The sequence below is a fragment of the Nonomuraea sp. B12E4 genome (assembly GCF_039871825.1).
In the GTDB taxonomy this organism is placed as follows: Bacteria; Actinomycetota; Actinomycetes; order Streptosporangiales; family Streptosporangiaceae; genus Nonomuraea.
Genome location: NZ_JBDPME010000022.1, coordinates 57,672 through 113,929, shown reverse-complemented (window position 1 = coordinate 113,929; position 56,258 = coordinate 57,672). Strand labels below are relative to the sequence as shown.

General features: G+C 69.5%; 55 protein-coding genes and 2 riboswitches (2 of these 57 cut by a window edge). Of the genes, 20 read left to right on the top strand and 35 right to left on the bottom strand.

Annotated elements, in window-relative coordinates:
* Both ABGB18_RS36185 and ABGB18_RS36180 read right to left on the bottom strand, forming a co-directional pair.
* A protein-coding gene (locus tag ABGB18_RS36185; RefSeq protein WP_347700166.1) for a class I SAM-dependent methyltransferase crosses the window boundary here: on the bottom strand, positions 1-761 show its 5' portion. The gene continues 10 nt to the left of window position 1, outside the view; 761 of the gene's 771 nt are visible here — the first part of the coding sequence; its start codon is at positions 759-761; its stop codon lies off the left edge, out of view.
* A complete protein-coding gene (locus ABGB18_RS36180) occupies positions 758-1,567 on the bottom strand; it encodes a sugar phosphate isomerase/epimerase (RefSeq protein WP_347700165.1) in 810 nt (269 codons plus the stop codon). Before ABGB18_RS36180 ends, ABGB18_RS36185 begins: the two co-directional genes overlap by 4 nt.
* Before the next feature lie 101 nt (positions 1,568-1,668).
* Here ABGB18_RS36180 and ABGB18_RS36175 point away from each other — a divergent pair, with 101 nt between their 5' ends.
* The 5 genes from ABGB18_RS36175 (at position 1,669) to disA (ending at position 5,858) form a co-directional block, all read left to right on the top strand.
* Positions 1,669-2,367 (top strand): class I SAM-dependent methyltransferase, encoded by a 699-nt coding sequence (locus ABGB18_RS36175; RefSeq protein ID WP_347700164.1) that lies wholly within the window; start codon positions 1,669-1,671, stop codon positions 2,365-2,367.
* A 41-nt stretch (positions 2,368-2,408) separates the two neighbouring features.
* Positions 2,409-2,777, top strand: coding sequence for a MerR family transcriptional regulator (locus tag ABGB18_RS36170; protein WP_347700163.1), 369 nt, complete (start codon positions 2,409-2,411; stop codon positions 2,775-2,777).
* Positions 2,778-2,780: 3 nt separating this feature from the next.
* Positions 2,781-3,086, top strand: a complete 306-nt coding sequence (trxA, locus tag ABGB18_RS36165; protein ID WP_347700162.1) for a thioredoxin — start codon at positions 2,781-2,783, stop codon at positions 3,084-3,086.
* 248 nt (positions 3,087-3,334) lie between these two features.
* A complete protein-coding gene (radA, locus tag ABGB18_RS36160; RefSeq protein ID WP_347700161.1) occupies positions 3,335-4,741 on the top strand; it encodes a DNA repair protein RadA in 1,407 nt (468 codons plus the stop codon).
* Between the two features lie 40 nt (positions 4,742-4,781).
* Entirely contained in the window at positions 4,782-5,858 is a 1,077-nt protein-coding gene (gene disA / locus ABGB18_RS36155) for a DNA integrity scanning diadenylate cyclase DisA (RefSeq protein WP_347700160.1), read from the top strand.
* A 400-nt stretch (positions 5,859-6,258) separates the two neighbouring features.
* On the opposite strand, the gene ABGB18_RS36150 is transcribed toward disA, so the two are convergent.
* On the bottom strand, positions 6,259-6,951 hold the full coding sequence (locus ABGB18_RS36150) for a hypothetical protein (RefSeq protein WP_347700159.1): 693 nt from the start codon (positions 6,949-6,951) through the stop codon (positions 6,259-6,261).
* Between the two features lie 79 nt (positions 6,952-7,030).
* Between ABGB18_RS36150 and ABGB18_RS36145 the strand changes: the two genes are divergently transcribed.
* Positions 7,031-7,909 (top strand): A/G-specific adenine glycosylase, encoded by an 879-nt coding sequence (locus tag ABGB18_RS36145; protein WP_347700158.1) that lies wholly within the window; start codon positions 7,031-7,033, stop codon positions 7,907-7,909.
* A gap of 217 nt (positions 7,910-8,126) precedes the next feature.
* On the opposite strand, the gene ABGB18_RS36140 is transcribed toward ABGB18_RS36145, so the two are convergent.
* Positions 8,127-8,504, bottom strand: a complete 378-nt coding sequence (locus ABGB18_RS36140) for a cupin (RefSeq protein WP_347700157.1) — start codon at positions 8,502-8,504, stop codon at positions 8,127-8,129.
* A gap of 60 nt (positions 8,505-8,564) precedes the next feature.
* Here ABGB18_RS36140 and ABGB18_RS36135 point away from each other — a divergent pair, with 60 nt between their 5' ends.
* Positions 8,565-9,029 carry a MarR family winged helix-turn-helix transcriptional regulator gene (locus ABGB18_RS36135; RefSeq protein ID WP_347700156.1) on the top strand — a complete coding sequence of 155 codons (465 nt, stop codon included), beginning with the start codon at positions 8,565-8,567 and terminating at the stop codon, positions 9,027-9,029.
* A gap of 173 nt (positions 9,030-9,202) precedes the next feature.
* Here ABGB18_RS36135 and ABGB18_RS36130 read toward each other — a convergent pair whose 3' ends face one another.
* From ABGB18_RS36130 to ABGB18_RS36110, 5 genes are all read right to left on the bottom strand, one after another.
* A complete protein-coding gene (locus ABGB18_RS36130) occupies positions 9,203-10,144 on the bottom strand; it encodes a TIM barrel protein (protein WP_347700155.1) in 942 nt (313 codons plus the stop codon).
* Between the two features lie 720 nt (positions 10,145-10,864).
* Positions 10,865-13,366 (bottom strand): ATP-dependent Clp protease ATP-binding subunit, encoded by a 2,502-nt coding sequence (locus ABGB18_RS36125; RefSeq protein WP_347700154.1) that lies wholly within the window; start codon positions 13,364-13,366, stop codon positions 10,865-10,867.
* 1,440 nt (positions 13,367-14,806) lie between these two features.
* Positions 14,807-15,139 carry an Lsr2 family protein gene (locus ABGB18_RS36120; protein ID WP_347700153.1) on the bottom strand — a complete coding sequence of 111 codons (333 nt, stop codon included), beginning with the start codon at positions 15,137-15,139 and terminating at the stop codon, positions 14,807-14,809.
* A 513-nt stretch (positions 15,140-15,652) separates the two neighbouring features.
* Positions 15,653-16,138 carry an RDD family protein gene (locus tag ABGB18_RS36115; protein ID WP_347700152.1) on the bottom strand — a complete coding sequence of 162 codons (486 nt, stop codon included), beginning with the start codon at positions 16,136-16,138 and terminating at the stop codon, positions 15,653-15,655.
* A gap of 124 nt (positions 16,139-16,262) precedes the next feature.
* Positions 16,263-16,799, bottom strand: a complete 537-nt coding sequence (locus ABGB18_RS36110; protein WP_347700206.1) for an RDD family protein — start codon at positions 16,797-16,799, stop codon at positions 16,263-16,265.
* 54 nt (positions 16,800-16,853) lie between these two features.
* Between ABGB18_RS36110 and ABGB18_RS36105 the strand changes: the two genes are divergently transcribed.
* Entirely contained in the window at positions 16,854-17,726 is an 873-nt protein-coding gene (locus tag ABGB18_RS36105) for a hypothetical protein (protein WP_347700151.1), read from the top strand.
* Between the two features lie 10 nt (positions 17,727-17,736).
* On the opposite strand, the gene ABGB18_RS36100 is transcribed toward ABGB18_RS36105, so the two are convergent.
* Positions 17,737-18,306, bottom strand: coding sequence for an amino-acid N-acetyltransferase (locus ABGB18_RS36100; protein WP_347700150.1), 570 nt, complete (start codon positions 18,304-18,306; stop codon positions 17,737-17,739).
* A 275-nt stretch (positions 18,307-18,581) separates the two neighbouring features.
* Positions 18,582-18,725, top strand: a riboswitch (cyclic di-AMP (ydaO/yuaA leader).
* A 117-nt stretch (positions 18,726-18,842) separates the two neighbouring features.
* On the opposite strand from ABGB18_RS36100, the gene ABGB18_RS36095 reads away from it, so the two are divergent.
* Positions 18,843-19,799, top strand: coding sequence for a C40 family peptidase (locus ABGB18_RS36095; RefSeq protein ID WP_347700149.1), 957 nt, complete (start codon positions 18,843-18,845; stop codon positions 19,797-19,799).
* A gap of 25 nt (positions 19,800-19,824) precedes the next feature.
* On the opposite strand, the gene ABGB18_RS36090 is transcribed toward ABGB18_RS36095, so the two are convergent.
* Positions 19,825-20,037: a LuxR C-terminal-related transcriptional regulator gene (locus ABGB18_RS36090; protein WP_043615366.1), complete on the bottom strand. Its 213-nt coding sequence runs from the start codon at positions 20,035-20,037 to the stop codon at positions 19,825-19,827.
* Positions 20,038-20,314: 277 nt separating this feature from the next.
* Here ABGB18_RS36090 and ABGB18_RS36085 point away from each other — a divergent pair, with 277 nt between their 5' ends.
* Positions 20,315-21,418 carry a cytochrome P450 gene (locus ABGB18_RS36085; protein WP_347700148.1) on the top strand — a complete coding sequence of 368 codons (1,104 nt, stop codon included), beginning with the start codon at positions 20,315-20,317 and terminating at the stop codon, positions 21,416-21,418.
* Between the two features lie 106 nt (positions 21,419-21,524).
* Here the strand turns inward: ABGB18_RS36085 and lysX are convergent, their stop codons facing one another.
* Positions 21,525-23,006 carry a bifunctional lysylphosphatidylglycerol synthetase/lysine--tRNA ligase LysX gene (gene lysX, locus ABGB18_RS36080; RefSeq protein ID WP_347700147.1) on the bottom strand — a complete coding sequence of 494 codons (1,482 nt, stop codon included), beginning with the start codon at positions 23,004-23,006 and terminating at the stop codon, positions 21,525-21,527.
* Positions 23,007-23,153: 147 nt separating this feature from the next.
* Between lysX and ABGB18_RS36075 the strand changes: the two genes are divergently transcribed.
* Positions 23,154-23,633: a hypothetical protein gene (locus tag ABGB18_RS36075; protein ID WP_347700146.1), complete on the top strand. Its 480-nt coding sequence runs from the start codon at positions 23,154-23,156 to the stop codon at positions 23,631-23,633.
* A gap of 163 nt (positions 23,634-23,796) precedes the next feature.
* On the opposite strand, the gene ABGB18_RS36070 is transcribed toward ABGB18_RS36075, so the two are convergent.
* The 5 genes from ABGB18_RS36070 to ABGB18_RS36050 form a co-directional block, all read right to left on the bottom strand.
* Positions 23,797-24,579 carry a type III pantothenate kinase gene (locus ABGB18_RS36070; RefSeq protein ID WP_347700145.1) on the bottom strand — a complete coding sequence of 261 codons (783 nt, stop codon included), beginning with the start codon at positions 24,577-24,579 and terminating at the stop codon, positions 23,797-23,799.
* Between the two features lie 3 nt (positions 24,580-24,582).
* Positions 24,583-27,111 carry an L-aspartate oxidase gene (locus ABGB18_RS36065; RefSeq protein WP_347700144.1) on the bottom strand — a complete coding sequence of 843 codons (2,529 nt, stop codon included), beginning with the start codon at positions 27,109-27,111 and terminating at the stop codon, positions 24,583-24,585.
* 324 nt (positions 27,112-27,435) lie between these two features.
* A complete protein-coding gene (gene panC / locus ABGB18_RS36060) occupies positions 27,436-28,275 on the bottom strand; it encodes a pantoate--beta-alanine ligase (protein WP_347700143.1) in 840 nt (279 codons plus the stop codon).
* 82 nt (positions 28,276-28,357) lie between these two features.
* Positions 28,358-29,248, bottom strand: coding sequence for a DUF2520 domain-containing protein (locus tag ABGB18_RS36055; RefSeq protein ID WP_347700142.1), 891 nt, complete (start codon positions 29,246-29,248; stop codon positions 28,358-28,360).
* A gap of 413 nt (positions 29,249-29,661) precedes the next feature.
* Positions 29,662-29,892 (bottom strand): chaplin, encoded by a 231-nt coding sequence (locus ABGB18_RS36050; protein WP_347700141.1) that lies wholly within the window; start codon positions 29,890-29,892, stop codon positions 29,662-29,664.
* Between the two features lie 192 nt (positions 29,893-30,084).
* Between ABGB18_RS36050 and ABGB18_RS36045 the strand changes: the two genes are divergently transcribed.
* Complete coding sequence (locus ABGB18_RS36045; protein ID WP_347700140.1) at positions 30,085-31,047, top strand: SAM-dependent methyltransferase; 963 nt, start codon at positions 30,085-30,087, stop codon at positions 31,045-31,047.
* Between the two features lie 134 nt (positions 31,048-31,181).
* Here ABGB18_RS36045 and ABGB18_RS36040 read toward each other — a convergent pair whose 3' ends face one another.
* Positions 31,182-32,375, bottom strand: coding sequence for a cytochrome P450 (locus tag ABGB18_RS36040; RefSeq protein WP_347700139.1), 1,194 nt, complete (start codon positions 32,373-32,375; stop codon positions 31,182-31,184).
* Positions 32,375-33,139 carry a TerC family protein gene (locus ABGB18_RS36035; RefSeq protein ID WP_347700138.1) on the bottom strand — a complete coding sequence of 255 codons (765 nt, stop codon included), beginning with the start codon at positions 33,137-33,139 and terminating at the stop codon, positions 32,375-32,377. Before ABGB18_RS36035 ends, ABGB18_RS36040 begins: the two co-directional genes overlap by 1 nt.
* A gap of 111 nt (positions 33,140-33,250) precedes the next feature.
* Positions 33,251-33,366: riboswitch (SAM riboswitch) on the top strand.
* Positions 33,367-33,452: 86 nt separating this feature from the next.
* Between ABGB18_RS36035 and ABGB18_RS36030 the strand changes: the two genes are divergently transcribed.
* Positions 33,453-34,709, top strand: coding sequence for an aminotransferase class V-fold PLP-dependent enzyme (locus tag ABGB18_RS36030; RefSeq protein WP_347700205.1), 1,257 nt, complete (start codon positions 33,453-33,455; stop codon positions 34,707-34,709).
* A 70-nt stretch (positions 34,710-34,779) separates the two neighbouring features.
* Here ABGB18_RS36030 and ABGB18_RS36025 read toward each other — a convergent pair whose 3' ends face one another.
* Positions 34,780-35,427 carry a DoxX family protein gene (locus tag ABGB18_RS36025; RefSeq protein ID WP_347700137.1) on the bottom strand — a complete coding sequence of 216 codons (648 nt, stop codon included), beginning with the start codon at positions 35,425-35,427 and terminating at the stop codon, positions 34,780-34,782.
* Between the two features lie 122 nt (positions 35,428-35,549).
* On the opposite strand from ABGB18_RS36025, the gene ABGB18_RS36020 reads away from it, so the two are divergent.
* Both ABGB18_RS36020 and ABGB18_RS36015 read left to right on the top strand, forming a co-directional pair.
* Entirely contained in the window at positions 35,550-36,695 is a 1,146-nt protein-coding gene (locus ABGB18_RS36020; RefSeq protein ID WP_347700136.1) for an NADH-quinone oxidoreductase subunit D, read from the top strand.
* On the top strand, positions 36,692-37,810 hold the full coding sequence (locus tag ABGB18_RS36015; protein ID WP_347700135.1) for an acyltransferase: 1,119 nt from the start codon (positions 36,692-36,694) through the stop codon (positions 37,808-37,810). Before ABGB18_RS36020 ends, ABGB18_RS36015 begins: the two co-directional genes overlap by 4 nt.
* Positions 37,811-37,966: 156 nt before the next feature.
* Here the strand turns inward: ABGB18_RS36015 and ABGB18_RS36010 are convergent, their stop codons facing one another.
* From ABGB18_RS36010 to dacB, 11 genes are all read right to left on the bottom strand, one after another.
* Entirely contained in the window at positions 37,967-38,431 is a 465-nt protein-coding gene (locus ABGB18_RS36010; protein ID WP_347700134.1) for a DUF3180 domain-containing protein, read from the bottom strand.
* Positions 38,428-38,931 carry a 2-amino-4-hydroxy-6-hydroxymethyldihydropteridine diphosphokinase gene (gene folK, locus ABGB18_RS36005; protein WP_347700133.1) on the bottom strand — a complete coding sequence of 168 codons (504 nt, stop codon included), beginning with the start codon at positions 38,929-38,931 and terminating at the stop codon, positions 38,428-38,430. Before folK ends, ABGB18_RS36010 begins: the two co-directional genes overlap by 4 nt.
* 103 nt (positions 38,932-39,034) lie before the next feature.
* Positions 39,035-39,427, bottom strand: a complete 393-nt coding sequence (gene folB, locus ABGB18_RS36000; RefSeq protein WP_347700132.1) for a dihydroneopterin aldolase — start codon at positions 39,425-39,427, stop codon at positions 39,035-39,037.
* A complete protein-coding gene (locus ABGB18_RS35995) occupies positions 39,390-39,839 on the bottom strand; it encodes a nuclear transport factor 2 family protein (protein ID WP_347700131.1) in 450 nt (149 codons plus the stop codon). Before ABGB18_RS35995 ends, folB begins: the two co-directional genes overlap by 38 nt.
* Complete coding sequence (gene folP / locus ABGB18_RS35990) at positions 39,836-40,642, bottom strand: dihydropteroate synthase (RefSeq protein ID WP_347700204.1); 807 nt, start codon at positions 40,640-40,642, stop codon at positions 39,836-39,838. The genes ABGB18_RS35995 and folP overlap by 4 nt, the downstream gene beginning before the upstream one ends.
* Before the next feature lie 109 nt (positions 40,643-40,751).
* Complete coding sequence (gene folE, locus ABGB18_RS35985; protein WP_347700130.1) at positions 40,752-41,330, bottom strand: GTP cyclohydrolase I FolE; 579 nt, start codon at positions 41,328-41,330, stop codon at positions 40,752-40,754.
* A complete protein-coding gene (ftsH, locus tag ABGB18_RS35980; protein WP_347700129.1) occupies positions 41,327-43,321 on the bottom strand; it encodes an ATP-dependent zinc metalloprotease FtsH in 1,995 nt (664 codons plus the stop codon). The genes folE and ftsH overlap by 4 nt, the downstream gene beginning before the upstream one ends.
* Positions 43,322-43,559: 238 nt before the next feature.
* Positions 43,560-44,111, bottom strand: coding sequence for a hypoxanthine phosphoribosyltransferase (hpt, locus tag ABGB18_RS35975; RefSeq protein WP_347700128.1), 552 nt, complete (start codon positions 44,109-44,111; stop codon positions 43,560-43,562).
* 11 nt (positions 44,112-44,122) lie between these two features.
* On the bottom strand, positions 44,123-45,124 hold the full coding sequence (gene tilS / locus ABGB18_RS35970) for a tRNA lysidine(34) synthetase TilS (RefSeq protein ID WP_347700127.1): 1,002 nt from the start codon (positions 45,122-45,124) through the stop codon (positions 44,123-44,125).
* A gap of 100 nt (positions 45,125-45,224) precedes the next feature.
* The gene (locus ABGB18_RS35965) at positions 45,225-46,301 is read right to left on the bottom strand and encodes a zinc-dependent metalloprotease (RefSeq protein WP_347700126.1); all 1,077 of its coding nucleotides are present in this window, start codon (positions 46,299-46,301) and stop codon (positions 45,225-45,227) included.
* Between the two features lie 159 nt (positions 46,302-46,460).
* A complete protein-coding gene (gene dacB, locus ABGB18_RS35960) occupies positions 46,461-47,855 on the bottom strand; it encodes a D-alanyl-D-alanine carboxypeptidase/D-alanyl-D-alanine-endopeptidase (protein WP_347700125.1) in 1,395 nt (464 codons plus the stop codon).
* 108 nt (positions 47,856-47,963) lie between these two features.
* On the opposite strand from dacB, the gene ABGB18_RS35955 reads away from it, so the two are divergent.
* On the top strand, positions 47,964-48,461 hold the full coding sequence (locus ABGB18_RS35955) for an inorganic diphosphatase (RefSeq protein WP_347700124.1): 498 nt from the start codon (positions 47,964-47,966) through the stop codon (positions 48,459-48,461).
* A gap of 6 nt (positions 48,462-48,467) precedes the next feature.
* Here the strand turns inward: ABGB18_RS35955 and ABGB18_RS35950 are convergent, their stop codons facing one another.
* The 4 genes from ABGB18_RS35950 to ABGB18_RS35935 form a co-directional block, all read right to left on the bottom strand.
* The gene (locus tag ABGB18_RS35950) at positions 48,468-49,568 is read right to left on the bottom strand and encodes a C40 family peptidase (protein ID WP_347700123.1); all 1,101 of its coding nucleotides are present in this window, start codon (positions 49,566-49,568) and stop codon (positions 48,468-48,470) included.
* Between the two features lie 54 nt (positions 49,569-49,622).
* Positions 49,623-51,062 carry a sigma-70 family RNA polymerase sigma factor gene (locus ABGB18_RS35945; protein WP_347700122.1) on the bottom strand — a complete coding sequence of 480 codons (1,440 nt, stop codon included), beginning with the start codon at positions 51,060-51,062 and terminating at the stop codon, positions 49,623-49,625.
* A 149-nt stretch (positions 51,063-51,211) separates the two neighbouring features.
* On the bottom strand, positions 51,212-51,931 hold the full coding sequence (locus ABGB18_RS35940; RefSeq protein WP_347700121.1) for a hypothetical protein: 720 nt from the start codon (positions 51,929-51,931) through the stop codon (positions 51,212-51,214).
* 159 nt (positions 51,932-52,090) lie between these two features.
* Entirely contained in the window at positions 52,091-53,701 is a 1,611-nt protein-coding gene (locus tag ABGB18_RS35935; RefSeq protein WP_347700120.1) for an ATP-binding cassette domain-containing protein, read from the bottom strand.
* Between the two features lie 174 nt (positions 53,702-53,875).
* Here ABGB18_RS35935 and ABGB18_RS35930 point away from each other — a divergent pair, with 174 nt between their 5' ends.
* The 4 genes from ABGB18_RS35930 to ABGB18_RS35915 all read left to right on the top strand — a co-directional run.
* Entirely contained in the window at positions 53,876-54,103 is a 228-nt protein-coding gene (locus ABGB18_RS35930) for a hypothetical protein (protein WP_347700119.1), read from the top strand.
* A gap of 85 nt (positions 54,104-54,188) precedes the next feature.
* Complete coding sequence (locus tag ABGB18_RS35925) at positions 54,189-55,301, top strand: DUF4185 domain-containing protein (protein ID WP_347700118.1); 1,113 nt, start codon at positions 54,189-54,191, stop codon at positions 55,299-55,301.
* A 219-nt stretch (positions 55,302-55,520) separates the two neighbouring features.
* Positions 55,521-55,940 carry a peptidase inhibitor family I36 protein gene (locus ABGB18_RS35920; protein WP_347700117.1) on the top strand — a complete coding sequence of 140 codons (420 nt, stop codon included), beginning with the start codon at positions 55,521-55,523 and terminating at the stop codon, positions 55,938-55,940.
* Positions 55,941-56,008: 68 nt separating this feature from the next.
* Positions 56,009-56,258 carry the start of a hypothetical protein gene (locus tag ABGB18_RS35915; protein ID WP_347700116.1) on the top strand. It continues 602 nt past the right edge of the window, so 250 of the gene's 852 nt are visible here — the first part of the coding sequence; its start codon is at positions 56,009-56,011; the stop codon falls past the right edge of the window.

Sequence of the window (56,258 nt, the reverse complement as noted above, 5' to 3'; positions counted from 1 at the left end):
ACCGCCAGATAAACCCGAATCGGCACGGAGAGCATCCCTTCGGGGAACGCCTTGCGCAGCTCCGCCCGCTCCCGCTCGATCAGCTCGTCGGCGGCGCCCGGCGACATCGCCGCCATGTAGGAGTGCGAGCGCAGGTCGAGCATGAAGTCCTCGATGCCGACCAGCCTCGTCCAGGGGATCCAGCGCTCCTCGATCACCTCGAAGGCCGAGGCGATCGGCGGCACCGACCACTGCTCGACCGCCGGGCCGTAGTAGGTGGGCACCGCCGCCGCCAGCCGGGCCTCGTAGGCCGCCAGCCAGTCGGCCTGGGCGGCGTGGTTGAGGTTCCAGCAGCCCACGATCGCGCCGTTCGGCCGCAGCACCCGCCTGGCCTCGGCGATCGAGACGACGGGGTCCAGCCAGTGCCACGACTGCGCGTATGTCACCAGGTCGGCCACGCCGTCGGCCAGCGGCAGCGCGTTGCCGTCGGCCAGCACGGCGGCCACGGCGGGCGGGCCGTCCTCGGAGCGGGAGACCAGCCGGGCCAGCATCTCGGCGCCCGGGTCGACCGCGATCACCCGCGAGCCGCGGGCCCTGAGCGCCCTGGTCATGATGCCGGTCCCGGCACCGACGTCGACCGTGGTGGCGCCGTCGAGGTCGACGCCGGTCAACTCGCTCAGCGCGCGGAAGACCTCGTCGGGATAACCGGGCCGGCCCGCGTCGTAGACGTCGGCCACCCGGTCGAAAACGCGGCCCAGGTCCTTGATCGGCCCTGTGTTCATGAGGTGGCCGCCAGGTGCAGCCGGGCGAAGGCCAGGCCCTCGGCCAGGTCATCGATGCGCTCGGTGCGGCTGGCCGCCTTGCGGGTGTTGATCTCCAGGACGACCAGCCCCGAGTAGCCGGTGTTGGCCAGCCTCTCCAGCATCTGGGCGCACGGCTGGTTGCCCCGGCCCGGCACCAGGTGCTCGTCCTTGTTGGTGACGCCGAGGCCGTCGGCCAGGTGCAGGTGGGCGAGCCGGTCGCCGAGCTTGGCGGCCATCTCCATGGCGTCGGAGCCCGACACCGCCGTGTGCGACAGGTCCAGCGTGACCTGGGGGAAGGCGTAGTCGATCGGGTTCCAGTCGGGTGAGTAGGGCACCACGTCGTTGCCCCGGGCGCGCAGCGGGAACATGTTCTCGACGGCGAACGTGACGCCTGTCTCTTCACGCATCCTGGCCAGCCCGCTCTCGAAGTCACGGGCGTAGTCACGCTGCCAGCGGAACGGCGGGTGGACCACGACCGTGGAGGCGCCCAGCCGCTCGGCCGCCTTCTGTGCCTTGACCAGCTTGGCCCAGGGGTCACGGCCCCAGACCCGCTGTGTGACGAGCAGGCAGGGGGCATGGATGGCCAGGACCGGGATCTCGTAGTGCTCGGAGAGCCGCTCGATCACGTCGATGTCCTGGCTCACCGGGTCGGCGCCCACCATGATCTCCACGCCGTCGTAACCCAGGCGGGCGGCCAGCTCGAACGCGTCTGGAGTGCGTTCCGGATATACCGAAGCGGTGGACAATGCGATCTTCGCATTGGGCACGCGGATGACATCAGCCACGTTGCCAGCCTAAGCCGGTGAAGCGGATATGGCGCGCGAGCCTCTCTGGTGCGCCGTGTCCGGAGGCTCACCGGAGGTGGAGATACACCTACCGTTGAGGCATGCCACGGATAGCGAAAGGCGCGATCCCGAGCCCGAACATCTGGAATTCCCCCCGGGTCTACGAGCTGGAGAATCGCGCCGTCGATCCCGAGGGCGCGGCCGACGCGGCGATGCGGGCGCTGCGCCCCTGGGACGACGCCACCGTGCTCGACATCGGCTGCGGCACCGGCTACCACCTGCCCGCCCTGTCGTCGCGGGCGGCGCGGGTGGTCGGCGTCGAGCCGCACGGTGACCTGGCCGCGCTGGCCCGCCGCCGCTGCGCCGGGCTGGCCAACGTGACGGTGCACGCCGCCACGGCCCAGGACCTGCCCCTGCCCGACGCGTCGGTGGACGTGGCCGTGGCTCGGTGGGCGTACTTTTTCGGGCCGGGCTGCGAGCCCGGGCTGCGCGAGCTGTCGCGGGTCGTACGCCGTGGGGGCGCGGCCTTCGTGCTGGACCTCGACGCGACCCGGGGGTCGTTCGGCCGCTGGTTCTCGCATACCGTGCCGGCGTACTCGCCGCGCGAGGTCGAGGCGTTCTGGGACCGCCAGGGCTGGCAGCGGCGGGCGCTCGACCTCAGGATGGCCTTCACGCGGCGCGCGGACCTGGAGGCGGTGCTGCGCATCGAGTTCACGCCCGAGGTGGCCGAGCAGGCCATCGCCGAGACCCCGGGCCTGGAGATCCCCTATCCGAACGTTCTGCGCTGGCGCCACTTCTGAGGCTTGACATTGACGTAGGTGTCAACGTTTACCGTGATGACATGCGCATAGGTGAGCTGGCGGAACGCACCGGGGTGAGCACCCGCTCGCTCCGCTACTACGAGCAGCACGGGCTGCTCAGCGCCCGTCGCGCGGCCAACGGTTATCGCGACTACGGCGAGGACGACGTCAGGCTGGTGTCCGAGATCCGGGCCCTGCTGAAGGTCGGGTTCACGTTGGAGGACACCCGGCCGTTCGTCGACTGCCTGCGCAAGGGGCACAGCACCGGCGGGTCGTGCGCGGAGTCGGTCGAGGTCTACGAGCGCAAGCTGGGCGAGATCGACGCGGAGATCCGCGCCCTGCTCGCCCGCCGCGCCGAGGTGGCCGCCCAGCTCGCCAGGTCCTGCCCAGGATGCTTTGTGAAGGGATGAGAGATGATCACGCTGACCACTGACAACTACGAGGAGCGGGTGCTCAAGAGCGACGAGCCGGTGCTGGTCGAGTTCTGGGCCGAGTGGTGCGGGCCGTGCAAGATGGTGGGCCCCGTGCTGGAGCAGATCGAGGCCGAGCACGGCCTGACGGTCGGCAAGCTCAACACCGACGAGAACCCCGAGATCATGGCGCGTTACGGGGTGATGGCCGTGCCGACGATGCTGCTGTTCGAGAACGGCGAGCCGGTGAAGCAGATCGTGGGCGCCAAGCCCAAGCGCCTCCTCGTCTCAGAACTGGGCCTGGCCTGACCCTCGCACCCACCCGCCCCAGCGCCCGGGGGATCACGCCGGCCCAGCCGCGGGGATCATGTCGGGCCCTTGGGGGTCGTGTCCGGCCGGCTCCCCGCTTAAGGCCGCGCCGGGCGCTCGGGCGAAGAGCCGGGCGCTCGGGCGAAGAGCCGGGCGCTCGGGCGAAGAGCCGGGCGCTCGGGCGAAGATCCGATTCGCCCCAGCCCGGCGCTCGAAGATTGTCGGTGCCGCCCGCTAGCCTGCTCCGCATGGCCAAGACTGCCCAGAAGCCCGGATACCGCTGCGCCGAATGCGGCTGGCGCACCACCAAATGGGTCGGCCGGTGTGGCGAGTGCCAGGCGTGGGGCACGGTCGACGAGGAGGGCGCGCGCGCCGGGGTCAACGTGGTGCAGGCGGGCGCCACCACGGCGCCCGCGCTGCCGATCGGCCAGGTCAAGGCCGAGGTGGCGACCGCGCGCACGACCGGCGTGAGCGAGCTCGACCGGGTGCTCGGCGGCGGCCTGGTGCCGGGCGCCGTGGTGCTGCTGGCGGGCGAGCCCGGCATCGGCAAGTCCACGCTGCTGCTGGAGGCCGCTGCCAGCATCGCCGGGCGCGAGACGGTGCTCTATGTCACGGGCGAGGAGTCGGCCGCCCAGGTGCGCCTGCGGGCCGACCGCATCGGCGCGATCCAGGACCAGCTCTACCTCGCCGCGGAGACCGAGCTGTCGGCCCTGGTCGCCCACGTGGAGAAGGTTCAGCCCAGGCTGCTCGTGGTCGACTCGGTGCAGACGGTCGGCTCGGCGCAGGCCACCGGCGTGCCCGGCGGCGTGACCCAGGTCCGCGAGGTGGCGGCCAACCTGGTGCGCCTGGCCAAGGAGCGCAACATGGCCACCGTGCTGGTCGGCCACGTCACCAAGGAGGGCTCGATCGCGGGCCCGCGCACGCTGGAGCACCTGGTCGACGTCGTGCTCAACTTCGAGGGCGACCGCCACTCCAGGCTCCGCATGGTGCGCGCGGTCAAAAACCGGTTCGGCCCCACCGACGAGGTCGGCTGCTTCGACCTGCACGAGCGCGGCATCGAGGGCATCACCGACCCGAGCGGTCTGTTCGTCTCCCGGCGCAGCGAGCCGGTGCCGGGCACGTGCGTCACCGTCACGGTCGAGGGCACCCGCCCGCTCCCCGCCGAGGTCCAGGCCCTGGTGGCCCGCACGGAGGCGCAGCAGCCCAGGCGCACCTCCTCCGGGCTCGACACCTACCGCGTGCAGATGATCCTGGCGGTGCTGGAGCGCCGACTCAACGCCCGCCTCGGCGGCTGCGACGTCTTCACCGCGACCGTGGGCGGCATCAAGCTGGCCGACCCGGCCGTGGACCTGTCGGTCATGCTCGCGGTGGCCAGCGCCGCCGGGGACAAGCCGTTGCCGCCCGGTCTGGTGGCGCTCGGGGAGGTCGGCCTGGCGGGCGAGCTGCGCCCGGTCAAGGACGTGCGCAGGCGGTTGACGGAGGCGGCCAGGCTCGGCTTCAAGCGCGCCCTCGTGCCCGCCGGATCCCTTGAGGAGGGTGGCCGACGGCGCGCCGGGCAACGCGCGCTGGTGCCGGTGGGGCCGGTGGCATTCGCACCCGGGTTCGAGGTCGTGCAGGCGGAGAACGTCTGGGACGCACTCACACACGTCACATAGCACGGCTAAGCTGAGCGTGACCGATCGACACGGGGGTCAGGTGGATAGGAGTCTTGACGACCGTCGTCGCGAAGCCCTGGCCGCTGTGGCACCGGGCACTCCGTTGCGCGACGGCTTGGAGCGGATCCTGCGCGGGCAGACCGGTGGGTTGATCGTGCTCGGTTACAACAAGATCGTCGAGCAGGTCTGCAGCGGCGGTTTCGAGCTCGACGTCGAATTCTCGCCCACCAGGCTCCGCGAGCTGGCCAAGATGGACGGGGCCATCGTGATGAGCGGCGACCACAAGATCGTGCGCGCCGCCGTGCACCTCGTGCCCGACCCCGGCATCGCCACGGACGAGTCCGGCACCCGCCACCGTACGGCGCAGCGGGTGGCCAGGCAGACGGGCCTGCCGATCATCGCGATCAGCAAGTCGATGCGCATCATCGCGCTCTACCTCGACGGCATCCGCTATGTCCTGGAGGAGTCGGCCGCCATCCTGTCCAAGGCCAACCAGGCCCTGGCCACCCTTGAGCGCTACAAACACCGCCTCGACGAGGTCTCCGGCACGCTGTCGGCGCTGGAGATCGAGGACCTGGTGACGGTCCGGGACGTGGCGGCGGTGGCCCAGCGCCTGGAGATGGTCCGCAGGATCTCCGACGAGATCAAGGGCTACGTCGTGGAGTTGGGCACGGACGGCCGCCTGCTGTCCCTGCAACTGGACGAGCTGGTGGCGGGCGTGGACTCCGAGCGCGAGCTGGTGATCCGCGACTACCTCCCGCCCCCCGCCGGCCGCCGCCAGCGCCGCCCGGCCGAAGCCATGCACGACCTGGACAAACTGTCCGGCAGCGAGCTCCTGGACCTGTCGGTCGTGGCCCACCTCCTGGGCCACAACGGCACCGACAAGCTGGACAGCCCGGTCAGCCCGCGCGGCTTCCGCCTCCTGGCCAAGGTCCCCCGCCTGCCCGGCTCGGTGGTGGACCGCCTGGTCGACCACTTCGGCGGCCTGCAGAAGCTGCTGGCGGCGAGCATCGACGACCTGCAGGAGGTGGGAGGCGTGGGCGAGTCCCGGGCCCGCAGCGTCCGCGAGGGCCTCTCCCGCCTGGCCGAGTCCTCGATCCTGGAACGCTACGTCTGAGCAACCCGAACCCCCGAATCCCGACAGCCCAGGCTCATGACGGGAAACCCAGCCATTACTTTCCCGACCTTCCAACCAACGCAGACCGTGACTACGCGGGGTTTGACCCCCGAGCTCTGACCGGGCTCACGACGACCGTGCGGTACACGAGGCCGGGGGACCTGGGTTGGGGAAAAGCGTGCGGTGCACACGGCCGCTGGCCGTGCGTTGCGCCGGGCCACAGGACCGTATGGCGCGTCGGCGGCGGCGCACACCCCGGCTCTGCGCCGCTGAGCGCCATTGTGACGTGCGGTTCCACCTCCGAGGCCCTGAGGCGCCGGAAACGGCGCGCGCGGCGCCCTGACCCGCCTCACAGCCCCGCTACGGGACTGCGCCGACTCCAGCAGTGACCCCCGGCCTACTAGCGGAGGTGGAAAATCCCTTTGGAGCTGCGGAGTCCGCCCAGGCGGGCGGTGGCCACGTAGGTGCCAGGCAGCGCGACCTGCTGGATGGAGCGGCAGTCGGCGCTCGACCGCCGCCGGTCCCAGTCCAGCACCCGCACGTGTGGCACCCCACGTTCCAGCTCCTTGATCTCCGCCCCGTCCCCGCTCACACAGTCGGCCGTGGACCAGATGCGGTCGGCCCCGGACGTGATGCGGATCTCCAACGCCCGCGGCCCCACATCAATGGTGCACATGGCGGGCCCCGCGTTGACCAGCGTGACGATGAAGTTGGGACGACTGCCGGCCGCGTAGATCTGCTCCTTGCCGCCCTGGAGGCTGAGCACGAGGTCCTGCTCCACGCACGGCTCGCCGGGCCTCCTGGGACGGGCGGCGGGAGAGGGCACGGGAGTGGTGACACTGGGGGTGGGGGTGGGGGTGGGCGTCGGACTGGCCGTGCCCATGGCGAGCGTACGCAGCCCGGCCAGCAGCGGATCGACCGTGGGCGTGGCGCTCGGCGACGCCTGCGCGCTGGACGTACGCTCTGGCCCACTGCCCCCGCTGGAGCACGCCCAAGCCACAACGGCGACCACGACGAGCACCGCCACCAGCACGCTCATTCGGCGCCGCCAGTAGACGTCCCCACCGTCGCCACGCATCGTATCCGGGTCCATACGCTCAGCATGGTAAGCCCGCAGCCGCGAAGAAGCGGCGACACGCCGAGGGCAACCATCTGGGCATACCCTTGACCGCGTGGTTGAGTCGAACCTCCTGCACGCCCCCGTTCTGGACTGGTACGAGGACAACGCCCGGGACCTCCCGTGGCGCGCCGCGAACGCGACCCCCTGGGGTGTGCTCGTCAGCGAGATCATGCTGCAGCAGACCCCGGTCGTACGCGTTCTGCCCATCTGGCACGAGTGGCTAACCCGTTGGCCCACCCCCGACGTGCTGGCCGCCGAGCAGCCCGGTGAGGCCGTACGCGCCTGGGGCAAGCTCGGCTACCCGCGCCGGGCGTTGCGCCTGCACGCGTGCGCCAGGGTCATCACCGACGAGCACGACGGCGAGGTGCCCTCCGACCACGCGACCCTGCTGTCCCTGCCGGGCATCGGCGAATACACCGCCGCCGCGGTCGCCAGCTTCGCGTACGGCGGCCGCCACGCCGTCCTGGACACCAACGTCCGCAGGGTGTTCGCCAGGGCGGTACGCGCGGAGGAATACCCGCCCACGGCCACCTCGGCGGCCGAGCGGCGGCTGGCGGAGGCGCTCCTGCCCGAACTGGGCGCCGCCCGCTGGGGCGTGGCGGTGATGGAGCTGGGCGCCCTGGTCTGCACGGCCCGGTCCCCGCGCTGCGCCGACTGCCCGATAGCCCAGGTCTGCGCCTGGCGGCTCGCGGGCAAGCCACCGCACGAGGGCCCCGCGCGCAAGGGCCAGACGTACGCCGGCACGGACCGTCAGTGCCGCGGCCGCCTCCTCGATGTCCTGCGCTCAGCCCACGGCCCGGTCCCCAAGGCGGCGCTGGACGCCGTGTGGGACGACGCGACCCAACGCGAACGCGCCCTGGACGGCCTGATCACCGACGGCCTGGCCGAACACCTCGACGACGGCACCTACCGCCTCCCCCACGACGGCTGAACCCGCACCGGCCGGGGTGACCTGTGAAGGGCCACCGGGCCCGGGATGTGCACGTGCCGGCCCCGGCCCGGGTTGGGAACTTGGTGACCACCGGCCCAGGATGGACACGTGCCGACCCCCGGCCCGGGTTGGGAACGTGGCGACCACCGGCCCGAGATGGACATGTGGCGGTCACCCGGCTGGGGGGCACCCACACGCCGCACCACCCGGTCGACCCTCATGCGATCCACGGCGGCACACCGAATTCCGCCCCGTCCGCGCCGAAGGCCTTGGCCTCCGCCGGGGCAGTGACGACGGCGGTGTAACCGCTGTGCGGATCGGCCAGCACCCGCCGCACCGTACGGGCAGGCATGATGACGGTGTCCCCCACACCGACCTCGAACCGCTCCTCACCCAACTCCACCACAGCGGCCCCGCCGAGCCAGGTCCACACCTGCTCACAGTCGAATTCGTGCATCGGCCCCACCGCACCGGGCTGGGCGTCGACCTTCCACAGGGACCGCGAGGCCCCGCCCTGCGTCGGCGAAGCGAACGTCGTCATGACCCCGTTGGGAGTCTCCGACCGGCGCGCCTCGGCATCACGGATGACAGTCATGTCCTGAACCTCCTAGGATGGGCAACCACATTGTCCATATAGTCAATCAGGTTGTCTATCATGTCAAGCCCAGGCTTCGAACTACCGCTGCGCCTGCTGCTGGCGTTCCGGGTGCTGATCGACGAGTTGCACGCGGAGCTGGCCCGGCAGGGTCACCCGGACATACGCCCGATGCACGGTTTCGTCATGCAGGCCATCGGCCCGGAGGGCACCACGGCCGTCGAGCTGGGCCGCACCCTCGGCGTCTCCAAACAGGCGGCCGGCAAGACCGTCGACACCCTGGAACGCATCGGCTACGTCGAACGCACCCTCGACCCGGCCGACACCCGCCGCAAAATCGTCCGCCTGACCCCGTTCGGCCTCGACGCCCTGAACCGCTCGGCCCGCATCTTCGACGACCTGCGCGCCCGCTGGTCCGCCGAACTGGGCGAGGACCGCCTGAGCGCCCTGGAGTCGGACCTGCGCCGGATGACCCCCGCCAACCTGTGGCGCCTCGACACCCCAGGCTGGTTCGGCAGCCTCTGACCAGAGTCCCACGGGCCCTCACCGGCCCGTCCGCCACCACCAGAGGGCGGGCCGCGAGCCAGCACCGTTCAGCCCTGACCGGTCAAAACCGATCAGGCCCGGCCGGGGCTGAGCCGGTCAGGCCCGACGCTGTGCCACCAGGCCCCGCGCAGCCGCGGACACCCGCCCAATGGTCAGGCGGCGAGCTGCAGACCCAGGCTGGTCAGGTTGGTACGCGCCCAGGCCAGCTCATCGGCAAGCACCGACACCAGGGCCCCCGGCCCCTTCGCCCGCCCGGGAACGCTCAGGTTGTGCGTCTCGACCTCGATGTGCGCACTACCGCTCACCGCACCCGACAGCATGGCCGTCAGCGTGTCGTGCAGCACCGCACCCGTGCTGCTCGGCGTCTCCCCCGTGTGGCTGTGCACGTGCCCCAGCTTGACCACGGGCGCCCCGGCCTCGGCCAGGCCCTTGAGCGCCGCACCCGGCTCCTCGGCCCCGCAGGCGAGGTGACAGGCGTCCAGGCACACGCCCAGGTGCTCGGAGTCGATGCCGCACACCCGCTCCAGCGCCTGCTCCGTGGTCTCCAGCACGCATCCCGGCCACGGCTCGAACCCGACCCTGATCGTCTTGCCGGTCACGCTGTAGATGCCGCGCAACTCGCGCGCCAGCCGCTCCAGCCGCCGGGTGGCGATCGAGTGCAGGTCGGCGGGCCAGTCGCGGCGCCAGCCGATCGGGATCGTCGAGATGCTGCCGAACCGTACGTCGTCCGGCAGCAGGAACGCCAGGATCTTGGCCAGGGCCATGGTGTAGCGGTAACGCTCGGGCTTGGCCCAGTCGGGCCCGGGGACCTCCTGGTTGCGGCCGCCGGTGCCGTTGAGGCTCACGACCTCCAGGCCGCGCTCCTCCAGGGAACGGCGCAGCCGTACGAGCTCGATGCGGTCGGCCGTGAGATGGTCGGCCACACTCGGCGAGAGCCACAACCCGATGCCCATCCGCTCCACGCCCAGCCGCTTGCGCACCGGGACCGCGTAGCGGGTCAGGTGGGCGATCAGGTTCTCCAGGTCCTCCGCGGGGTGGACGCCCGCGTTGTAGGCGAGGTGAACGAGCGTTCCGTCGTCGTGACGCAGGCGCATCGGTTTCCTCCACGGCTTTCTTGTGTTCCGTCGCCCGCCCCTGGCGCGCGAACCTTGACGAGCATCTCTGCTCGCTCACGACTCCCGCGTCCGCCCCGAGTTGATTCCTCACTACTCCCCAGGGAGCAGCCGTAGCGTGGACGTGCTCTGTGTGGCTCGCATGGATGAGACTTGGCGAAGCTCTACGCAGTGTAGTACTACTCGCGGTGGCGGTACACCCGAGACCCCAACGATTAGGCAACGACGCCCCGTTCTACCCGTTATGACCATGCAGCCCCGCCAAATGTGACACCCCGAACCCCGACCTGTGGACGGACACCCGCGCCCACACCCACCCCCATGGCCCTCCGGCACCAAGCCTTGGGCGCGAGCTGCGCCCGTCCGGGCAAGAGGCACTGCGTCGGCGTGAGAAGCGGTGAAGTCGGCGCCATGGACGGCAACCGTGCAGGCGCCATGAAACGACGCCCTACCCGCACTGGAGACGCAGCCGCGCGTCCGTGGGGGTGTGGGGTCGGTACGTGCCTGGGACGTGTGAAGTCGCGCGCCTGCCCATGAGCGGCGGCGCGGGACCGGCTGCGCCAGGGTGACGGACCCCGGCCGTGCGGCAGCGCGGGACCGCCTTTGGAGGTAACGCGGGCCCCGGCCCCCGCGAACACGCGAAAACCCCCGCGCAACCATCGCGCGAGGGTTTCCGCTAAGAACGTGAGCCCAGCGGGCCCGTCAGTTCTGAATTGGTGCGGCGATCGCGGCAGCCGAGTCCGGCACCTTGGTGACCGACTCACCCTGGAAGACGAACTTGGCGTTGTCGCCCTCGCCCTCCACCGTCACCTTGACGACGTGCCCCGGCCGGAGCTCACCGTAAAGGATCTTCTCCGACAGGGAGTCCTCCAGCTCGCGCTGGATCGTACGCCGCAGCGGACGGGCGCCCATGACGGGGTCGTAACCCCGGTCGGCCAGCAACTGCTTGGCCTCGGGCGAGACGTCGAGCCCCATGTCGCGGTCCTTCAGCCTGGAGTCGACCTGCGCGAGCATCAGATCCACGATCTTGATGATCTCGGCCGGCGTGAGCTGGTGGAAGACCACGATGTCGTCGACACGGTTGAGGAACTCGGGCCGGAAGTGCTGCTTGAGCTCCTCCTGGACCTTGGACTTCATCCGGTCGTAGTTGGAGTCGGCGTCGTTGGACTTCGCGAACCCGACCCCGATGCCCTTGGAGATGTCCTTGGTGCCGAGGTTGGTGGTCATGATGATGACCGTGTTCTTGAAGTCGACCACGCGGCCCTGGGCGTCGGTCAGGCGACCGTCTTCCAGGATCTGCAGCAGCGAGTTGAAGATGTCGGGGTGGGCCTTCTCGATCTCGTCGAACAGGACCACGGAGAACGGCTTGCGCCGCACCTTCTCGGTGAGCTGGCCGCCCTCCTCGTAGCCGACGTAGCCGGGAGGCGAGCCGAACAGCCTGGAGACGGTGTGCTTCTCCATGAACTCCGACATGTCCAGGCTGATCAGAGCGTCCTCGTCACCGAAGAGGAACTCCGCCAGAGCCTTGGACAGCTCGGTCTTACCGACACCGGAGGGACCGGCGAAGATGAACGAACCACCGGGACGGCGCGGGTCCTTCAGACCGGCGCGGGTGCGCCGGATGGACCGCGACAGGCCCTTGATGGCGTCGTCCTGGCCGATGATCCGCTTGTGGAGCTCGTCCTCCATGCGGAGCAGGCGCTGCGACTCCTCCTCGGTCAGCTTGAAGACCGGGATGCCGGTGGCGGTCGCCAGGACCTCGGCGATGAGCTCCTGGGTGACCTCGGCCACGACGTCCATGTCGCCGGCCTTCCACTCCTTCTCCCGCCGCTCGCGCTTGAGCTGGAGCTGCTTCTCCTGGTCGCGGAGGGCAGCCGCCTTCTCGAAGTCCTGCGCGTCGATCGCGGACTCCTTGTCGCGGCGGACGTTGGCGATCTTCTCGTCGTATTCGCGCAGGTCCGGCGGAGCGGTCATCCTGCGGATGCGCATCCGGGAACCGGCCTCGTCGATGAGGTCGATCGCCTTGTCGGGAAGGTAGCGGTCGCTGATGTAGCGGTCGGCCAGCTGCGCGGCGGCCACCAGCGCGTCGTCGGTGATGGACACGCGGTGGTGCGCCTCGTAGCGGTCGCGCAGACCCTTGAGGATCTCGATCGTGTGGCTGAGTGAGGGCTCGGCCACCTGGATCGGCTGGAAGCGGCGCTCCAGCGCGGCGTCCTTCTCGAGGTATTTGCGGTATTCGTCCAGCGTCGTCGCGCCGATCGTCTGCAGCTCGCCGCGGGCCAGCATGGGCTTGAGGATGCTGGCGGCGTCGATCGCGCCCTCGGCGGCGCCCGCACCCACGAGCGTGTGCAGCTCGTCGATGAACAGGATGATGTCGCCGCGCGTGCGGATCTCCTTGAGCACCTTCTTCAGGCGCTCCTCGAAGTCACCGCGGTAACGGGAGCCGGCGACCAGGGCGCCGAGGTCAAGCGTGTAGAGCTGCTTGTCCTTCAGCGTCTCGGGCACCTCACCCCTGACGATCTTCTGCGACAGGCCCTCGACGACGGCGGTCTTGCCGACGCCGGGCTCGCCGATGAGAACGGGGTTGTTCTTGGTCCTCCGGGAGAGGACCTGCATGACCCGCTCGATCTCCTTCTCACGGCCGATCACCGGATCCAGCTTGCCCTCCCGGGCCGCCTGGGTCAGGTTGCGGCCGAACTGGTCGAGCACCAGGGACGTCGACGGCGCGGACTCCTGCGGGCCGCCCGCCGCGGCCGGCTCCTTGCCCTGGTAACCGTGGAGCAACTGGATGACCTGCTGCCTCACACGGTTGAGATCAGCTCCAAGCTTGACCAGCACCTGGGCGGCCACACCCTCACCCTCACGGATGAGCCCGAGCAGGATGTGCTCGGTGCCGATGTAGTTGTGACCCAGCTGCAAAGCCTCACGGAGCGACAGCTCGAGGACCTTCTTGGCCCGCGGGGTGAACGGAATGTGCCCCGACGGAGCCGACTGGCCCTGGCCGATGATCTCCTCGACCTGCTGGCGCACACCCTCAAGGCTGATGCCGAGGCTCTCCAGAGCCTTGGCGGCCACGCCCTCACCTTCGTGGATCAAGCCAAGAAGAATGTGCTCAGTGCCGATGTAGTTGTGGTTGAGCATCCTGGCCTCTTCCTGGGCCAAGACGACAACACGCCTCGCTCGGTCGGTGAACCTCTCGAACATCTCGTCGCTCCTCACAGAGCGGTCAGTCAGGCCGGTAAATCCGGTCCCGTCCTCCCGCATGCTAGCCCTGGCTCGGCGAACCGTGCCCTCTGCCGCTGACACGCTCTATAGCTAGAGACGTTCCCCGGGAGCAGGGCGTTCACCCTCCATCCAACTACTGTTCGGGGGTGACGTGTTCCCGATACGCCGCAAGCGAACGATGTTTAGTCGCTTCCGGGAAGCCACTGAAATATGCCGTCCACCGCGTACGCAGATCAACACGGATCGGCCATCCGGACACTCGAAGCGAGTAGGCGTTGGGGCGCCCCATCGCCCGCGCATCACAGATGCCCACGTCCCTATCTGTTACGTAATCATCCTATGTCCCGGCGTCAATGCTTGGCCAACCGATCGCGCTACGCCCCGAACACGGAACGACACTCAACGCACACCGAACTACCTGGTAAAACAGCGCGATCGGGTCAGCCGGGTTTACCGGCTTCATCCGTCGCCGCGCGATCGTTCATCGCGCGCCCTGCGACCGCGCGGACGCCTCGCTCGTCATCGGCGCGCCGCTTTCCCTCACTACGGTCGCCCACATTCGCCGCCGCGGCGCACGCACGGTCGTCCTCATTCCTCCGCCTCAGCGCTCAGGGGCGTGGTCTTTCGCCTCGTCCACGGGCGCCCTCATTCCCTCACCCCGAGGACACCACATTCCCGCCCACCGGTCGCACTTGCGGGCAGATCGCATTGGGCCCGAGCGCGGGGCGAGGCGGCATTGTGCCCGAAGCCGGCGGGATGCGGCATTGTGCGGCGCATGCTCGAGATCGAGGGTTATGCCCACCAGCCGTCCATCCCGACGGCACGGCATATGCCCCAGCAGAGCGCATCTCGCGCAGGAGCGGGTTATCCCACCGGTACGCACTCCCCTTGCACAGTCGGTAATCCGGCCGACGCCCATCCCCGGCGCAGACAGGTTATCCCCGTGGCATCCATCCGCCGCGCGGGCGGGTTATCCCCGCGACGCGCATCCCCAGCGCGGACGGCTTATCCGGGCGACTCACATCCCGAGCCGGACGGGTTTTGCGGCGTCAACCCGAGCCGGGATCGTGGTTAAGCGCTACAACACTCAGAGTGACACCCGCCGGGCTTTACCGGAGGCGCCGATTTCCCGGGATGGCCCGTTCCACCGGTGTCGCGGCACGGGCAGCGTACGTTGAATGAAGCGTGCCGAGCCGGAACGGCGGGCACACGCCGAACGCGACGCGACCAGATATGCGAGCCGCCCTCGGGGAAAGGCTCGGAGACCCAGCGCGCGTCCAAAACGTCCGCATATGGACGGAACACAAGATCATTCCCCGGACGTCCCATTCAAGAACGTCCCCGAAATGATCATGCGCTTATGGCGGTCGCCGGGGTCCTAGGCGAACATCATAAGCGCATGGTCAGGAGATGACCCGCTCAGTGAGCCGCTTCGTACTTCTCCACGACCGTGGAGGCGATGCGGCCGCGCTCGCTCACAGGCAGGCCGTGAGCCTTGGCCCACTGCCGGATCTCCGAGCTCTTCTCGCGGCTCATCGCCCTGCTGCCGCCGCGACCACGACGACGCACGGAGACGGCGCCCGCCCGGCGTGCGTGCTGCACGAAAGGCGTGAGCGCGTCCCTCAGCTTCTTCGCGTTAAGGTCGCTGAGGTCAATCTCATAGGTGGAGCCGTCAATAGCGAAGCTGACCGTCTCATTGGCCTCGCCCCCATCGAGGTCATCGATGAGAATCTCCTGGATCTGCTTGGCCATGTACGCAATCCTTTCCCGGAGCATTGTTTCATTCGCCTGCCCAAACATATACCCGGAAAGGCGCGGAGACAATTCAGCGTACGGGGATTCGGCTGACTGGCCGATCAGTTCCCCTTCTCCGCCTGATCCTCAGGCTTTGGCCGGTGCCCGGGCCCCTCGGACCGGACCAACTTCACTACGCCAAAGATGAAGGCACCCCCCACCACGAGCGGGGGGATGAGCGCTGACAATACGTCTGTTAGGGCTTCCATTCGTCCTCGCCTCCACGGCTGGCAGGGTTTCGGGGGCGCTTTATCGCGGGGGTGCGCGGCCGACGGGAGCGTCGAGCTCCTCTGCGACGCCCGGCCACAACCACCCGCAACCGACCATAGCGGCACACACATGCCCTGCGTGTCACAGGGGCGCCATCATCCGGCAACCTGGACGTCCCATAGCCTAATGGCAGTCTCTCCAGGCTCCTTACCGGATCAAGGGAAAATTTTGCGAAAAGCCATCCGCCCAGGTACGGATGGCTCAGCGAAGATCTTTAACGACGCGCGTTCCGGCCTGCCTGTCGTGCGGACCACGCTCCAGCGGCTTGTCGATCAGGATGAGCAGCCCCACGCCGAACAGCAGCATTCCGGCCAGCAGATTGGCCACCGGAATGCCCATCAGCATCACTGGTCCCGGATAGACCAGGGCTCGTTTGAGCAGCGCCCATGACGGGCGGCCTCCCGGCGCCAGGCGAATCCGCATGATCGCCTTCCCGAACGTCCGGCCGTGCCGGTAATGGGCCTGCCAGTCGTAGCAGGCATAACCGAGCCCAGCCGCCAGCCAGGCGAACACACCCGGCAACCGCCCCTCGAACACCTCCAGCACCCCGACAGTTCGGAAGATGCCCCACAGCGCGATGAACAGAATGTAATAGAAGACCCCGAAGACGAGCGCTTCAATCAGCCGTGCCGCGAGCCGTTCCCACCATTCCGCGGGCAGTGCGCCCGCCCCCGGCGTCCCGGCCATAACCCCCACCTCGCGTCATCGACGGCCCCAATCGGGAGTGCAGGTCCCCCCATTTTGGTACGGCCCCCACACACAAAACAGAGGCCGGCGGGAAGCCGGCCCCTGTTTTACGCTGTCGCGCGAGCTACTTGATCTTCACCACGACGGTTCCCGAGATCTTGTCCGCGAACGTCTGCTGCAGCGGCTTGTCCCAGAGCTGCGACGCGCCGTTGACCGCCAGCGCGGCGTAGGCGAGCAGTGCGGTGAGGAAGCTGAAGAGCCCAAGTGGGATCGCGCTGATCACCCACCCCCCCCAGGTCACCGCGCCACGCTTGAACGCCATGTCGACCGGCAGGCCACCAGGCTGTATCCCCTGCCCCACGGGGACGACCTTGATGCCCATGACCAGCTTGCCCACGGTCTGGCCGTTCATCTTCAGCATGAAGAACTCGTAGGCCACCCAGATCGCCGTAACGATGATGGTCGCCAGAGCGGTCACAACTCCTGAGGGCAGGAAGCCGGAACTACTACCATCCAGCGAGGAGTAGCTGACCGCGAAGATCGCGAGCATGATGAAACTGACCACGAAGCTCACGATGCCCAGGATGACGCCGTCGATGATCCTGGCCACCAGCCGCTGCCACCACTCCGCCAGCGGGGCCGGAGCGCCGGGGGGCTGCATACCCACGGGCTGACCATAGGGCTGGCCGTAGCCGGGCTGCTGCGGCTGGCCGTATTGGGCGTACTGCTGGTCACCGTACTGCTGCCCGTACTGCTGCTGCTGACCGTAACCGGGCTGCGCGTATCCGGGCTGGGACTGCTGACCGTAGCCCTGCTGCTGGCCGTAGCCTTGCTGGCCCGACTGCGGCTGCTGACCGTAGCCCTGCTGCCCATAGCCCTGCTGGCCGTAGTCGGGCTGCGCCTGCTGCTGACCGTAGTCCGGCTGGGACTGCTGCTGCTGACCGTAGCCCTGCTGCCCATAGCCCTGCTGGCCGTAGTCGGGCTGCGCCTGCTGCTGACCGTAGTCCGGCTGGGACTGCTGCTGCTGACCATAGCCCTGCTGACCCGACTGCGGCTGCTGCCCATATTGAGGCTGCTGGCCGTAGCCCTGCTGACCATAGTCCGGCTGGGACTGCTGCTGCTGACCGTAGCCGGGCTGCTGCCCGTGCTGAGGCTGCTGGCCGTAGCCCTGCTGACCATAGTCCGGCTGGGACCCCTGCTGCTGACCGTACCCCTGCTGCTGCCCGTATTGAGGCTGCTGCCCGTACTGGGGCTGCCCGTACTGCGGCTGCTGGCCATACTGCTGTTGCTGGCCGTATTGGGGCTGCTGGCCATAGCCCTGTTGCTGGCCGTAGCCCTGCTGCTGCCCGTACGGGGGCTGCCCGAAGGCGTCGTCCGCCCGGTAGCCGACCACAGTGGCGTCGGGGTCGGGCTCGCCCTGGCGGCGGCCCGCGTTGTGCCCATAGTCCGGCGTGCCAGGTGCAGAGTTCTCGCCGGAATCGTCCTGTGGATACGGCGGCTGTCCGGTGCTCACCGTGTCACCTCGCTTCGAGTGCGCGTGTGGCACATGTCAGGACACATGCCTGTGCTGCCCAACGTATCGACATAGGTATCAACAATCACCTTTCCATGCGGTCAAGGTCCGCGTCACCCGATGTCAGATGGAGCAGCATGCGGGTGTTGCCGAGGGTGTTCGGCTTGACGTGTTCCAGGTCGAGGAACTCCGCCACACCCTCGTCGTACGAGGCCAGCAGTTCGGCGTAGACCTCGGGAGAGACCGGGGTGCCCTGGATCGGGCGGAAACCGTGCCGGGCGAAGAAGTCGACCTCAAAAGTCAGACAGAATACACGCCGCAGTCCCAGATCCTTCGCTTGCTGTATAAGCGCCGAGACGATACGGCGGCCGACGCCCAGACCTCGGCACTCGGGAGCCACAGCCACCGTACGGACCTCGGCGAGGTCCTCCCAGAGCACGTGGAGCGCGCCACAGCCGACGACCTTCCCGTCCCGCTCGGCCACCCAGAACTCCTGCACGTCCTCGTACAGCGTCACCGTGGCCTTCTCCAGGAGCCGCGGGCCCGCGCCCGCGTAGGTGTCCACCAGACGCCGGACCGTGTGTACGTCGGGCGTGCGGGCACGCCGGACCACCACCGCGGTCTCGGACGCTGTCAGTTCGGCCACCTGCTCCATGGCTCTCCAGGGTACAGATGTCATTACGGCTCAGCCCTAACTCCCATGTCTCGGCCCATCCTGTTACATCACGTGGCCGAACGAGCACGCCTCACCCTCGGATCAGCGCTCGGCCCAAGCGCGGGCAAAGAGGACATAAGGTCGGTTCTGCACGGGTGCCCACGAGATCACCTTGTGACCCTTCAGTTGTGAAACCTCTACGTACTTGGCAGTTCTGGTTGAGCACGAACCCGGAGTGCATTAGTGTCCAGCGACAATGTTCCCCGCGTGTCGCGCGCGGGGACACGCTCAATCCCCCGCGAGGGGAGCCGGGGAACCGCCGGTGGCGCGAGCCACCACCTGGGGTGAATCCGAGTCTCGGTAGGGCTGCTCCGGCCCGAACCCGTCAGCTAACCCGGTAGGCGTCGATGGAAGGAGCTTGGTTGGTGAAGCGCACGCTCGGCCGTGGGGGGAAGTCGGCGGGCAGACACGCCCGCCCTCCGGAACGCGCTCGGCGAGAGCGCCGCCTCGACCGTCCCAGATGGGGCCGTCTAGGTGTGGTAAGCGTCACAATCGCCGCGCTGCTGTTCGCCATCCCGGTCGGTTCCGCGTCCGCGGACCCCAAGCCCTCCCTCAAGGAGCTCGCCGACCAGGTCGAGAAGATGCACACCGAGATCGAGACGCTGAGCGAGCAGTACAACGGCCAGCGGGAGAAGCTCAAGGCCGCGAAGAAGTCCTCCGAGGTCGCACAGCGCACGCTGGCGACCAGCGAAGCCGATCTCGCCACCAAGCGCGCCAAGGCCGTCCTGCTCGCCCAGAACTCGTACATGACGGGCGGCCTGGCCAACCCGCTGGCGCTCATGACCTCCGGCGACCCCGAGAACTTCCTCGACCGGGCCGCCACCACGTACGCGCTCGAACAGCAGCAGGGCGAGGAGGTCAACCAGGTCACCAGGGCCATGGACGCCGCCGAACGCGCCCGAGCCGCCGCCAAGAAGCACATCGACGAGGTCCAGAAGCTCGTCTCCGAGCTGGAGTCCAGGCGGGACAAGATCACCAAGCTGGTCGCCAGGGTCGAGAGCAACCTCTACAGCCGCGCCCTGGGCGAGGCGGGCCGGCCGGGCACCCGCGCGACGCGCGTCAACCTGCCGGTCATCGGCGACGGCAAGGCCGCGCAGGCCGCGCGGTGGGCACTCACCCAGCAGCTCAAGCCGTACGTCTGGGGCGCCGAGGGCCCCGGCTCCTACGACTGCTCGGGCCTGGTGATGGCGGCCTACCAGCGGGTGGGCATCTCACTCCCGCACTACACCGGCAGCCAGTGGACCGCGGGCAGGCACATCTCGCGCTCCGAGCTACGCGCCGGCGACCTGGTGTTCTTCTACAACGACCTGCACCACGTGGGCATCTATCTGGGCGGCGGCATGATGGTGCACGCCCCTCAGACAGGCGACGTCGTGCGGATCGCGTCGCTGGCCAACCGGCCGTTCGCCGGCGCGGTACGCGTCGCCGACTAGTCCGCGCCGGCCGGAACGCGCGCCGTCAGATGAGCTGGCGGCGCGCCGCCCACGCCACGGCCTCGATCGCGGTGGCCACGCCGATGCGGTCGCAGATCCCTCGCAACCGCCGGCGTACTGTGCGCCCGCTGATATCCAGACGTCTGCCCACCCGATCCACCGTGACTCCCTTGGCCAGCTCCGCGAGCAGCGCCAAATCAGCATGGCTTAGCTCAACACCTTCAGTGAGCACATCCATCGGGAGCCCTCCCCCCCAACAGCAGAACTCGGACCTCGCAGATAGGCCAAAGCCGCTCCTCGCAGACGGTAAACGCATCCTGGAAAGGTCGTCAAGCACGATAATTCACGCCCTTGACGATTGCTATTGACATGATCCGATATATGTGACGTACTCGCCATATGTCGACGGCGCCACCATCACAATGAGTGATTCCACTGTGCCTACGGGCGCACCGGATCCGCCATCGATGGGCCCGGCCGACGTCCTGGGTTTTGATCCATTCGATCCGGATTTTGTGCGCGATCCATATGCCTGTTATCGCGAGCTGAGCGAGCGCGGCGCGATCTTCCACACCCGGGCGGGGCTGCTCGTCGCCACCACCCACGAGTTGTGCGCGACCCTGCTCCGCGACCCGCGCTTCGGCCGCGGCTCCGACCCGCTGGACGGCAACGGCGCAGGTGAGCCGGTGGACTCGTTCCTCCGGCTGGACCCGCCGGACCACACCAGGCTGCGCGCTCTGGTCAGCGGAGCCTTCACCCCGCGCATGATCGAACGACTCCGGCCGCGCATCGAGTCGATCACCGCGGAGCTGATCGTCGCACTGCCGGAAGAGGCGGACATCGTTTCCGGTCTCGCCTACCCGCTGCCCGTCATGGTGATCACAGAGCTGCTCGGGGTTCCGCCGGAAGATCACGTACGATTCCGTAATTGGAGCGATACACTCGCCCGCGGCCTTGACCCCATGCTTACAAGTGACCTGCAATCGGAAACCGGGCGGGCCAGAAGAGAATTTCATGACTACTTCCGCGGCCTTGTCGCCTTCAGGCGCGGGCACCCCGGGGAGGACCTCGTTAGCGCCCTGACACGGGTCGAGGACCTGACCGAGCCCGAGTTGCTGGCCACCTGCGTGCTGCTGCTCGTGGCCGGGCACGAGACCACCGTCAACCTCATCGGCAACGGCGTGCTCCACCTGGCCCGCCACGGCCTGCTGCGGCACGCCGCCGAGCGGCCCAGGCAGGTGGTCGAGGAGGTGCTCAGGTATGACCCGCCGGTCCAGCTCACCATCAGGAACGCCCTGAGGGACGCGGACCTGGGCGGCGTGCCGGTGCCCCGGGGCACGCCCGTGCTCGCCCTGATAGGGGCGGCCAATCGCGACCCGGCGGTCTTCCCCGGTCCCGATCGCTTCGACGTGACCCGCGAACCCGGCCGGCACCTCGCCTTCGGCCTCGGCATCCACTTCTGCCTGGGGGCGACGCTGGCCAGGATGGAAGGCGAGATCGCGCTGTCCGCCCTGGCCGCGGCGGCGCCCCGGCTGGAGCTGTCGGATCCGGCGCCGCCGTACAAGGAGAATCTCGTGCTGCGCGGGCTGGCGAAGCTGCCCGTGAAGCTCGGCCGCTAGCGGGCGCGCGGCGTCGCCGCCTGCCGGGCGACGGCACCACACGCCTGCCGGGCGACGGCACCACACGCCTGCCGGGCGACGGCACCACACGCCTGCCGGGTGGCTCTCACTGAGTGGGCTTGACCAGGGGGAACAGGATGGTCTCGCGGATGTTCTTGCCGGTGAAGGCCATGATCATCCGGTCGATCCCGGCGCCCATGCCGCCCAGCGGGGGCATCGCGTATTCCAGTGACTGCAGGAAGTCCTCGTCGACCTGCATGGCCTCCGGGTCGCCCCCGGCGGCCAGCAGGGACTGCTCGACCAGGCGGCGGCGCTGCTCGATCGGGTCGTTGAGCTCAGAGTAGCCGGTGCCCAGCTCGGTGCCGAAGCCGATGAGGTCCCACTTCTCGGTCACCAGCGGGTCCTCGCGGTGGTGGCGGGCCAGCGGCGAGGTCTCCAGCGGATAGTCCATGACGAACGTGGGCTGGATGATCGTGTGCTCGACCAGGGCCTCGAACAGCTCCTGCACGAGCTTGCCGGGGCCCCACTTCGGGTCCCAGGCGACCTCGCGCCGGTCGGCGATCTTCCGCAGCTCCTCAAGGGTGGTCGAGGTGGTGATGTGCTCGCCGACCGCCTCCGAAACCGCGTTGTGAAGCGTGATGCGCGGGTATCTGGCGATGCCGAGATCGATCTCCACGCCGTCGTGCACGACCACCGAGGTGCCCAGCGCGGCCATGACCGCCTTCTGGTACATCTGCTGGGTCAGGTCCGCGATGCCGTTGTAGTCGAGGTAGGTGCCGTAGGCCTCGACCATGGTGAACTCGGGGTTGTGCGTGGAGTCCGCGCCCTCGTTGCGGAAGTTGCGGTTGATCTCGAAGACCTTCTCGATGCCGCCGACCACGAGCCGCTTGAGGTAGAGCTCGATCGCGATGCGAAGGTAGAGCTCCATGTCGTAGGCGTTGATGTGGGTCTTGAAGGGCCTGGCCGAGGCGCCGCCGTGGATCGGCTGCAGCATCGGCGTCTCGACCTCGAGAAAGCCCTCCTCGTGCCAGAAGTCGCGCACCGCGCGCACGGTGGCGCTGCGGACGCGGGCCATCTTCCTGGCCTCGTCGTTGACGATGAGGTCGACGTAGCGCTGCCGCACCCGCGCCTCGGGGTCGGTGAGGCCGACGTGCTTCTCCGGCAGCGGGCGCAGGCACTTGGAGGTGATCTGCCAGCTGTCGGCCAGGATCGACAGCTCACCGCGCCGCGAGGTGATGACCTCGCCGATCACGCCGACGTGGTCGCCCAGGTCGACGTCGTGCTTCCACGAGGCCAGCGACTCCTCGCCCACCTTGTCGAGCGAGATCATGACCTGTAGGTCGGCGCCGCCGTCGCGCAGCGTGGCGAAGCAGAGCTTGCCGCCCACGCGGTTGAGCATGACCCGCCCCGCCACGCCGACCTTGTCGCCGGTCGCGGTGTCGGGCTCCAGGCCCTGGTATTTCTCCCTGACCTCGGCGTTGGTCACCGTGCGTGGGAAGGTCACCGGGTAAGGGTCGATGCCTTCGCTGCGAAGGCGATCGAGCTTTTCCCTCCGGATGCGCATCTGCTCGGGAAGTTCGTCGCTCACAACATCAAAGGGTAGGGGATATGGCGAACTGCAAGGTCTCGTCGCCCTGCTGAAGGGGCCCTGCAAGAGACCTCCCTTATCAATATCTCACGAGCTCAGGGGGGAGCCGGTAGGGAGCCGGCCCAAGGGGAGCTCTGGGAGAGAAAGATGTTCAAGAAGATCGCGACCGGTTTACTGGCCATCACCGCGACCAGCGCCGTGGCGCTGTCGCTCCCGGCCGCGGCCAGCGCCAGCACGTCCGACTACGACGACTACTCGGACTACTGGGGCCCCGTCTACTCCAAGCACTACCTGGCCAAGGCCCAGGGCATCGTCGGCGTCGACTGGGACCACGACGGCGAGTCCAACGAGGTCCGCGTCAAGGGCAAGCTCTACGACCTGGACAAGCGCACCTACAACAAGGGCGGCAAGTGCGCGTTCGTGAAGTTCGAGGCCAGCGACTTCGACCACGACTGGTCGCCGGTCTACTTCAAGAAGTACTGCGGCTTCCCCGGCTTCAAGGCGTTCAGCTTCAAGGAGCACGACGTCCAGAGCCTGCGCGTGAGGGTGTGCCAGATCGGCCAGCACAGCAACTACCCGCAGAAGTGCGGGCACTGGCAGTACCTCTACACCGCCGAGAGCGAGTGACCCCGATTTTCCGCAAGCGGCCCTTCAGCCGAGAGGAGGGCCGCTTGTTCTGTGTCCGCTTGTTCTGTGTCCGCTTTGCCTGGGGTCCGCTTGCCTGGGGTCCGCTTGCCTGGGGTCCGCTTGCCTGGGGTCCGCTTGCCTGAGTGCGCTTACCCGGGGTCTGTCATGCGGTGTTCCGGTGGAAGACCAAGCGGAGTCCGATGAGCGTCAGCCACGGCTCGTGTACGTCGATCGAGCGCGACTCGCCCACCACCAGCCCCGCGTGCCCGCCGGTGGCAACGACGGTCACCTCGTCGGGATCGTCGGCCAGTTCGGCGGCCATCCGCTCGACGATCCCGTCCACCTGGCCCGCGAAGCCGTAGATGATGCCGGCCTGCAGGGCCTCCACGGTGTTCTTGGCGATCACCGAGCGCGGCCTGACCAGCTCCACCTTGTGCAGTTGCGCCCCGGCCGCGGCCAGCGCGTCGACCGAGATCTCGATGCCGGGGGCGGTGACCGCGCCCACGTATTCGCCCTTGGAGGACACCGCGTCGAACGACGTCGCGGTGCCGAAGTCGACGATGACGCAGGGGCCGCCGTACTGGTCGATGGCAGCGAGCGCGTTCACGATGCGGTCGCTGCCGACCTCCTTGGGGTTGTCCATGCGCACCGGAACGCCCGTGCGGATGCCCGGCTCCACGATCACCGCGTTGACGTCGCCGTAGTAGCGGCGGCACATCTCGCGCATCTCGTTGAGCACGCTCGGCACGGTGGAGCAGATGGCGATGCCGTCGATGTCGGTGCCCTTGAGCAGCGGCGACTGGGCCAGCAGCCCCTGCAGGACGACCGCGATCTCGTCGGCGGTGCGGCGGGCGTCCGTGGCCAGCCGCCAGTGCTCGATGACGTCCTCGCCCTCGAACAGCCCCAGCACCGTGTGGGTGTTGCCGACGTCGATCGTGAGCAGCATCAATTACCCCCGTAGATCCAGTGCGATGTCCAGGGCCGGCGCCGAGTGCGTTAGCGCTCCCACCGCAAGGTAGTCAACGCCAGTTTCGGCCACACCACGGGCCGATTCCAAGGTCAATCCCCCGCTCGCCTCAAGAGCAATCCTGTTTTTCGCCCCGTTTTTTACGATTTGTACGGCGCGCACGGTGTCCTCCACCGTGAAGTTGTCCAGCAGCACCTCCCCGGCTCCCTGGTCGAGCACGACCTCCAACTGGTCCAGCCGGTCGATCTCCACCTCGATCGGCAGCTCGGGGTATTTCGCCCGGACCGCCGCGAACGCCTCCGCCACGCCCCCGGCCGCCACCACGTGGTTGTCCTTGATCAGCGCGGCGTCCGACAGCGACATCCGGTGGTTGACGCCGCCGCCGCAGCGCACCGCGTATTTCTCCAGCGCCCGCAGCCCCGGCGTCGTCTTGCGGGTCTCGCGGATCCGCGCCGCCGTACCACTGACCGCCTCCACCCACCGGCCGGTCAGCGTGGCCACCCCGGACAGGTGCGTGAGCAGGTTGAGCGCGGTGCGCTCGGCCGTCAGCAGCCCCCGGGTGGGCCCCTCGACGGTCATCAGCACGTCACCCGCCCTGACCCGCTCGCCGTCCTTGACCCGCCGCTCGGTACGCCCGGCACCCAGCCGGACGAACACCGCCTCCGCCACCGCCAGCCCCGCCACGATGCCGTCCTTGCGCGCCACCACGTCCCCCACGGAGTGCTGGCCGGCCGGGACGGTGGCCAGGCTGGTCACGTCGCCCGCCTCCCCCAGGTCCTCGGCCAGCGCCCGGTCGATCAGCGCGTCCACCTCGGCCGGGTCCAGCCCGGCGGCGACGAGCTCCTGCGCCACCCGCGATGGCATCGTGTCCCCGTGCGGCGTGTACGTCATGTGCAGACCCTCCTCGGTCAGGGTCACGTCCAGGTGGCCCAGCCAGTCGTTGTCGTCACGCGAGTCATGGTCCTCGCGCCAGTGTGAGCCACGCGTCTCCAGCCGGGCCGCAGCCGCGCCGGTGAGCACGGTGGCGACGGTGAGCAGGTTCGTGGCCTCCCAGGATTCGGTGCAGGCGGGCACCCGTACCGGCGTCCACCGCGCGTCGCGCAGTGCCTTGGCCGTGGCCCGCAGTGACTCGCGGGAGCGCAGCACGCTCGCCCCGGTGCTCATGTGGGCCTGGATCCTCGTCCTGCCCCGCGGGTCCACCAGCCCCGCGGCGCCGTCGCCGGCCGGGACCGGCAGGCCCGGCGACGGCTTGGCCCGATGGATGTCCTCGGCGATGCGCTCGGCGAAGACGAGCCCTTCGAGCAGGGAGTTGGAGGCGAGCCGGTTCGCGCCGTGCACGCCGGTGCAGGCGACCTCGCCGCAGGCGTACAGGCCCTCGACCGAGGTACGGCCACGCAGGTCGGTACGCACCCCGCCGCTGGCGTAGTGGGCGGCGGGCGCCACCGGGATCGGCTCGGTGGCCGGGTCGATGCCGTGCTCGCGGCAGATCGCGTAGATCGTCGGGAACCGGGTCGCCCACTTCTCCCGGCCGAGGTGACGGCCGTCGAGATGGACGTGGTCGCGGCCGGTCTCCCGCATCGAACGCATGATCGCCTTGGCCACCACGTCGCGCGGCGCCAGGTCGGCCAGCTCGTGCGCGTCGCGCATGAACGCGCGGCCCTCGTGGTCGACCAGGAAGGCGCCCTCGCCCCTGACCGCCTCCGAGATGAGCGGCTGCTGGCCGGTCGAGTCCGCGCCGAGCCAGAGCACGGTCGGGTGGAACTGGACGAACTCGATGTCACGCACCACGGCCCCGGCCCGCAGCGCGAGCGCCACGCCGTCGCCGGTGGAGACGGCGGGGTTGGTGGTGGCGGCGTAGACCTGGCCCATGCCGCCGCTGGCCAGCACCACCGACCTGGCGCGCACGGCGCCCACTCCGTCACGCGCGCCCTCGCCCATGACGTGCAGAGTCACGCCCGCGGCCCGGCCCTCGGCGTCCTTGAGCAGGTCGAGGACCAGCGCGTGCTCGATCACCTCGATCGACGTCGCGCGTACCGCCTCGGCCAGCGCCCGCTGCACCTCGGCCCCGGTGGCGTCGCCGCCCGCGTGCACGATCCTGCGCCGCCGGTGCCCGCCCTCCCTGGTGAGCTGGAGCTCGCCGGCGGGGGTGCGGTCGAAGCGAGCGCCGCGCCTCATGAGCCGCCGCACCGCGTCCGGCCCCTCGGTCACCAGCGTGCGTACGGCCTGCGAGTCGCACAGTCCCACCCCGGCCAGCAACGTGTCGTTCAGGTGCTCCTCCCGCGTGTCCCCCGGACCGAGCACGGCGGCGATGCCGCCCTGGGCCCATCGCGTGGAGCCGGAGGACAGCACGTCCTTGGTGACGACGAGGATCTTGGCCGCCGGGTCCAGCTCGGCGTGGTGCAGGGCCACCGTCAGGCCCGCCACGCCCGAGCCCACGACGACCACGTCCGATTCGACGGTCCAGCCGGGCGCGGGCGCGGTCAGACGCAGGGGAATCGCTGGTGCACTCATCGGGGGTCTCCTCACTGAGACTATTTCGTCAGTATGACGATAACGTCCCCTGTCCCCGGAACACGCCCCGGGGGCCCAGTTGCTCTCGACCCTCCTCATGAACACCTCGTACTCGGTGAACGGCCCCAGCCCGACGGCCGCGCGCCGCTCGCCGTGGAGGTCGGGCTCCCCGAGCGTCATCGGCTCCAGACCGCCATCGTCGTGGCGGAACACCCGCTGGACCTCGACCTCCGAAGGGGGTGGACCGGCGGCCAGACCGCCTGGCCGCGCCCACCTCCATCCGCCGGAGCGGCTCATCACGCAGCTCCCCGACGGTGATCCGCCTCAGCCGGGATTCAAGGTCAGGAAGACGTTGTCGATCAGCCGGGTGGCGCCGGTCCTGGCCGCCACCGCGAGCACGGCGGGGCCCGCGTGCGACTCGTTCACCTCGGCGAACGTCTCCGGGTCCACCAGCACCAGATAGTCCACGCCGAGCCGCGGACCGGCCGCGTCGAGCTCCGCCCGGGCCGCCGCGAGGATCTCCGAGGCGGTGAACGCGGCCGCGCCCGCGCGCAGCGCCCGGGACAGCGCCAGCGCCACCCGCCGGTCGTCCGCGGACAGGTAGCGGTTGCGGCTGGACAGCGCCAGGCCGTCGGGTTCGCGTACGGTCGGCGCGCCCACGATCTCGATCGGCAGGTCGAGATCGGCGACCATGCGGCGGATCAGGGCGAGCTGCTGGGCGTCCTTCTGGCCGAAGACCGCCACGTCGGGCCTGACCAGGTTGAACAGTTTGAGCACGACCGTGAGCACGCCGTCGAAGTGGCCCGGCCGGGCGGCGCCCTCGACGATCGTGCCCATGTGGCCGGCGGAGACGCTCACCTGACGGTCGGGGCTGTACATGTCCTCGACGGCCGGGCAGAACACGACATCGACGCCCTCGGCACGGCACACGTTCAAATCGTCGTCAAAAGTACGGGGATAGCGCGAAAAATCCTCGCTTGGGCCGAATTGCAGGGGATTCACGAAGATGCTGACCACGACCTGACCAGCGCGCACGCGGGCCTCCCTGATCAGGGACCGGTGGCCCTCGTGCAGCGCGCCCATGGTCGGCACCAGGGCCACCACCGCGTCACCACGGCGTGCCTTGACCAGGTCCCCCCGGCTCCTGGCGACGATCGGCTCCATAAACGCCCTCCGAAAGCGATGATCAGGGTCCGGAACATCGCTCTCGAACGCGACGGGTCCATATTGCCCTGGAACGCGGTGATCAGGTCCATATATTGCCCCCGAGCGCGTCGAGCAGCCGCTCGGCCTCCTCCGGTTTGAGCAGCCCGGCGGCCAGGGCCCGGTCGGCGGTGAGCCTGGCCAGCGCGATGTAGGCGTCGGCCGCCTCCGGAGCCGCCAGGATCAGCGCGTCCACGTGTTTGCGGACGGTGCCGGCGTCACCGCGCACGACGGGGCCGGTGAGACCGGCGATGCCCAGCCGCAGCACGTTGTCCAGCGCCGCCCCGAGCAGCGGGCCCAGCATCCGGCCGGGATATTCGACCCCGATGCGCCGCAGCAGGTCGGAGGACTCGGCGATCAGCGTGACCATGTGGTTGGCCGCCCCGGCCAGCGCCGCGTGGTAGAGCGCGCGGTCGGCGTCGGCGATCCAGACCGGCTCACCGCCCATCTCGATCACCAGGGCCTCGGCGATGGGCCGCAACATCTCGGGCGCGGTCACGCCGTAGGAGATGCCGGTGAGTTTGTTGAGGTCGTCGTCCCGGCCCGTGAACGTCATCACCGGATGCAGGGCCAGCGGCAGCGCGCCGGCTTCGGTCGCCGGGTCGAGCACGGACAGCCCGTAGGCCCCGCTGGTGTGCACCAGCAGCTTGCCCTGGAGGTCGGCCCCCGTGGTGACCAGCCCGTTGACGAGGTCGGGCAACGTGTCGTCCGGCACCGTGAGCAGGATGAGCTGGGCTGCCCCGACCACCTCGTCGGGGCGGGTCGGGGTGACGCCGAGCCGGTCCGCGGCCCAGCGCTGCGAGCGGTCGGAGACGCCGCTCGCGGCCACGACCTGGTGCCCTGCCTGCGCCAGCGCGGCGCCGAGGGCTGAGCCGACCTTGCCCGGCCCGAGCACGCCGACAGTCAGCCGTGCCGGGCGATCCCCTGCGTCCATGACGTCACACCTCTGTCGACCTGATGGCACTGCCGACCAGCGTAACGGCCGCCCAGGAGTGCGGAAGGTGCGGCGCGGTCAGCGGCACACCGGCGTGACCGCTGTTTTGCCTGGCGTTGAGTTACCGACAAATGCGACAAGGGCATACGAATTGTGCACCCCCTGTCGAAAGAGATGAGGAGAGAGGGTCATCGCATAGCTGCGGGCGCCGAGCCCTTCGCCAAGACCCGACGCCCGCGCCCGATGCGACCTCTTTGGAGGTGCGACTAGGCCGGCCATCCGCCGATTGGCCGGCCATCCGAGCCCGGCCCGCCTGTGCGGGGCCGGGCTCGGCCGCGTCACAGCGCCGTCGCCCGGCAGACACCCAGTGCCGTCGCCCGGCAGACGGCTTTCCGTCGTCGCCCGGCGGATGCTCAGTGGTGGCTGGGCGCGAACGCCCCCGCGCCGCCCTTGCAGCCCGCGACGGCCACGCCGATGACGGCGATCGCGTTGCCGCAGACGTTGATCGGGGCCGTGATCGGAAGATGCAGCTGGTTACCGGAGATGACGCCGCCGTTGCCGCTGGTGATGTCGGCGTGGGCAGCCGGCGCGGCCAGGGACAGCATCGCGATGGACCCGGCGATGACCACGAGCTTCTTCAGCACGAGGGCTTCCTTTCATTCAGCGGCCAGTGGCCGCAGGGTGCTCGATCGGGTGAGTGACCGGCTCCGTCAGCTGGATGTTGGCGCAACGCAATCACTCGATGACAATGGGTAAACGGTATCGCAAGTCAGCGACTACGAGTAGCCGTCCCGTGGCTGTGCGTACTACCCATATCTCGTGAGATAGTCCAGGACATGTGGCTGACCTGGCGCGTCGCAACGGAGCGGGCGCTGTACGGAGAGGCTGGTTTCTACCTCCGCGAGCGCCCCTCGGGCCACTTCCGCACCTCGGTCAACGCCTCGGCGGCGTTCGCCGACGCGATGGTGGCGCTGCTGGAGGAGGTGGACGCCGAGCTCGGCGGCCCTGACGTGCTCGACTTCGTCGACATCGGCGCGGGTGAGGGCCTGCTGGTCACCCAGGTGCTGGCCGCCGCCGAGCCCACGCTGCGCGACCGGCTGCGCGTCACGGCCGTCGACCTGTCCCCCAGACCGGAGGGGCTGCCGGAGCGGATCGCCTGGCGCGTCAACGTGCCCGCGGGCATCACCGGGCTGGCCATCGCAAACGAATGGCTCGACAACGTGCCGCTCGACGTGGTGGAGCAGACGGCCGACGGGCCCCGGCTGATCATGGTCAACGCACACACGGGCGAGGAGCGCCTCGGCGGCCCGCCCCGGCCCGCCGACCGCGCCTGGCTCGACCGGTGGTGGCCGCTGTCCCGGGTGGGCTCGCGGGCGGAGATAGGCTGGCCCCGCGACGAGGCCTGGGCCTCGGTCCTGGTACGCCTCACCAGGGGCCGGGCGATCGCCGTGGATTATGCACACCCTGTGGATAACCGTCCACCCTGCGGCACGCTGACCGGTTACCGGGACGGCGCGGTCGTGGCCCCCGTACCCGACGGGACCTGCGACATCACGGCTCATGTGGCGCTGGACGCGTGCGCGGAGGCGGGTCGGCGGGCCGGTGCGATATCCACAACCTTGTCCACACAGCGCGACGCGCTGCGCGGGCTGGGGATCGCCGGCGCGCGCCCGCCCATCGACCTCGCCCGCACCGATCCGCGCGCCTATCTGCGGGCGCTGGCCAGGGCCTCGGAGGAGGGCGAGCTGATCGATCCGGCGGGGTTCGGCGGCTTCGGCTGGCTCACCCAGAGACGCTGAGCCCCGCACGCGATGAGCCCCGCACGCGATGAGCTCCCCACGCCGTGAGCTCCCCGCGTGGGGAGCTCCGCACGCGGTGAGCTTCCGGCGGCCCGTCCGCGGGACCTCCTGGACGGGAAGTCCCGGGCGGGCGTTCAGGGGGTGGCGGTCACGTCCAGGGAGCGCAGGCCGCGGATGACGTAGCCAGGCTTCCAGTCGGGCCTCTGCCGCAGTTCGAGCACGGCTGCGCGGTCCAGGAGCGCGCCGAACGACTCGATGAGCTCGATGCGGGCCAGCGGCGCGCCCAGGCAGAAGTGGATCCCCGCACCGAAGGAAATGTGCGGATTGTCGGCGCGCCCCACGTCGAGCCGGTCCGGGTCCTCGAACACCGCCGGATCCCGGTTGGCCGAGCCGAACAGCAGCGCCACCTCCGAGCCGCGCGGGATCTCCACGCCGTGCACCTCGATGTCCTCCAGCACCCAGCGCTCGAACATCTGCAGCGGCGTGTCCCAGCGCATCAGCTCCTCGACCGCCGTGGGCAGCAGCGAGCGGTCCGCGCGCAGGCGGGCGAGCTCGTCGGGGTTCCTGAACAGCGCCCACCAGCCGTTGCCCGTCACGTTCACGGTGGCCTCGTGGCCGGCGTTCAGCAGGAGCACGCACGTGCCGACCAGCTCGTCGTCGGTGAGCTCGGTGATCCCGGCCAGCGCGCTGATCAGGTCGTCGCCCGGGTTTCGCCGGCGGTCATGGGCCAGGGAGCGCAGATAGCCGGCGAACTCCGACGCCGCGCGTACCGCGGTGTGCTGGGCCGTGGGGGTGGGGTTGAGCTCGTACATGCCGCAGATGTCGGCCGACCAGGGGCGCAGCAGGTGGCGGTCCTGGCCGGGGATGCCGAGCATCTCCGCGATCACCGTCACCGGGAGCGGCTCGGCGACCTCCGCGATCAGGTCGCCGCCGCCCTTCTCCACGAACGCCTCCACCAGATCCCCGGCGACGGCGCGCACACGGGGGCGCAGGGATTCGACCATGCGCGGCGTGAACGCCTTGGAGACCAGCCGGCGCAGCCTGGTGTGCACCGGCGGCTCGACGTCCAGCATGCCCGCCCTGATCACTCGCCAGAAGGGCTCCTGGAACTCCGGCTCCGGCGGCCGGCCGAACTCCTCGTGGGTTGCCACGTGCAGGTAGGACCGGCCCAGGCGGCGGTCCCGGAGCAGGGAGTTCACGTCGGCGTGCCGGGAGACGAGCCACTGGCCCGTCGGCTCGAAGTAGCTGACGGGCGCCTGGCGTCTCAGCTCGTCATAGACCCGGTACGGATGGGCCACGAATTCCGGGTCCCAGGGATCGAAAAGCACTAGTTCATATTAGGAGCGGCCCCTTCTTCCGGAGCGTCCTTCTCGACCGGCTTGGCGTGCCTGCCGCGCATCCGGATGTTCAGCAGCTCCACGACGACCGAGAACGCCATCGCGAAATAGATGTAGCCCTTGGGGATGTGCTGGTCGAAGCCCTCGGCGACGAGCACCATGCCGATCAGCACCAGGAACGCCAGGGCCAGCATCTTGACGCTCGGGTGCTTGTCCACGAACCTGCTGATCGGCCCGGAGGCGAACAACATCACCAGCACCGCCACCACGACCGCCGCGATCATCACGCCGAGCTCGTCCACCATGCCGACGGCGGTGATGACCGAGTCGAGCGAGAACACGATGTCGAGCAGCATGATCTGCACGATCACGGAGGTGAAGGAGACGCCGGCGCCCTTCCTGCCGTCCTTGTCGTGCGGGGCGTCCATGCTGTGACTGATCTCCGTGACGCTCTTGGCCAGCAGGAACAGGCCGCCGAGCAGCAGGATCAGGTCTCGCCCCGAGATGTCCTGGCCTAAGACGGTGAACAGCGGCGCGGTCAGGCGTACCACCCAGGTCAGTCCGAGCAGCAGGATCAGGCGGCTGATGAGGGCCGCGGCGAGGCCCAGCACGCGAGCCCTGTCCCGCTGTTCGGGCGGGAGTTTCCCCGCCAGGATGGAGATGAAGATGATGTTGTCGATCCCGAGAACGATCTCCAGGGCGACGAGGGTGAAGAAGCCGATCCAGATCTGGGGGTCGGCCACCCAGTCCAACATCCGCGCACCTCCATGGCTCGTGATGGGTTTCCCGGTAGCAACGAGCAGACGGCCGCATAAGTTCGCGGGCTTGCGATAAACGGCCGGTTGTCGGTTATAGTGCGTTTCGTAGGTCATGAGTGCCAGCGACAAGCCCCGGCTAGCTGGCCGGCAACCCTCGCGTCCGCGGCGGGGTGCCCCGGGTGAAGACCTGGTCCGCCACGGGGTGTGGCGGGCAAGCGCGGGCTCCGGGGCTGCTCCAGGGGTCCGATGACCCCCGAGGAGATATGCCGTGCCCACGCTGACGATCTTCGATTCCGCCCCGGCCGAGACCCTGACGCAGGCCCCCACCTCCGCCGACCGCCCGCTCCCCGCGGTGCTGGGCGCCGACCTGGAGGTGCCGGTCAAGGGCGGGAGGCTGGTCGGCTACGCCAACCTGGACTACGCCGCCAGCGCCCCCTGTCTGGAGCCGGTGAACGCCGCCGTCGCCGCCGCGCTCCCGGCCTACTCCAGCGTGCACCGCGGTGCGGGCTACGCCTCCCAGCTCACCACCGCCAGGTACGAGCAGGCGCGCCACACGGTCAGGGCGTTCGTCGGCGCCCGGCCGGAGGACGCCGTGATCTTCACCCGCAACACCACCGACGCCACGAACCTACTGGCCCGCTGCCTGCCCGCGGGCACGACCGCCGTGGTGTTCGACACCGAGCATCACGCCTCGTTGCTGCCCTGGCAGCGGTCCGTACGGCTGGCGCCGCCCGTCCTGCCCGGCTCGGCCGTACGCGCCGCCGACGAGGCGCTGGCCGGGATCGACGGGCCCAAGCTGCTCGTGGTGACCGCCGCCTCCAACGTCACCGGCGAGCTGTGGCCCATCGCCGCCCTGGCCCACATCGCACACCGGCACGGGGCCCGGATCCTGGTGGACGCGGCGCAGCTCGTACCGCATCGGCGGCTCAACCTGACGGCGCTCGACCTGGACTACGTGGTCTTCTCCGGGCACAAGCTGTACGCGCCCTTCGGCACCGGGGCGCTGATCGGCCGGCGCGACTGGCTGGCCGACGGGGAGCCGTACCTGAAGGGCGGCGGCGCGGTGCGCTCGGTGGGGGACGCCGCCGGGGGCGAGGTGGACTGGCACGACGATCCGGAGCCGCGGCACGAGGCGGGCACCCCGAACGTGCTGGGCGCCATCGCGCTGGCCGCCGCCTGCGACGCGCTCAGCGCCACCGGCTGGACCGCGCTGGTGCGCGAGGAGGAGCGGCTGATCGAGCGGCTGCGGGCCGGGCTGGCCGGCATCGAGGGGGTACGCGAGCTGTCGCTGTGGGGGGAGGACCACCCGCGCGTGGGCATCGTGTCGTTCACCTTGGCCGGCCGCTCCGCCCGCGAGGTGGCCGAGATCCTCTCCAGCGAGTACGGCATCGGCGTGCGTGACGGGAAGTTCTGCGCGCATCCGTTCGTCCGGCACCTGCTGGACACCACCACCGGGGGCTGTGAGGACGGCACGGCCTCGGCGATACGCGCCTCGATCGGCCTCGGTACCACGCAGGAGCACGTGGACCGGTTGATCGAGGCCCTGCGGGACCTGGCCGCGCGCTGACGGTTCGGCGCGATCGAGGCGCCGGGCGTCAACGGTTCGGCCCGGTCGAGGCGCCGGAGCCGGCCGGGCGTCAGCGGTTCGGCGGCTTGCGGTGCTCCGGCGGCTCGTCGGCGATCAGGGCGTCGATGTCGCGCATGTCCTGGTCGTTGAGCCTGCGGGAGCCCGGCGTGGCCGGCTGCCTGGGCACGCGGGGCGGCTCCGCGGGCTCCGTGGCGGCGGGCGTCGTCGGACCGCCGGTCTGGGTGGGTTCGACCTGGCGGACCGGAGCGTGGGCGGCGAGTTCCTCCTCGGCGACGCGCCGCTCCGCCCGCCGGCGGAAGATCGCGTTGAACAGCCCGTCGAGCCCCAGCCGGCCCCCGCCCAGGGCCAGGAACAGCAGGCTGAGCGCGCCGAGCGCGCCCGGGAGCTCCCACCCGTTCTCGGCGGTCAGCACCCGGTCGGCCTGGTGCACGAAGGTGATCGCGGCGAGCATGCCGATGAGCAGCAGCAACGCCACCGGGCGTACCAGCAGGCCGAGGATCAGCAGGAGGCCGCCGATGGTCTCGATGACGGTGGTGTACCCGGCTGCGAGTTCGGGCGCCGGGACACCCATCTCCCTGAACTGCATGGCCGTGGCGCCGAAGCCGCCCCGCCACTTCTGCCAGCCGTGGGCCACGAAGATCACGCCGGTCCCCACTCTCGCGATCAATGCGACGGCATCGAAAAGAACTCTCTTCATGGCGTTTTCTCCCCCCGTTACCGATATTCCTCCCCATGTCCAGCTTCAGGATGCGTTGCCGTACTATCTCTTGACCCTCCCCCACGCTGGATCATCAACCGGGACGGTGGCAGCATTGCCGTATGACGGAACGTGTGGTCGGGATCGGCGCGGGCGCGAAAGAGCTGGCCACCGAGGACATGATCCTCAACATCGGCCCCCAGCACCCCTCCACGCACGGCGTGCTCAGGCTCCGGCTGACGCTCGACGGCGAGCGCATCGCCACCGCCGAGCCGATCGTCGGCTACATGCACCGGGGCGCTGAAAAGCTGTTCGAGGTCCGCGACTACCGGCAGATCATCATGCTGGCCAACCGGCACGACTGGCTGTCGGGCTTCGCCAACGAGCTGGGCGTGGTGCTGGCCGCCGAACGCCTGCTCGGCATGGAGCCGCCGGTCAGGGCCGTGTGGGCGCGTACGCTGCTGGCCGAGCTCAACCGGGCGCTCAACCACCTGATGTTCCTCGGCTCCTACCCGCTGGAACTGGGCGCGATGACGCCGCTGTTCTACTCGTTCAACGAGCGGGAGCGCATCCAGGCCGTCATGGAGGAGATCTCCGGCGGGCGCATGCACTACATGTTCAACCGGGTCGGCGGGCTCAAGGAGGATCTGCCGCTGGGCTGGCTCGACCGGGTGTCCGAGACGATCACCGAGACCCGGCGCCGGGTGCCCGACATCGAGAATCTCATCCTGCACAACGAGATCTTCGTCGCGCGTACCAAGGGGGTCGGCGTCCTCTCCCGCGAGCAGATCATGCAGTACGGCGTCAGCGGCCCCATCGCCCGCGCCTCGGGCGTCGATCTCGACCTGCGCCGCGACGACCCGTATCTGGCCTACCCCGAGCTGCCGGTGAAGGTCGTCACCCGCGACGCGGGCGACTGCCACTCCCGGTTCGAGGTGCTGCTCGACCAGCTCAAGGTCTCGCTCGACCTGGCCGACGCCTGCGTCGACCGGCTGCGTTCCCTTCCGCCCGGGCCGATCAACCAGCGGTTGCCCAAGGTGCTCAAGGTGCCGGAGGGGCACACGTACGCGTGGACGGAGAACCCGCTCGGCATCAACGGCTACTACCTCGTCTCCAAGGGCGACAAGACGCCGTGGCGGCTCAAGCTGCGCTCCGCCTCCTACAACAACGTCCAGGTGCTACGCGAGATGCTGCCCGGGCACCTGGTCGCCGACATGGTGGCCATTCTCGGCTCCATGTTCTTCGTCGTGGGTGACATCGACAAGTGAGCACCGACCCTCCGATCGAGCGTGACAAGTACGTCGACTGGCTGCGCGCGCTGAGCCTGATCGTGGTGGTCCTGTGGCACTGGGCCTTCACCATCCTGCAGTGGAAGCCGCACGGCCCCGAACCCACCAGCCCGCTGGGCTTCACCTCCGGGCTGTGGATCCTCACCTGGCTGCTGCAGGTGCTGCCGCTGTTCTTCTACGTCGGCGGGCACGTGCACCTGCTGTCCTGGAACCGGGCCAAGGCGCGGGGCGTCGGCATCGGCTCGTTCGTCCTGCGGCGCATCCGGGCGCTGGCGTTACCGGCCCTCTTCCTGTGCGGGGTCTGGATCGCCATCGGGGCGGTGGTCACGCTCACGTTCGGGGTGGACTGGATGTGGCGGGTGGTGCTGCTGGTGCTCAGCCCGCTGTGGTTTCTCGGCGTCTATCTGGTGCTGATCGCCATGCTGCCGGTGGCGCTCTGGCTGCACCAGCGCTACGACGTGCTGACGCTGATCTGGCTCGGCGGCGCGTCCCTGGTGGTGGACGTGATCCGCTTCCGCTACGGGATCGACTGGGCCGGCTGGCTCAACATGATCCTCATCTGGGGCCTGGCCCACCAGGCGGGGCTCTTCTACGACCGGGTCGTCCTGCTGCCCAGGCGTTATGACATCGCCCTGCTGTGGACGGGGCTGTTCGCCCTGTTCGGCCTGGTCTACTCGGGCATCTACCCCGGCTCGATGGTGGGCGTGCCCGGCGACAAGTGGTCGAACATGGCGCCGCCGACGTTCGTGATCGTGGCCCTGCTGCTGTTCCAGATCGGCCTGGTGGAGGTGCTGCGGCCGGCCATGGAACGGGTCCTGGAACGGCCGGGCTGGCGCCGGGTCAACGACTTCATCAACCGGTACGCGCTGTCGCTGTTCCTGTTCCACACGACGGGGATGGCCATCTCGCTGGGGCTGTCGTGGTGGCTGTTCGGCACCTTGGGCGACCAGATCCCGCCGGACCTGAAGTGGTGGCTGGAACGGCCCCTCGCCATCATCGGCCCGCTGATCTGCACCACCCCGGTCATCTACCTCTTCAGCCGCCGCCGCACCCCTGTTGAACACACCCGCGACAAACGTTCAACACCCAGATAACCCCGAAGACGAGCGCATCATTCAGGCCGCCGTGCAGGAGGGCGAGCGGACAAGCGACGTGATCCGTCGTGCACTGCGCCTTCCCGACCGGGAGGTCCGGCTCAGGCAGGCCCGGGCCGATGCCGAGAGATCGGCCGACGATCACGCCGTCATGCGTTACTTGGGCTTGTGACCGTTCGGCTCCTCCGGGCCCTTCGGGATGCGGCAGGAGTGCTCCAGGTAGAGGGCGGCGCAGATGAGCACGACGCACGACACGAAGGAGCCCACGGCGATGAAGAACTCGCCGCGCGGCGTCTGCCGGTCGAACAACTGCACCGTGATGAGCCCGAACCCGGCGAACACCCCGCCGAAGAACGCCCCCGCGTACGCCGACGCCTTCGCCAGCGCCGCCAGCCGGGCCACCGCCAGCGGCTCCACCGGCTTGGTGCCCGGCTTCCTGGCGATCCTGGCCCGGGTCGCCCAGGCGCTGTAGCCCTCGCCCAGGGCCAGCAGCAGGATCGTGGGAATCGCGGTCCACGGCATGATCGGCAGCTCGGAGTAGAACGGCCTGATCGCCGCCCACGCGATCAGGGCGACGACGATGATGATGCCGACCAGATGGCCCGGATGCGTCGGCCTCAATCGGGCCCCTGCAGCTTCAGGTCCGCGCGCAGGCGTACGCCCTGGACGTCGAGGCCCGCCAGCAGGTCGGCCACCCGGCCGCGGCCGGGCACCTCGCCCTCGGGATCGGCCTTCGACCACGGCACGAGCACGAACGCGCGCTCGTGCGCGCGGGGATGCGGCAGCGTCAGGTCGGGGTCGTCGCAGACCGTGTCGCCCACCACGATCAGGTCGATGTCGAGCGTGCGCGGCCCCCAGCGCTCCACGCGGACCCGCCCGAAGGCGTTCTCGACGCTCTGCGCCCGCTCCAGGAGCGTACGAGGCGCCAGGGTGGTCTCGGCGACGACGACCGCGTTGAGGAAGGGCTGCTGCCCCTCGGGGCCTCCGACGGGATCGGTCTCGTAGACCGGGGACACCCGGACGAAATCCAGCCCTGGGGCGTCGAACAGGGAGTCCAGCGCATCCTGCAGGGTCTGGAACCGGGGACCGAGGTTGCTGCCGAGCGCGAGGACGACCTTCATGCGCGGCTCCGCTCGATGGTCACGATCATGTTGTTCTTCATACGCGACTTCACGCGATCCGTCACGCTTTGTGCCGCCGCCCGGCAGGCGCTCACACCAGCCCTCATGCGCGACTCCGCTCGATCGTGACGATCACGTCGTCGAAGGGCAGCGGGATCGGCGCCGCCGGCTTGTGCACGCTCACCTCGACCTTGTGCACCAGCTCACCGGCCAGGCAGACGTCGGCCAGGCGTTGCGCGAGCGTCTCGATCAGCTCGACCGGCTCACCCGCCACGACCGCCACCAGTGCCTCGGCCAGCTCACCGTAGTCGACGGTCTTCGCGAGATCGTCGCCGGCCGCCGCCGGCGCGGTGTCGAGGAACAGCGTCGCGTCGACCACGAACTCCTGCCCGAGCTCCCGCTCGGCAGGCAGCACACCGTGCCTCCCCCGGGCCCGCAGGCCCCTGAGAGCGATGCGATCAGCGCTCAAGCTCGCCGTCCTCCTCGTCGTCGTCATCGTCGCTCTGGAGCACTGGCGAGCCGTGGTGCATCCACAGCCGCCAGCCCTGCGAGGTGCGGATGTAGACGTTGCTGGCCACCACCTTGCCGGCGGCGAAGCTGGCCTCGCCCTCCTCACCGGCGGTCAGGATGTTCTCCACGCAGGTGAGCACGGCCACGTCACCCAGCACAGTGGTGCTGACGTCGGTCAGCACGAACTGGATGTAGGTGGTGTTCGCCATGATCAGGGCCCACGACCGCAGCACCTCTGACCGGCCGGTCAGCAGGGTCCAGCCCGGGTGCACGCAGCTCACCTGATCGTCGGCGGTGTCCTCGGCCCAGATCTCGGTCATCTTGTCGAGGTTGGCGGTCTCGATCGCGGTGTAGAACTCCTGGTTCACCGTCTCGATCGCGGCTGTGTCGACGCTCATGTGTTGGCTCCGGCTCTCTTCCATGCGGCCGCCACGCGCACGGCATCGGCATTGGGACCTACCTCGTGCACGCGAACACACCAGGCGCCCGCCTCCGCGGCCAGTGCGGTCACGGCCAGCGTGGCATCGTCGCTGCGGCTGAACGGCCGGGGTGTGCCGTCGGGATCGGCCAGCAGCCGCCCGAGAAACCGCTTGCGCGACGCTCCGATCAGCAGGGGGAAACCCAGCTCGGCCAGCTTCGGGATGCCGGCCAGCAGGGTCCAGTTGTGCTCGGCGTTCTTCGCGAAGCCGAGGCCGGGGTCGAGCACGATCTGCTCCTCCGTCACGCCCTCGGCCAAGACCAGATCGACCCTCTTGCTCAGCTCCTCGCGCACCTCGGTGACCACGTCGGCGTAGACCGCGCGGCTGTACATGTCATGGCTGTGTCCGCGCCAGTGCATCACCACGTAGGGCACGCCGGTCGCGGCGACCACACGGGGCATGTCGGGGTCGGCCAGGCCGCCGCTGACGTCGTTGACGAGCTTGGCGCCCGCCTCGACAGCCGCCTCGGCGACCTCGGCCCGCATCGTGTCGACGCTGACCGTCACTCCTTCCGCGTCCAGCGCTCTGATCACCGGGACGACCCGGGCCAGCTCCTCCTCCAGCGGCACCCTGGCCGCGCCGGGACGGGTGGACTCGCCGCCCACGTCGACCAGGTCGGCGCCCTCCTGGACCAGCTTGAGGCCGTGCTGGACGGCGGTCGTCTCGTCGAACCACAGGCCGCCGTCCGAGAAGGAGTCAGGCGTCACATTGACCACACCCATGACGAGGCACCGCTGCGTGCCTCCCGGCACGTTGATGGGCACGCTAGTCATGGGCCAAGCCTAGGCGCTCCCCCACACCCGTTGACATCGTGGGTACCCCGTTCGGTTGTCAGCGGCCGAGGATGAGCGCCATCGCCTCGGAGCGGGTCTTGTCGCTGGTCCGGAAGTCGCCACGGACTGCCGAGGTGACCGTTTTGGCACCCGGTTTGCGTACGCCACGCATGGTCATGCACAGGTGCTCGGCCTCCACCACCACGATCACTCCGCGCGGATCCAGCACGCGCATGAGGGCGTCGGCGATCTGGGACGTCATGCGCTCCTGCACCTGGGGCCGGCGGGCGAACACGTCGACCAGGCGGGCCAGCTTGGACAGGCCGGTGACCTGACCGCGGTCGTTGGGGATGTAGCCCACGTGGGCGACGCCGTGGAACGGCACCAGATGGTGCTCACACGTCGAATAAACCTCGATGTCCCTGACGAGCACCATCTCGTCGTGATCGACGTCGAAGACCTTGGTGAGCACGTCCTCGGGCGCCTGGCCAAGCCCTGAATACTGCTCGGCCATGGCCCGGGCGACCCGGGCGGGTGTGTCGAGAAGGCCGTCGCGATCGGGATCCTCGCCGATGGCGTAGAGGATCTCGCGTACGGCCTTCTCGATGCGGCCCAGATCTATGTCGTGCTGGGTCACGCACTGTCTCCGGACGGGAGGGCGTCCTGGTGGCCCGTGGTCAGCGAGCCGTTGGCGGACTGCTCCTTGGGGGTCAGGATCGGAGGACGGTCGGAGGGGAGGCGCTTGCCGTAGCCCGCGTAGGACGGACGGTGCTCCTTGACGACCACGGCGGCGAAGATCTGGAGCACCTGCTCGCGGGAGAGGGTCTCCTTCTCCATGAGCTCCAGCACCAGGTTGTCGAGCACGTCGCGGTATTCGACCAGGATGTCCCACGCCTGGTCGTGCGCCGTCTCGATCATCCGGCGGACCTCCTCGTCGATCGTGGAGGCGATCTTCTCGGAGTAGTCGCGCTCGTGGCCCATCTCGCGGCCCAGGAAGACCTCGGCCTGACCGGTGCCGAACTTTCGGGCGCCGAGCTGCTCGCTCATGCCGTATTCGGTCACCATGCGGCGGGCGACGGCGGTGGCCTTCTCGATGTCGTTGGAGGCGCCGGTGGTGGGCTCGTGGAAGACGAGCTCCTCCGCCGCGCGGCCGCCGAGCAGCATCGCGAGCTGGTCCATCATCTCCGACCTGGTGGCCAGGAACTTGTCCTCCATCGGCAGCGTCATCGTGTAGCCGAGCGCGCGGCCGCGGGACAGGATCGTGATCTTGTGCACCGGGTCGGAGTTGGGCAGGGCGTGCGCCACCAGCGCGTGACCACCCTCGTGGTAGGCGATCATCTTCTTTTCCTTGTCGGACATGACCCGCGTCTTGCGCTCGGGCCCTGCCATGACACGGTCGATCGCTTCCTCAAGGGTGTCCATCGTGATCAGCTTCTGGTCGGCCCGCGCGGTGAGCAGGGCGGCCTCGTTGATCACGTTGGCCAGGTCGGCGCCGGTGAACCCGGGGGTGCGGCGCGCGATGACGTCGAGGTCGACGTTGGGGGCGAACGGCTTGCCGCGGCCGTGGACCTTGAGGATGCCCTTGCGGCCCTCGAGGTCGGGGCGGTCGACGGTGACCTGCCGGTCGAAGCGGCCCGGGCGCAGCAGCGCCGGGTCCAGGATGTCGGGCCGGTTGGTCGCGGCGATGAGGATCACGCCGCCCTTGACGTCGAAGCCGTCCATCTCGACGAGCAGCTGGTTGAGGGTCTGCTCGCGCTCGTCGTGACCGCCGCCCAGGCCGGCGCCGCGGTGGCGGCCGACGGCGTCGATCTCGTCGATGAAGATGATCGCCGGGGCGTTGGCCTTGGCCTGCTCGAACAGGTCGCGCACACGTGAGGCACCGACACCGACGAACATCTCGACGAAGTCCGAACCGGAGATCGAGTAGAACGGCACGCCGGCCTCGCCGGCGACCGCGCGGGCCAGCAGGGTCTTGCCGGTGCCGGGCGGGCCGTACAGCAGCACGCCCTTGGGGATCTTGGCGCCGATCGCCTGGAACTTGGCCGGGGCCTGCAGGAACTCCTTGATCTCCTGGAGCTCCTCGATGGCCTCGTCGGCCCCCGCGACGTCCGCGAACGTGGTCTTGGGGGTGTCCTTGGTGATGAGCTTGGCCTTGGACTTGCCGAAGTTCATCACCCGGGAGCCGCCGCCCTGCATCTGGTTCATGATGAACAGGAAGACCAGCACGATGAAGACGATCGGCAGGAAGCTCACCAGGATGCTGACGAGGATGTTGTCCTGCGGCACCTCGGTGGTGAAGCTCTTGGTCTTGCCGGCCTCGACCTGAGTCTGGAGCTCGTCGGTCAGCTTGCTGCCGTAACCGGTGACCCAGTCGGACTGGATCAGCTTCGTCGGGGCGTCGCCGGGCTTGACCGCGATCGCGTTGGCCAGCGTCACCTCGATCCGGTTGTCCTTGTCAATGATCCTGGCGTTGCTGACGTTTCCGGCGCGAATCTGCTGGAGAACCAGGGACGTGTCGGCTTCCTTGTAATTGCCACCGCCACTCCAAAGCTGGGTGACGAGGAGAAGGAGCACGACGATGCCCAGGATCCACAGCAGTGGCCCACGTGTAAATCGCTTGAGATCCATCCGATGCGGAACCCCTTGCGGGCCCGTCCCTTCCTGACCATGGCCTGGAACCCCGGGCTGGCCCGGGGCCGCGGCATCCGGCACCGCGACTTCTGACTACCCGAAGGGGACGCGTGGTCACCCTCCCGGAGTCTGAAGGTACACCGGCAGAGCGCACGGAGGGACCCGCCCGCTACACCGGCCTTGCCATATCAACGTACGTCACGTTGCGCGATGTTCCCGGCGGCGCCAGGGATTGCTACTTGTAAACGTGTGGGGCGAGGGTGCCGATGAAGGGCAGGTTGCGGTATCGCTCGGCGTAGTCGAGCCCATAACCGATGACGAACTCGTTGGGAATGTCGAAGCCCACGTATTTCACATCGATCGGCACCTTCACCGCGTCGGGTTTGCGCAGCGCGGCGCAGATCTCCAACGAGGCGGGATTGCGCGCTTTCAGGTTTTCCAGCAGCCAGTGCAGGGTCAAGCCCGAGTCGATGATGTCCTCGACGATCAGCACATGGCGGTTCAAGATGTCGGTGTCGAGGTCCTTCAGCACCCGTACGACGCCGGACGACCTGGTGCCCGCGCCGTACGACGACACCGCCATCCAGTCCATCTGCACGGGCAGGTGCAACGCTCTGGCCAGGTCGGCCATCACCATGACGGCCCCCTTGAGCACGCCCACGAGCAGCACTTCCTGGCCCGCGTAATCCTCGTCGATACGCCCGGCCAGCTCCTTGATCTTGGACTGGAGCTCGTCTTCCGGAATGAGGACCTTCTCCAGATCCTTGCCCATGTCGGCAGCGTCCACCTGATGGTTCCTTACGCGATGGGACTGATGGCGAGTATCAGGGTGCCATATCGCCGCACGGCGGACAGGCCCCCGGGCAGGTCAACCGCTTTCTGCCCGTGCCAACTCATGACCAGCCGGTCCACGGCCAGCACGTGGGTGGAGGAAAGCGCCCCGGACGGGGCCCCCGCCGTAATGGCCGCGCGCCGCAGCACCCTCCGCCGAACGGCGTCGGGCAGCTTCTCCAACTCCGCTACGGCGAGCGTCACAGACCCACCGATATCGCTAAGAGCGCAATTCCTGTACGCCTCCGCCGCCCATTCATCCAATGCGTCGGCGTCCTCGCGGGCCATCGCGGCGGTCCTGGCGAGCGCTTCGGCCACGCCAGGGCCCAACTCGCGTTCGAGGACCGGGAGGACCTCTTTCCTGACCCGGACCCTGGCGTAGCGGGGGTCCTCGTTGTGCGGGTCGTGCCAGGGCTTCAGGCCCTGCGCCTGGCAGGCCAGGACCGTGGTGCTCCGCGGGATGCGCAGTAGCGGCCTGCGGTAACGGCCGGATTCCGCGGCCATGCCGGAGAGCGAGCGCGGGCCGCTGCCCCTGGCCAGGCCCAGCAGGACCGTTTCGGCCTGGTCGTCCCTGGTGTGGCCGAGCAGCACGGCCTCCGCCCGGAGCCGGTCCGCCGCCTCTGAGAGCGCCGCGTATCTGGCCTCCCGGGCCGCCGCCTCGGGGCCGCCGGCGGTGCCGACGGTGACGGTGAGCACCTCGACAGGTTGGAGCCCCAGCTCCTGGCCGATCTCCGCGACCTGCCGCGCCCGCTCGGCGGATCCCTCCTGGAGCTGGTGGTCCACGGTCACCAGGCCCGCCCTGAGACGCATCCTGGGCGCCACGAACGCCAGCGCGGCGGCCAGCGCCAGGGAGTCGGCCCCGCCGCTGCAGGCCCCCAGGACGAGCGCGTCCTGGGGAAGGCCTGCCAGCGCCTCACGCACTGCCCGGCGGACGTCGGCTACGGCTGGATGTGGGCCCACGGGTGCCATTGTCCCGGCTCACCGACCATCACCGCACGTCGATACACCCGCGGAACGGCCCTCCACGTCGATCCTGGCCCCCGCCCACCGGGTGGACGTGGGCGGGTCGTCAGGCCGGGAGGGCGGGAGTGTTGACGACGCGGGCGATCCAGGCGTGCGGGTCGGCGATCTCCTGGGAAGTCGGCAGGGTCTCCGGAGAAGTCCAGATCTTGTTGAAGCCGTCCATCCCCACCTGGTCCACCACGGTCCGGACGAAGGCCGAGCCCTCGGCGTACTGCTTCATCTTGAGGTCGATCCCCAGCAGGCGCCGCACCGTACGGTCCACGCGGGAGCCGCCCTCGCGGCGCTGGGCGAACTTGCCGCGGATCTCCGCCACCGTCGGCACCACCGCCGGGCCCACCGCGTCCATGACGTAGTCTCCATGGCCTTCCACCAGGGTCATCACGGCCGTCAGGCGGTCGAGGATCTCCTTCTGGCCCGGCGACTGGATGGCGTCGATGAGGTTGCCCTCGCCGCCGCGCACCACGTCGGCCACCGTGTCGGCGGCGTTGCGGAGGCGTTCGAGGAGGGTGGGAAGATCGAGGTCGGAGGCCAGCAGGAACTCGGTCATCTGCGAGCGGACGTATTCCCGCAGCCAGGTCACGCCGGTGAACTGAACCCGGTGGGTCTCCTCGTGCAGGCAGACCCACAGGCGGAAGTCGTGCGCGTCGACGCCCATCTCGCGCTCGGCGTGCACGATGTTGGGGGCGACCAGGGTCAGGCGGCCGGCGGCGGCCTGACCGGTGGGGTCGGGCGGGAGGAACAACTCGTACTGGCCGAGGACGCGGGAGGCGAGGAAGGCCAGCACCGCCCCGACCTCGACGCCCGTGATGCGCGAACCCACGGCGGTGACGATGGCGGGCGGCGGGCTGGCGCTGTTGCCCATGCGCTCCGTGAGCGGCTCCAGCACCACGCGGAAGCCCTCGACGTTGGCCCTGATCCAGCCGGGCCGGTCGACGATGGTCGCGGGTTGTGGCGCGGTTTCCGTGTGAATCTTGGTGAACTCGCGCACGTGGCCCTCGGCCTCACGCGACAGGGTGCGGAGCTCGGTGACGGCCTGCCTGGCCTCCTCCCGGCTCACTTGAGGACCGGGGCGCACCAGGCGCGTGCCGGTCGTGACGGCCAGATCCCAGTCGATCACCTGCATACCGTCCACCGTACGTGGTCCGGGGTCAACCTGCGAAGGAACGCCGGTGTCTGGACTGAGGAGAGAGGGAGCGCAGCGACCGAACGACGAGGGAAGACACCGGACCCAGTGACCGAGCCGCGATCCACAGGATCGCCATCGAACACGCCGGTGTCCGACTCAGGACCTGGCGACTATGGCCGCCAGGCGGTCGAGTACGGGCTCGGCGTTGACCGGGACGTCGTCGGCCATGAAGGCGAACGTGTACAGGTGGCCGTCCCTGGTGGGCGCCAGGCCCGCGAGCGTGTTCACGAAGTTGAGGGTGCCGGTCTTGGCGCGTACGACGCCGACCTGGTCCTTGCTGTCCTTGGAGGTGAAGCGCTCGCCGTTGCCCAGCGTGCCGGAGAAGCCGGCGATCGGCAGGCCGGTGGCGACGGCGTGCAGGTCGGGGTAGTTCGGGGAACCGGCCATGGCGACCAGCTTGGCCAGGGCGTGTGGGGTGATGCGGTTGAGGGTGGACAGGCCGCTGCCGTCGTCGAGGGAGATGCCGTCTCCCGCGCCCAGCCGCTGGAGGACGGCCACCACGGCCTTGGCTCCCCCCTCGAAGGACGCCGGCTGGCCCTCCTTGATGGCCACGTGCCTGAGCAGGGCCTCGGCCAGGTCGTTGTCGCTGCGGGTCAGGGTGTGCTCGACCATGGCGTAGAGCGGGGCCGAGTCCACCTTGCCCAGTTCGGCCGCGCCGGCCGGGGCCTTGCCGGGGCGGATCGACTTCCCGACCGCTATGCCCTTCTTGGCGAGCAGCTTGGCGAAGGCGTCGGCCGCGTGCCGCGGCGGGTTGGAGACCCGAGGTCTGAGGCGGTAGTCGCGGCGGCCCTCGTCCATCGCCAGGGCGTAGACGGGTGACACTTCGCCGTCCGGGATGTAGTTCGGCTTCCAGCCGCGCGGGATCGGCGAGCCGACGAAGAGCGAGACATCGTAATAAAGGGTGATTTTTTGCAATCCCCGTGCCTTAAGGCTGGCCGCAGTCCGGTTGGCCAGGGTGACGATCGAGGCCTGCTCCGGGTAATCCTCCTTGGCCGCCGGACCCGCCAGGAACGGATCGCCTCCGCCCACCAGGACCACGGTGCCCGGCTTCGAGCCCAGGACGGCCCGCGTGGACAGCCGGGAGTCCGGACCCAGGGCGGCCAGGGCGGCGGAGCACGTGACGATCTTCGTGGTCGAGGCCGGAGTGACGGCCATGTCCTGGTTGGCGGCGAAGACCTGCGCGCCGGTGGCCGCGTCGAGCACGATGGCCCCGACCCTGTCACCCAGCGCCTTGTCACCCAGGGCGCGGGTGAGCTGCTGGGTCAAAGTACTCTTGGTCGGGAGAGGTCCGTCCCCCGACTTCGCCGAGAGCTGGGCCAGCACAGGCCCCGCGGTGACCACGGGGACGGGGGAAGTCCCGTCCGCCGGAGACGCAGTCGGTTCGGTCGGTGAGGGCTGGCTCGTCAACGCGCCCAGGCTGAGGTCGGTCGTCATCGCGTAAACGCCGATGACGATCGTCAGAGCCTGGAGCACCGCGAGGGTGGTCAGCATCACCCATCGGTCGTGCCGCGCCACGTCGCCTGCCCTCTCTCCCGTGTCCGACTACGAGACATTAACGCCCAACCGGGCCTGCCCGGGGGTTTGAGTGGAGGAACCGCAGTGGAGTTCGACGTTGTCGTTGAGATTCCCAAGGGACAACGCAACAAATACGAAGTGGACCACGAGACCGGGAAGATCAGGCTTGACCGGCTCCTGTTCACCTCCACTCAATACCCCGCCGACTACGGCTTCATCGAGCACACCCTCGGCGAGGACGGCGACCCGCTGGACGCGCTCGTGCTGCTGCAGGAGCCGACGTTCCCCGGCTGCTACATCACGTGCCGGGCGGTGGGCATGTTCAGGATGACCGACGAGAAGGGCGGCGACGACAAGGTCCTCTGCGTGCCCTCCACGGACCCCCGGATGCATCACATCCAGGACATCCACCACGTGTCGGAGTTCGACCGGCTGGAGATCCAGCACTTCTTCGAGGTCTACAAGGACCTGGAGCCGGGCAAGTCGGTCGAGGGTGCCAACTGGGTGGGCCGCATCGAGGCCGAGGCCGAGATCGAGCGGTCGTTCCAGCGGGCGAAGACCGAAGGGCATCACGGGCACTGACTCCCCTCATCGGGGCCTGGTGGCGCCCACCAGGTCCCCCCGCCAGATGGGAGCGACTCGGACCACGTCACCGGTCTGCGGCGCGTGCACCATCTGGCCACGCCCGACATAGATGCCGACGTGGTGGATGGTGCCGGGGTCGTCGCTGATGTGCCCGAAGAACACCAGGTCACCGCGGTGCAACTGGTCGATCGGAATGTGCGGCCCCGAGGTCCACTGCGTGCCCGTCCAGTGGTCCAGCCGCACGCCCACCTTCTCCCAGGCCCGCATCACCAGCCCCGAGCAGTCGTAGGTGTCGGGGCCGTCGGCCGCCCACACGTACGGCTTGCCCAGCTGGGTCAGCGCCCAGTTGGCCGCCGCGTCGCCCATCGTGGAGCCGCCGGTGAGCCCTGAGACGGCGGCGGCGCGCTTGCTGGCCAGCCGCTGCGCGTGCCCGCGGGCCGCGTCGAGGCGTCGCTCCAGCCGCGCGGCCTGGGCCCGCAGACCCCTGGTCTCGGCGCTCTGCCTGGCCACCGCGGCCTCGGCGGCGGTCTTCGCCTGCCTGGCGAGCTCGGAGACGGCCTGCTGGGCCGCATAAGCGTTGGCCGCCTGCGTCCGCAGGATGGCGGCGACCTCCTGGGCGGCGCGCATCCTGGCGAGGATCGCGGTGCGCTCGCCGCGCAGGTGGCCGAGCACGCTCGCCCGGTGCAGGAAGCCGTCCGCGCTGCCTCGGTCGAGGACCATGCCGACGACCGGATCCATCGGGCCGAGCCCGGTGTAGTCCTCCATGGCCAGCAGGGCGACGTCCCGCCGCGCCCGCTCGGCCTCGGCCTCGGCCGCCGCCAGCCGCGCCCGCGCCTGTGCGTGCGACTCCTCGGCCTGCCGGAGCCGCACGACCTCCCCGTTGTACGCCTCCACCAGCCGCTCCACCTCGGCCGCCAACTGGTCCAGCCGCGACTGCGCCGTGGCCAGCTTCGCCGTGGTCGCGCCCAGCTCCTTCGACCGCTCCCGGACGGCCTGGCGGGCCTTCCGCACGTCGCGGGCGGAGGGACCGGGGTCGGCCTCGACCGGCGCGCACGGCATGACAGCCAGGCAGCACGCGAGCAGCCCCGCCCCAAATGCACGCATAGGTCCCCCCGACCACGCATGGTTACTCTATGCACACAGTTCCCGGCTATGTGCTCACGTAACGTGGTCGCTCGGACTCGCTGCGGGAGTTGTCGCGGGCTCCCCCGTGGGGGTGGGGGTGGCCGGCTCCGTCGGGGCGGTGGTCGGGGTGGGGGTCGGGGTGGGGGTCTGCGTCGGGGCCGAGGTGAGCGTGGCGGTCGGAGTGGGGGCGGGGGTGGTCGGGCAGGGGGTGCGCGGCTTCGAGGGCCTGGGGCGGGGCGTGGACCCTTCCTGGCCGGGCTCGGACGGAGGATGCAGCGGCGGGGTCGGCTGCGGGTCCTGGGGGCCCGCCGACGGCGCGGGATCATGGTCGCCGGCCGGCCGGGAGCCCGCGGGGGTGGGAGTCACCGCGGGGGCGGGCAGCGCGGGCCTGGGTGACGAGGTCACCCCGATCGGCTGCGTGCCCGTGCTGTCCAGACTGGGCTCCACGGCCGGAGGGTCGTCCTGCGGGTCGTCCTGCCAGGGCAGCCGGATGCCGGGCGGCTCCCCGGTCGCCGGGAAGGCGGCCGTGGCCACAGCCGAAGGCCCGCCGCTCTCCGTGTCGGCCTGGTTGAAGATCACCGCTATCGCCACCACGGTCGCGACCGCCGCCAGCGCGCCCGCCAGCGCCTGAGGCCACCGTCGAGCGTCCCCCTCCGCGGGAACGGGAAACCCGGCGGCGCCCAGCGCGGCCGTACGCCTGGCGACGTAGCGGCGATAGGGCAGCAGCTCGGGGTCGAGGAAGCAGCTCAGCACCCTGACGCGCAGCGAGTCGGGCAGCGTCGCGAGCGGCAGCAACTGGAAGACCTTGGCGGCCGACACTTGGCGGCCGCGGTGCGGGGCGCAGGTCTCGCAGCGCGCGAAGTGGGCGACCAGGTGCTCGCGCATCTGCCCGGTCAGCTCGCCGGAGAACCCGGTCAGGATGCGGGCCCGCACCGGACAGTCATAGGGGCCCTTCCTGGCCAGGAACTCCGCGGTGATCGCGTCGCCCAGGTGTTCGCGGGCCGTCTCCTGCAGCGGCTCCACCTGGCGCGCCGGGATCCCGAGCACCTGGGCCAGCTCGGCGGGGGGCAGCTCGTGCCGGTAGGAGAGCTCCAGGATCTCCCGGTCGGCGGCGGGCAGGCCCTGGACCGCGTTCCAGGCCATGATCCGCAGGTCGGCGTCGGCCGGGTCGTGCGGCGGCGGCGCCTGCGCCAGGGCCTCGGCGGCGCCCGGCGGGGCGGCGGCCCGGCGGCGCAGGCACTCGGCGCGGGCCAGCGCGTAGAGCCAGGTGCCGAGCCGGTCCGGGTCGGCCAGCGCGCCCGCGTGCGCCTCGGCGGCGATCAGCGTGTCGCGGAGCGCCACCTGAGCGCCGTCGGCGCTCAGGAGGAGGGACCAGCAGTATCGGAAGACCCTCTCCGCGTACGCGTCGTAGAGCGCGGCGATGGCCCCCGAATCGCGGGCGCGGAGTGCTTCGACCAGGGCGCGGTCATTCATGTGACCGAAGGTAATGGATTGGTAACTAGTAGTTCCACCACTTCCAGGGCTAAAGCCGTGTCCGTCGAGTAAAGTTCTCGGATTTCGTACGGATAATTGAGCCGATCGTCATCAGGGGCCGATTTTTCAGCATTTATGGTTGTGTTTCGCTATTGCTTGTGACTATTGATGACCTGCGTGCTGCGGTCCTCCGCGAACGGCTCGGTCACCGGTTTGGTCGTGTGCACCGGCACGGCCCCGCCGAGCGCCAGATCCTCGAAGGGACGGCCGGTCGAGCCCCAGGTACTGGCCGTGATCTCGGTCTTGACCACGTGGCTGCCGTTGGGCATGCCGCCGGCGGTGAGGATGAATCGGGGCAGGCTGCCCGCTTTCACGTCGTCCACGAACGTGCTGCCGCCGCCGATGAGCTTGCCGTTCCCGTCGCGCAGCAACGCGTTGATGACGAGGCTGCCGGCGGGCTGCCGATAGGGATTATCAATATATCCGGTAATAAGGTATGTGCCGTCTTTCTGGCGCATTGTCCGGACACGGGTGATGGGAAATTTCTGGAAGGCCGAGGCGATCCGGGCCGCCTGCCGCCACTGCGCGGGGCGGTACTGGATCGTCACCTTGGCCGGGCGCTGGGCCGAGGCGGCCGAGCCGGTGAAGGCCAGCGAACCGCCCGGCGGCACGGCGTCGAGCGGCTGGTCCAGCCTGACCACCTCGGTGCCCGCGGCATCGCGCCCGACGATCGTGGCCACCACGTGCTCGCCGAAGTGCCAGGGGTTGGCGTTGCTGAGCACGCCGGCCCAGCTCACGGTATAGCCCTCGGCGGACTTGATGACGTTGGACACCTGCTCCTTGAGAGCCAGGGGCTTGAGCTCTTGCACTGGTCGTTCCTCGCTCGCGCACCCGGTGAGGCAGATCGCCCCGAGTGCGAGGAGGCTGACGGTTCGGCTACGCGGGATCACTTTGCCGTGATAACCGGTACCTGGGCACGCCCGGCAGGTGACACGCGCCAGCCGTACCAACTCTTTAACCGGGCCCTTTCAACGGGGCCGCGCGACCCGGGCCTCGTCCCAGACCGGCCCGGCGGACTCATAGACCGTGCCGTCGGAGCCGAAGACCAGGTAGCGGTCGAAGTCGGCGGCGAACCAGCGGTCGTGGGTGACCGCCATGACCGTGCCGTCGAACGCGTCCAGCCCCGTCTGCAGCGCCTCCGCGCTGGCCAGGTCGAGGTTGTCGGTCGGCTCGTCGAGCAGCAGCAGCGTGGCGCCCGACAGCTCCAGCAGCAGGATCTGCAGCCGCGCCTGCTGGCCGCCGGAGAGCGTGTCGAACCGCTGCTCGGCCACCCGCCCCGCGAGCTCGTAGCGGGCGAGCGCCTTCATGGCCTCGTTCTTGAGCTTGGCGTGCTCGGCCATGACGATCTCGACCGGGGTGCGGCCGAGCAGGTCGGGCCGGGCGTGGGTCTGGGCGAAGTGGCCGGGGACCACGCGGGCGCCCAGCCGGGCCACGCCATCGTGGGCGACCGGCTCGCCGGCCAGCAGGCGCAGGAAGTGGGACTTGCCCGAGCCGTTGGAGCCGAGCACCGCGATCCGCTCGGCGTACCAGACCTCCAGGTCGAACGGGCGCATCAGCCCGGTGAGCTCCAGCCCCTCGCAGATGACCGCGCGCTTGCCGGTGCGGCCGCCTTTGAGGCGCATCTTGATGTTCTGCTCGCCCGGGGCCAGCTCGGGCGGCCCGGCCTCCTCGAACTTGCGCAGCCGCGTCTGCGCCGCGTGGTAGGCGGGGGCCATGCCGTCGTTGTATCTGGCCTTGTTCTTCAGCATGTTGACCAGGGCCTTGAGCTTGGCGTGCTCCTCGTCCCAGCGCCGGCGCAACTCGTCGAGGCGCTCGTTGCGGGCCCTGCGGGCCTCGGCGTAGGTGGCGAACCCGCCGCCGTGGATCCAGATGCCGCCCGACTCGACGGTGACGATCCGCTCGACCGCGTTCGCCAGTAGCCGGCGGTCGTGGCTGACCAAGAGCACGGTCTTGGGCGTCTCCTTGAGCTGCTGCTCCAGCCACTCCTTGCCGGGCACGTCGAGATAGTTGTCGGGCTCGTCGAGGAGCAGCGTCTGGTCGGGACCGCGTAGCAGCGCCTCCAGGACCAGGCGCTTCTGCTCGCCGCCCGACAGGGTGGACACGTCCCGGTATTTCACCCTCTCGTAGGGCAGGCCGAGGGCGGCCACCGTACAGGTGTCCCAGAGCACCTCGATGTCGTAGCCGCCGGCGTCGGTGTAGTCGGCGATGGCCTGCGCGTAACGCATCTGCGTCTTCTCGTCGTCGCGCTCCATCATCGCCAGCTCGGCCGCGTCGAGCCGCTCGGCCGCCCGGCGTACGGCCGGCGGTGCGACCCCGAGCAGCAGGTCGCGCACGCCGCTGCCGTCCCGCACGCTGCCGATGAACTGCCGCATCACGCCCAGCCCGCCCGAGCCGGCCACGGAGCCGTCGACCGGCTGGAGGTCGCCGGCGATCAGCCGCAGCAGTGTGGTCTTGCCCGCGCCGTTGGGCCCGACGAGCGCCGCCTTGACGCCTTCACCGATCCGGAAGGACACGTCGTTGAGCAGGGGCCGCCCGTCGGGCAGCACGTATGTCAGATGTCCTACTTCGACGTGGCCCATCCCGGCAGGGTAACCGCCGCGTTCCGGCCTCGCATCCGGATATTCGGCGGGCGCGTATCAGACGAGCACGTCCTTGTAGAAGATGCTGGCCCTGCGCGCGCCCGAGGAGCCCGAGGCGAGGCCGAGGCACAGGCGCGGGGGGACGCCGCGCCGTTCTTGACCTGGACCGCATAGATGTGCCCGTTGCTGGTGTCGAAGGCGAACGACTGCAGGACGGTCTCGTCGTACAGGGCCTTCTTCCAGATGAGTTGCTCGGCGGGGGCGGTCAGGTCGAAGCGGCTCGCCGCCGAGCCGGTGGAGGCGGCGGCGGTCCGGGTCGCGGTCTCAGTGGGCAAGGGCCGTCATGGCGACGCCGGCACCGAGTTTGAGGAGACCTCGACGGGTGACCGGGTTGGGCAATGACATCTCACACCATTCCTCCGGGGTTTCTCGACAGTTAGTGATCTAACCACTACAACGGCAGAGGGCCGAATCCCGGAGGACGGTAATGACGCGACTTCGCTCCGCGCTCGCATCGGCGACCGTCCTGGTTCTCGGGAGCGCGGCGGCGCCCGCCTCCGCCCCGATTCCCGGCCCCGCGTGCTCGGCGGCCGTGCGCGACGTCACCGTCGATCCCCGGCTGACCAGCCTGTTCACCGCCTACGGCAACGACAACGGCCGGGTGGACGACTGGACGGGGGCCGACGGCACCTACTCGCTCCGGCTGCCGGGCGGGCGCCAGTTGTGGATCTTCTCCGACACCTTCCTCGGGCGGGTGAACCCCGACGGCTCGCGACCCCCCGTGGTCACGGAGGGCGGCACCACGGTCCTGCTGAACAACTCCTTCGCGGTCGAGCGGGCGGGCCGGCTGGTGACGATCCACGGGGGCACCGCGGAGCGGCCGGTCGCCCTGATGCCGCCGCGCGATCGGGACCACTGGTTCTGGGCCGGGGACGCGACGCTCGCCGGAGGGATCGTGGAGGTCACCTATCAGGAGTACGCCCGCGGGGAGCAGGCATGGGACTGGCGCCGGAACGTGCTGGCCAGGTTCGCGCCCGGGCGGCTGGACCGGCCGATCGGCGTGCACGCCCTGCCCTCGGGGCGCGGCGTCGCCTGGGGCGCGGGAATCCTGGAGGACGCCGGCCACACCTACGTGTACGGGGTGGAGGACCTCGGCTCGCGCAAGTTCATGCACCTCGCCCGGGTCAGGGGCGGGAGCCTGCTGGGCCGCTGGGAGTTCCGCACGGCCGGCGGCTCCTGGTCGCCGGACGAGGCGGAGTCCGGGCGGCTGATGAGCGGGGTGGCGAACGAGTACAGCGTCACCCGGGTCGGATCCGGATATGTCCTGATCACGCATGACACGTCCGAGCCGCTGAGCCCGAACATCGTGGCCTACTCCTCGTGCTCCGCCGCCGGGCCGTTCACCGCCCGGCAGCACGTCTACACCACCCCGGAGACCGGCGGGAACGTCTTCACCTACAACGCCCACGCGCATCCCGGGGTCCCGGGCTCCGGCCTGGTGGTGTCGTACAACGTCAACAGCGTCGCGTCCGCCGACCATTACCGCGACGTGTCCCTCTACCGTCCCCGGTTCCTGGACGTGAAACTGGCTCCCGAGTAACCCACAAGTTCCTCTGCCGCCCACCAAAGCTGGCAAGAGTTGCGTCAACGCGACGAGTTCCCCGTTACCCCGGCTGATACGAAGTGGGTCGGCGAGCCGGGCACGCGACCCACTCCGGGCGTGAAGCCCTCGACGGAATCGGCGGGTCCTCGCGACTCGTAATCCGATTCGGCGCGCCAAGTACGAGGTCGAAACGACTCACTGATCGAGGAGAGACCTGTGAGGCTATCCAGAAAGGCCGCCGGCTTCGTCGCCGCAGCCACGCTGTTCACCGTGGTCGTTCCCGCCGCCGCAGCGGTGGCGAGCCCCCGCTCGACGTGCTACGGCGGACGCGTCTGCCTGTACGCAAGCTTCGACTACAACCGCGGCCAGGTCGACCACTGGCGCGACTTCATCGCGGACGACTCGGACCTGTCCGACAACAACTGGCTGAACTGGGACTTCAGCAACAGCTGGCACAGCATGGACAACGAGACCAGCTCCGTCCGCAACCGGGTCGGCTGCAACGTGACCCTCTGGCAGCACGCCGAGTTCACCGGCGCCCACAGCACGTTCGCGCAGAACACGAACGACGGTTTCCTGGTGAACAACGCCATCGGCAACAACCACACCAGCGCGATCGACATCTGGTGCCGCTGAGTAATAACGGGAGTGCCGGTTTCCGGGCTTGGCCGCCGGAAACCGGCTGTCGCGGACTCCTGGCGGGCATGCTGCTGCTGCCCGCCGTGCTGATGTCCGGGGCCTGCGCGACGACCGGCGAGCCGGCACCCGCGGCGTCCCCGAAGGGCGTCAGCTCGGTGTCGGACCTGGTGCTGCCGTTCGACGCCTACAAGACCACTCCCGAGCAGCGGGCCATCCTGGGCAACGCCCACAACCACCTCGTCGTACGCTGCATGCGCAAGCAGGGCATCACCATCGCCCCGCCCGCCGAGGACTCTGACACCCTGGCCGCGATCG

Bases quoted from the DNA above. Each gene is read 5' to 3' on its own strand.
- ABGB18_RS35965 (WP_347700126.1), bottom strand. From the start codon at position 46,301: ATGCAGGTGATCGACTGGGATCTGGCCGTCACGACCGGCACGCGCCTG.
- ABGB18_RS36045 (WP_347700140.1), top strand. From the start codon at position 30,085: ATGTGGCTGACCTGGCGCGTCGCAACGGAGCGGGCGCTGTACGGAGAG.
- ABGB18_RS35925 (WP_347700118.1), top strand. From the start codon at position 54,189: ATGACGCGACTTCGCTCCGCGCTCGCATCGGCGACCGTCCTGGTTCTC.
- dacB (WP_347700125.1), bottom strand. From the start codon at position 47,855: ATGCTGACCACCCTCGCGGTGCTCCAGGCTCTGACGATCGTCATCGGC.
- ABGB18_RS35935 (WP_347700120.1), bottom strand. From the start codon at position 53,701: ATGGGCCACGTCGAAGTAGGACATCTGACATACGTGCTGCCCGACGGG.
- ABGB18_RS36075 (WP_347700146.1), top strand. From the start codon at position 23,154: ATGTTCAAGAAGATCGCGACCGGTTTACTGGCCATCACCGCGACCAGC.
- ABGB18_RS36120 (WP_347700153.1), bottom strand. From the start codon at position 15,139: ATGGCCAAGCAGATCCAGGAGATTCTCATCGATGACCTCGATGGGGGC.
- ABGB18_RS35945 (WP_347700122.1), bottom strand. From the start codon at position 51,062: ATGAATGACCGCGCCCTGGTCGAAGCACTCCGCGCCCGCGATTCGGGG.
- trxA (WP_347700162.1), top strand. From the start codon at position 2,781: ATGATCACGCTGACCACTGACAACTACGAGGAGCGGGTGCTCAAGAGC.
- ABGB18_RS35930 (WP_347700119.1), top strand. From the start codon at position 53,876: ATGTGCCCGTTGCTGGTGTCGAAGGCGAACGACTGCAGGACGGTCTCG.
- ABGB18_RS36035 (WP_347700138.1), bottom strand. From the start codon at position 33,139: ATGTTGGACTGGGTGGCCGACCCCCAGATCTGGATCGGCTTCTTCACC.
- ABGB18_RS36125 (WP_347700154.1), bottom strand. From the start codon at position 13,366: ATGTTCGAGAGGTTCACCGACCGAGCGAGGCGTGTTGTCGTCTTGGCC.
- ftsH (WP_347700129.1), bottom strand. From the start codon at position 43,321: ATGGATCTCAAGCGATTTACACGTGGGCCACTGCTGTGGATCCTGGGC.
- ABGB18_RS36090 (WP_043615366.1), bottom strand. From the start codon at position 20,037: ATGGATGTGCTCACTGAAGGTGTTGAGCTAAGCCATGCTGATTTGGCG.
- ABGB18_RS36055 (WP_347700142.1), bottom strand. From the start codon at position 29,248: ATGGACGCAGGGGATCGCCCGGCACGGCTGACTGTCGGCGTGCTCGGG.
- folB (WP_347700132.1), bottom strand. From the start codon at position 39,427: ATGACGACGACGAGGAGGACGGCGAGCTTGAGCGCTGATCGCATCGCT.
- ABGB18_RS35995 (WP_347700131.1), bottom strand. From the start codon at position 39,839: ATGAGCGTCGACACAGCCGCGATCGAGACGGTGAACCAGGAGTTCTAC.
- ABGB18_RS36065 (WP_347700144.1), bottom strand. From the start codon at position 27,111: ATGAGTGCACCAGCGATTCCCCTGCGTCTGACCGCGCCCGCGCCCGGC.
- ABGB18_RS36130 (WP_347700155.1), bottom strand. From the start codon at position 10,144: ATGCGCCTGCGTCACGACGACGGAACGCTCGTTCACCTCGCCTACAAC.
- folK (WP_347700133.1), bottom strand. From the start codon at position 38,931: ATGAAGGTCGTCCTCGCGCTCGGCAGCAACCTCGGTCCCCGGTTCCAG.
- ABGB18_RS36070 (WP_347700145.1), bottom strand. From the start codon at position 24,579: ATGCTGCTCACGATCGACGTCGGCAACACCCACACGGTGCTGGGGCTG.
- folP (WP_347700204.1), bottom strand. From the start codon at position 40,642: ATGGGTGTGGTCAATGTGACGCCTGACTCCTTCTCGGACGGCGGCCTG.
- ABGB18_RS36150 (WP_347700159.1), bottom strand. From the start codon at position 6,951: ATGGACCCGGATACGATGCGTGGCGACGGTGGGGACGTCTACTGGCGG.
- ABGB18_RS36100 (WP_347700150.1), bottom strand. From the start codon at position 18,306: ATGGAGCAGGTGGCCGAACTGACAGCGTCCGAGACCGCGGTGGTGGTC.
- tilS (WP_347700127.1), bottom strand. From the start codon at position 45,124: ATGGCACCCGTGGGCCCACATCCAGCCGTAGCCGACGTCCGCCGGGCA.
- radA (WP_347700161.1), top strand. From the start codon at position 3,335: ATGGCCAAGACTGCCCAGAAGCCCGGATACCGCTGCGCCGAATGCGGC.
- ABGB18_RS36020 (WP_347700136.1), top strand. From the start codon at position 35,550: ATGACGGAACGTGTGGTCGGGATCGGCGCGGGCGCGAAAGAGCTGGCC.
- ABGB18_RS36140 (WP_347700157.1), bottom strand. From the start codon at position 8,504: ATGACTGTCATCCGTGATGCCGAGGCGCGCCGGTCGGAGACTCCCAAC.
- ABGB18_RS36175 (WP_347700164.1), top strand. From the start codon at position 1,669: ATGCCACGGATAGCGAAAGGCGCGATCCCGAGCCCGAACATCTGGAAT.
- panC (WP_347700143.1), bottom strand. From the start codon at position 28,275: ATGGAGCCGATCGTCGCCAGGAGCCGGGGGGACCTGGTCAAGGCACGC.
- ABGB18_RS36025 (WP_347700137.1), bottom strand. From the start codon at position 35,427: ATGAAGAGAGTTCTTTTCGATGCCGTCGCATTGATCGCGAGAGTGGGG.
- ABGB18_RS36170 (WP_347700163.1), top strand. From the start codon at position 2,409: ATGCGCATAGGTGAGCTGGCGGAACGCACCGGGGTGAGCACCCGCTCG.
- ABGB18_RS36110 (WP_347700206.1), bottom strand. From the start codon at position 16,799: ATGCAGCCCCCCGGCGCTCCGGCCCCGCTGGCGGAGTGGTGGCAGCGG.
- ABGB18_RS35950 (WP_347700123.1), bottom strand. From the start codon at position 49,568: ATGCGTGCATTTGGGGCGGGGCTGCTCGCGTGCTGCCTGGCTGTCATG.
- ABGB18_RS36135 (WP_347700156.1), top strand. From the start codon at position 8,565: ATGTCAAGCCCAGGCTTCGAACTACCGCTGCGCCTGCTGCTGGCGTTC.
- ABGB18_RS36115 (WP_347700152.1), bottom strand. From the start codon at position 16,138: ATGGCCGGGACGCCGGGGGCGGGCGCACTGCCCGCGGAATGGTGGGAA.